The organism is Proteus terrae, from assembly GCF_003144325.1.
GTDB classification, from domain to species: Bacteria; Pseudomonadota; Gammaproteobacteria; order Enterobacterales; family Enterobacteriaceae; genus Proteus; species Proteus terrae.
Genome location: NZ_PENS01000002.1, coordinates 57,672 through 115,342 on the forward strand (window position 1 = coordinate 57,672; position 57,671 = coordinate 115,342).

The window sequence follows — 57,671 nt, forward strand, 5'->3', positions numbered from 1 at the left end:
AAAGCATCAGAATGGTATTCTTGATGCAAAATACCCGATGCCGCAGTCATCCATTGGACATCTCCGGGACCAATAACACCGCCTTCACCCGTTGAATCATGATGTGCAACTTCACCTTTATAAACGATAGTGACCGTTTCAAATCCTCGATGAGGGTGTTCCCCGACACCACGATTATGTCCTTGAGATGCAGGAAAATCAGTAGGCCCTGCTCTATCTAAAAGTAAAAATGGGTTTAAATATTTACCATGATTACCATAACTAAAGAGTGAGCGAACATGAAAACCATCGCCAACCCAATGTTGACGAGGTGCTTTATAAATACCTATGATCTTTTTCATAAAATGTTCCTATAAAATTTCTATAGGGCTTATTTTAGAGCGGCTAATATATTTAAGTAGTGCCAAAAATAGATTTCATCATCCTAAAAATAGGACAATAATAAAATGTTTCAGTGTTCTATTTTTAGAATAGTGTTTATCAGAATTGCTACTACCGAGCTTTTAATTAATTGATTATTGTTTATTACAACGAAAGAGAAACGATATGAAGATATTTTTTTCTAATATTGTTCTTCAATCATGTTAATGATCAACTTTATTAATTAAAAGGAATAAATAAATGAGCACTCCAGCAAATTTTAATGGTCAACGCCCTGTAATTAATCCAGAAGATGCGGTTATGTTATTAATTGATCATCAAAGTGGTTTATTCCAAACAGTGGGTGATATGCCAATGACTGAATTACGAGCTCGTGCTTCAGTATTAGCAAAAATAGCAACATTAGCTAACATGCCTGTTATTACAACGGCTTCTGTACCACAAGGTCCTAATGGTCCATTAATTCCTGAAATTCATCAAAATGCTCCTCACGCAAAATATATTGCACGTAAAGGTGAAATTAATGCTTGGGATAATCCTGAGTTTGTTGAAGCCGTTAAAGCCACAGGTAAAAAGCAATTAATTATTGCGGGTACTATTACGAGTGTTTGTATGGCATTCCCTGCAATTAGTGCCGTTGCTGAGGGTTATCAAGTATTTGCAGTGATTGATGCATCAGGTACTTACAGTAAAATGGCGGAAGAAATTACCTTGGCTCGTATTGTTCAAGCTGGCGTAGTACCGATGGATACCGCAGCAGTTGCTTCTGAAATTCAAAAAACATGGAACCGTGCTGATGCAGCAGAATGGGCGCAAGCATATACCCAGATTTTCCCTGCTTATCAGTTATTAATTGAAAGTTATAGCAAAGCTCAAGATGTATTAAAAAATAACGAAGTTTTGGATTCTCAGCGTTAATTAATTTTCAACTCTCTTTGTAATTTATATTTTCTGTGTTTAAAAACGCCTATAAAGTTTTTTCTTTATGGGCATTCTTTTATAAAAATATATTAGGAAACTATAATGAAATTTATTTTATCTGCCATAATATCATCATTATTACTTGTGCCTACAGTACAAGCAAATGAATATAAACTTGAGCCAACACACACTAAAGCCATGTTTTATATTGATCACTTTGGAACTTCAACCAATAGTGGTGGTTTTTATGAAATTGAAGGGAATTTAACGTATTCACCAGAAAATAATAGAGGAAAAATAAACGTTTCTATTCCAGTTAAAACATTAAATACGGGATTAACGGCATTTGATAATCACGTAAAAAGTGCCGATATCTTAGATGCAGATAAATATCCAACAATTCAATTTTCTTCAACACAATGGCATTTCTCTAATAATAAGCCCACATTTATTGAAGGGTTATTAACCATGAAAGGAAAAACACTGCCAATTCAATTAACGGCAACTAAATTTAATTGTTATGAAAGCCCTGTATTTAATGCACCTGTATGTGGGGGCGATTTTGAAACGACCATTAAACGTTCAGCTTGGGGTGTAGACTTTTTAGTTAAAGAAGGGATGGCTGATAATATGACATTAAAAATTCAAGTAGAAGCTATTAAGCAGTAACTTAAGTCATATATTAAATATTCTTTCTATTTTAAAAGCCTTATTAAATACAAGGCTTTTTTTGCTATTTTATAAAATTAAATGCAATTAAAAATAAAGGATAATTTAAAAATCTAAGAAAGAAAAATAGCTTTTTTTATTTGTTGATAATAATAATTTATTACTGTATGTTATGAAATTGTAACTTACAAATCAGTTGTCTTTGTTTTATTTGAAATTTATAGCTTGGTAATTGTTTCTTGTTAGTTAAATCTCTTTCTGAAGTTTGTGGTTTTATTCCAAAATTAATAAACTTTTCTCATCATAATTTATTTAATAAATACCGTTCGATTAAATAAAAATTTTTTACAATAAATAAGTGTGACTTCTATCACTCTACATTTTGATATTTCTTCAGTATGTTTATACGCAGAGATTAGAAATTAATAAATCAGACATTTATTTATATTGCTTAATAACTTAAGCAAATAGGCTTCTTATTATCAAAAAAACGAAATGCAAATAAATATGTGCTGTTACATATATTAAATGCGTTAAGGATATCATAATGATCCATGCTTTTATTAAAAAAGGGAGCTTTCAGGATTCAGTAAGCCTGATGATTATTTCCCGAAAATTAAGTGAAGCCCCAGAGGTGGAAGAAATTTCCGTCATGATGGGAACACCAGCGAATAAATCTCTTCTTGATGTCACCGGTTTCTGGCATGACATGTTTAACGAAGCAACACCGAATGACATTTGTGTTTCGATTAAAGCGGAATCAGATGATCCTGCGATTATCGATATGATTTCTACTGCGTTAGAAGAAGCATTAGCAGAAATTGCAAGCGGTCAAAAAGGCGGTAACAAATTAACGACAGTACGTAGCTGGCGCACCGCTAAACAAAAAAGCACTGGTGCCAATATGTTGCTTATCTCTATTGCCGGTGAATATGCTGCTGAGCTAGCGGATACGGGTTTAGAAGATGGCTGTAACGTTATGCTGTTCTCTGACAACGTATCTATTGCAGATGAAAAAGCATTAAAAGAAAAAGCAGCAGCCAAAGGTCTGATTGTTATGGGGCCTGACTGTGGTACGGCAAATATTGCAGGTGCTCCTCTTGCTTTTGCTAACATTGCACCGAAAGGCTCAATTGGTATCGTTGGCGCATCAGGTACAGGTATTCAAGAAATTACCTCTCAAATCGTTTTACAACGCCAAGGTATTTCTCACTCAATTGGTTTAGGTGGTCGTGATTTAACAGAGCAAATTGGCGGTATCAGTGCAATCACTGCTATCAATATGCTGGCGGCTGATCCTAATACTCGTGTTATTGCCTTTGTTTCTAAGCCACCAGCACCAGCTGTTCGTCAAAAAATCATTGCAGAAATGAAACGTCATAATAAACCGATTGTGGCTCAATTCTTAGGAACAACACCTGAGAAATTCCAAGACGACAATATCTATTTCACTCGTACTTTAGATGAAACTGCACGTATTGCGGCTGAATTAGCGCGTGTTGAAGATATCGCAGCAGAGTTACCAAAAGTAGCTGGTAAGAAAATCATTGGTCTTTATGCCGGTGGTACGTTAGCTGCTGAGTGCGCCATGCTGTTATCTGAAAAACTTAATGTTGAAGTCGATAACGAGCATAAACAAGGCACGATGTTAGATGTAGATGGCCACAAAATTATCGATATGGGTGATGACTTCTATACACAGGGTAAACCACACCCAATGATTGACCCATCTACACGTAACAAATTTATCAGTGAGCTAAGCAATAAAACAGAAGCCGGCGTGTTACTGGTTGATTTTGTTATTGGTTATGGAGCAACTCAAGATCCAGCTGGCGCGTTAATTCAGGAAATCAAGAAACTGAATGAGAAACGTGGCGAAGCTAATCCACTAATCACTATCGCAACTATCACTGGTACTGAAGATGATCCACAAAACCGCAGCGAACAGCAAAAACAGCTGAAAGAAGCGGGCATTATTGTGATGGATACGTTGCCAGAAGCCGTTTTATTAGCAAAAGAATTAATCCAGCCACATCCAGCAGAAGCACATGCTGAAGTGTCGCCACTGCTTAATGGGATCTCTGTGATCAACGCAGGATTACGTAGCTTTGCAGACGATCTGCAATCAAGTGGCACTCCTGTTGTTCATTATCAGTGGGCACCTGTCGCAGGTGGCAATAAAAAATTGGCTGAAATATTAAAGAAATTGAAATAAGGAATTGCAGATATGTACTCAACTATCGAACAAGCGAATGAAGCAGTTATCGAACGTATCCGTGAAGCCCGTCCTCACTGGTGTGATGTTAGCTTAGCAAAAGAAGTTGTTCCTACTTTAGAGTCAGGTAAAAAATTACTTCACGCAGGTCCACCAGTAACTTGGGGAGAAATGAGCGGCCCTGTTCGTGGTGCATGTATCGGTGCTTCTTTATTTGAAGGCTGGGCAGAAACTGAAGAGCAAGCATTAGCCATGTTAGAAGCAGGCGAAATCGAGTTTATTCCTTGTCATAACGTAAATGCAGTAGGCCCAATGGGTGGTATTACTTCTGCTCATATGCCAATGCTGGTTATCAAAAACCACATTCATGGTAACTATGCTTACTGCAATATGAACGAAGGTATCGGTAAAGTGATGCGCTTTGGTGCTTACGGCCCAGATGTGCAAGAACGTCTACATTGGATGCAAAAGAGTTTAGCGCCAGTATTAAAAGCAGCGATTGCAACGTTTGAAAACGGTATCGATCTAACTGCAATTATGGGGCAGGCAATTACGATGGGTGATGAATTCCACCAACGTAACATCGCTGCATCTGCACTGTTACTGCGTCAGCTGGCACCTGTATTAAGTACATTAGATTTTGAAGATGCTGAAATCACAAAAGTGACTAAATTCCTGAGCATTACAGATCAGTTCTTCCTGAACTTAGCAATGGCTTACTGTAAAGCGGCGATGGATGCAGGTGCTCAAATCAAGCAAGGTACTATCGTCACTGTGATGACTCGTAATGGTAGCAACTTTGGTATCAAAATCAGCGGAATGGGTGACCAATGGTTTACCGCTCCAGTCAATACACCGCAAGGTTTATTCTTCTCTGGCTTTAGCCAAGCAGATGCAAATCCAGATATTGGTGACAGTGCAATCACTGAAACTTTCGGTATTGGTGGCGCAGCAATGGTTGCGGCTCCTGGTGTAACACGCTTTGTTGGTGCATCCGGTGGTATGGATGCAGCACGTGAAGTGACTGAAGAAATGGCTGAGATCTATCTTGCTCGTAACATGATGTTGCAAATTCCAACTTGGGATTTCCAAGGTGCATGTTTAGGCTTAGATGCGCGTCGTGTTGTTGAAACAGGGATCACTCCACTGATTAACACTGGTATTGCACATAAAGAGCCGGGTGTTGGTCAGATTGGTGCGGGTACTGTACGTGCACCTTTAGGTTGCTTTGAAAAAGCGATTGTTGCACTTGCTGAAGAGCTAGGTATCGACGCTTAATCTCGTTTTCTAACGACAAAGCACAGCAATAAAGGGGGCATTATGCAAATTCAAGCACTTCAAACCAGCCAGCATATCACTGACTTTGAAGGTGAGATTAAATGTGTGGGCATTTATGATCATGCTTTGAATTTCATTTGCCCTCAGCAACGCTTAATGACTTTTCATCGTGAAGGAAGAGGATTAAGCCCGATGGGGTGGTTGCTGAAGCAAGATGATTTTGATTATTTTGCAAAACAGTGCTATCCCTCGATTGTGATGGATCTTAAAAATCATCAAGCAACACTAACAAATAAACTCACATTGATCGCAGGTCAAAGTGAGAATTTGCGCTTGCAAGATAAAGCGGATTTAGATTTACGTTGGTTAGAAAGTTTTTTTTCTCTGTTATCACCCTCGATTGCAACGGGGTTATATGGATCATTGAAAAATTACCGTCAAATCGCGCAACTAAGTGAAATTAAGTTATTAACTAAGCTGTTTCATAACCAACTATTAGGCAATGCAGTTAACTGGGCTATTTTTACAGGGAAAGGCCCCGGGTTAACGCCAAGTTCAGATGATATGCTGGTGGGAATGTTATTTGCGCATTATTTAGCAGAGCCTGAAAAGAAACTTAATAATTTTTTTAATAACACACCACCTTTATCTGAATTGACCACTATTGTCAGTAAGCATTATTTGGAATATGCCACACAGGGAATATTTTCTACCTATCTCATTCAACTAGGTAAAAAAATAAAGAATAAAGAGATTATTTTTAAGGATATGTTGGAAATACTCTCTATTGGTCATCATTCTGGAGCAGATACATTACTGGGATTATGGATTGGTTACCAAGCTAAAAAACAACAACAGCATATTGATTAAATTTTTTTAATAAAAGAATTTATATAAACATTCGGATACGGATAATTATGAAAACAATTGTTATTGCTTTAGGCGGAAATGCATTATTGCAACGCGGAGAAGTTTTGTCTGCTGAAAATCAATATAAAAATATTGAATTGATGTCAGAGACAATTAATAAATTAGCCAAAGAGTATCGTGTTGTATTAGTACACGGTAATGGGCCTCAAGTTGGATTGCTTGCACTGCAAAACCTTGCATATCAAGATGTTCCTGCATACCCGTTAGATATCTTGGTGGCAGAAAGCCAAGGTATGATTGGTTATATGATGATGCAGAAAATTAATCAAAATCATCCTGAACAAGCTATTACAACGGTAATGACTCGAGTTTCAGTTGATATTAATGATGAAGCATTTAACGATCCAAGTAAATTTATTGGCCCTATTTATGATGAAGCTGATAAAGAAAAATTAATTGCGAAGTATCAATGGACATTTAAACAAGACGGTAAACATTATCGCCGTGTTGTTCCATCTCCAACACCGAAAAAGATTATTGATATCGAGGCAGTAAGACTTTTATTAGATAAAGGTCATATTGTTATTTGTGGTGGTGGTGGTGGTATTCCAGTCAACAATTCAAATAATGAGTTTATTGGTAGTGAAGCGGTTATTGATAAAGATTTAACTGCGGCTTTAATTTCTCGTGAATTAAATGCTGAGCACTTTGTTATTTTAACAGAGGCAGATGCTATTTATAAAAATTGGGGTACACCAGAACAAGCTGCAATTCGTGAAGCAACACCAGAAGAACTTGCACCAATGGCTGTCGCTGATGGCGCAATGGGACCAAAAATTATGGCAGTGAGTGATTTTGTTAATGAAACAGGGCAACAAGCTCATATTGGTGCATTACAAAATATTCAACAAGTTATTGAAGGTCAGTCTGGCACTTTAATTTATAAGTCTTAATAAAAATGCTTTCAGGAGCGTCATTATGAACGATGCACAAGTGAATGAGAAAGGCAAAGTCCCTTATTGGGTCAAACTGACCATTATCTTCTTCTTTGGTTGGATTGCACTGTATGGTAGCCGCGCTATTGTCGGCCCTTTAATGGTCAATATTGGTGCTGAGTTTGATCTTACTAAAGCTCAACTCGGTTCTATCATGAGTATTTTCTTTATCGGATATACTGCACTTAATATTCCATCAGGAATGATAGGTGACTATTTAGGTAAGAAAAAAGTATTAGTAACAGGGGTTGTTCTCTTTGGTGGATTTACCATTATTGCGGGGATGATGCCAACTTACGTGACCTTTATGTTTGCATGGGTCATGGTGGGGATATTCCAAGGCTTCTATTATGGCCCTCAGTATGGCTTATCTTCAGAAGCAATACCGAAGCATCGTATTACATTAGGTAGTGCGATTATCAATAGTGGTATGGCATTTGGTCTGTCTATTGGTTACTACATTTCAAGTATTTCTGTCGGTGAGATGGGAATGAGCTGGCGTGCTCCGTTCTATATCATTGGTGTGCCAATTATTATTATTGGTTTGGTGATGTTATGGATCATCAAAGATAAGCCAAAAGCACAACCTGCGGCAGAAAGTGGCGCTCCAAAACAGAAAGTTAAACTGACATTTAAAGATCTATTTGGCAATCGCAATATCAACCTTGCATATGTCACTATCTTCTGTTCAATCTATGGCTTCTTTGTATTAGTCACTTGGTTACCGTACTACTTAGAAACTGAGCGTGGAATTACAGGAACTCAAATTTCAACTATCGCATCATTAATGCCATGGTTTGCTATTCCTGGTTCACTTATTTTTAGCTGGGTTTCAGATAAAATTGGTCGTCGTAAACCTGTATTACTGATCATGTTACCGCTGTCATTAGTCGCTATTCTTGCTGTACCAATGTCAGAATCAATGCCTGTGTTAATTGGTGCTCTGATCCTTTACGGTATTGTAGGTAAAATCAGTACAAACCCAGTCCTTGTTGCTGTAGTTGCTGATAACTCACCGCGACATGCACTAGGTACATCGTTTGGTGTTTATAACTGTATCGGTATGTTAGGTTCTGTTTTTGCTCCAACATTAACGGGTTTCTTATCAGACAAAACAGGTAGCATGGACTCAGGTTTCTACTTTGCAGCTATTCTGATTTGTATCGGTATTGTGGCAAGCCTCTTTATTAAAGAAAGCAACAACAATAATGAAGAAGCAAAAGCGTAGCACACTATTCAGATAGTCACTGAATAAACAGTTAAAGGGCAAACTTCGGTTTGCCTTTTTAATTTAAAGGATCGTAAAACGATTGCACACTAGGATGATTTTGCTTAAACAACTCCACTAAATAGCTCACTACAGCACCTTTTTTATCTTCACACCATGCTAATGAAAGAGGGGAGTTATGACGACGGTTTTTCACTTCTTTCGCAATTAACTGTCCGCTATCTATAAGTGGTTTGCATAAACTTAATGGCAAAAATCCTATTCCTACGCCTTTTAAGTGACAGGCTAATTTGGTATGTAAATCAGGCACACGGATCTCATGCTGACCCGATAAACGCCATGCTGTACGTTTAGAAAGATGGCGAGAGGTATCTTCGACGTTTACAGCAGAATACATACGCATTTGGTCATCACTTAATACACCACTGATATTGGCTAAAGGATGATTAGGCGCGACAACAAATTGCCATTGAATTTCGCCCATTGCACAAATGTTAATATTATTCTTAAGAGATTCATTGCCAGTAACGCCGATAGCAAAATGATAATCTTCGTTAATAAGCGCATCCCAAACACCCATATAGACTTGGCGAGTGATATGAAACTGGGTAGAAGGAAAGCGTTGATGAAGACAAGCCAACATACTGGCAACTGCGGTGCGATCATAAAGCAGATTATTGATGACAATGTTGACCTGATGTTCGACACCCGCGTTCATCTGCTGAAGTTCCACAGGCATTGACTCTAACCATACAATCCATTGACGACATTTTTCTAATAGATATTCGCCCGCAGGTGTCAGTGTAACGGTTCTTGTGGTGCGATTAAAAAGTTGGGTGCCGATATTTTCTTCTAATGTTTTGATACGGTAACTAATTGCTGCTGATGTTTTATGAAGCACATCGGCTGCTTTGGTAAAACTTTGGCAATCGGCGACCTGTATAAAGGTTCGGATCATTTCTTGGTCTAACATATTTTTTGTCCTGGTAATAAGAGAGGCAAAATATCAGCAGATAACGCTGAACTAAAAAAAGCAAAAAAAGTAAAAAAGCAAACAGAGCAAAGCTTACCTATTTTTTCTGAGGTCTATACCGCAAAGTAAGACAACTTCTTATCGTGTTAATGGATGTTATTATTTTTGGCTTATTGTTGTTCGCCGTATGAAGTGTTGATTATTTATAGATAAGCGATAAAGCATACTAACAAAAATTTCATCAGATGATGGGCGCAAATAAGAATATCTGTATTCTATTTGTGTGATTGCTTTCACGTTTCACTCATCCTTTTACTGATGAAGTTAAGATATCAGTAAAAGGCAGTGAAGATCAGAATAAAAATTAAACCAGTATTAAATGGTGATAAATAGAGATCACGCGATTTTAAATGGGTAAGTAAAGAAGAGAAGGTGAGTCAGGTTAAGTGCAAAGTGAAATAGCGTTGAAACCCAAAGTCGACCACTCCACATCCACGCTAATCCATAAATAATACCTGCCAGTGAAGCAAATATGATCAACAGTAATCCGCCTGCAGAATGTGCTAAACCAAAGATAATGGCTGCTATTAATAGCGCGACATAAGGGGGAAGGTAACGTGATAATGTTTGCTGAATAACACCTCTAAATAATGCTTCTTCAGCAAGTGATACAAAAAAGAGATTCGCGAGAATAAATGCAGGTAGCCACGATGGTAAGTGCAATTCAATTGCCAATCCTCCTAGCTTTACAGCGATCAATAATAATGCAGGAATGGCAATAATTAGCATTGCCCAATGTAATTTATTTGCTTTTTTTAATGGCGCGCAGACAAAAAGTGTAGGAATAAAAATCAGAAAAATAAAAGGTAATAATGCTTTATCGGCATTGAAATAAAAAGAAAAAGGGGCGCTTTTCATACCTATAATGGCATGTGAAAGGTAACGTAAATTGTTAAAACCAGGAATAAGGTGAAAAGTTAATCCACTGGCAATAATGACAAGTGCGAGAATGATGATAGCTCTAAGTAGAGGCTGTTTTTTATAGCGAGAATAGGCGAATGCGAGTAAGAGAATACTAAAAATAACTGGCAAGGTTTGCCATGTAATAACACCCGTTATAAATGCGCTAAGTGCTGTAAATATCAATGTAATAAACGCAAGCTTACGATTGAAACCCAGAAATAACAAAGAAAAAGCAAGAAGTAGCCAAGTGATCATAATTGTAAAGGATCTAAAATAAAAAGGAGCGCTAGGGTAAAAGATAGCAGCCTTCTAAGCTATCATTATAAATAAAAATGGAGAGAAATCAGACCTCTTTATTCGTTATGTTTTTATTTAATTATTTGATTTATATGTAAAATGGTTCTTTTGTATTTTTAATCTAAAATTAAAACAAATGTTTAATTTATATAATGATAGTCAATTAGTGATATTAAATTAGCATGAGCGAAATAGGGCGTATAAAAATGCCGATGGTTTTAATATCGGCATTTGAGCCTACATCGGGCTAGTTTACATTTGATTAAACAAAGTAAAACTAAACATAAAAATAGCGAATAACATGGAAGAAAATAGGCGCTGCAAAGCAGAGAGAATCCATTCTATCCATCATGCCACCATGACCTTCGATCATCGTACCAAAATCTTTTACACCACTGTCTCTTTTGATTGCTGACATGCATAAACCACCAGCAAAACCGGCCAATGTAATTACTAAAGAGAGTAAAAATGCCGCCCACCATGAGAAAGGAGTTGCCCACCACAACATCATGCCAATCAGGCTGGCAGAGATAATTCCACCAAAAAAACCTTCCACTGTTTTATTTGGGCTTAATTTAGGTACGATAGGATGTTTGCCAAATAATTTACCAAATACATATTGAAGTACGTCAGAAACTTGCACCACTATCATTAAAAAGAGCAGTAAATTGATATTACGACCTTCAAAACCTTCTATTGGTAACATTAAAAGTGCTGGTGCATAACTTAGGCAATAAATTGCTATCATCACGCTCCACTGTACTTTTGCCATACGTTCTAAGAAGTGGCGAGTATCACCTGAAAGTGCCATACGTGTTGGTATTAATAAGAAGGCGTAAACTGGGATAAATACCGCCATTAAGTTATACCATTGCACGCCAACAAGAATGTATTGGATAGGTAAGATAACGAAGAAGCACCAGAAGAGCGCTTCATGATCGCCACGATGTGTGGGGGTTAAGGTGATCAGTTCGCGTAATGCAAGCCATGAGATAATGGTAAATAGGACGACAGATCCAATCGCCCCAATTCCTATGGCAACACCCGCGATAATACACATTACCCACCATGCGTTGATCCTTGAATTAAGATTCGTGATAGTGGAGGTTGGGCCTTTTATGGCTGCTAAAATAGCACCAATAATGCTGGCAATAATTAAAAAAGAGAAGAGCCCGATAAAGATCCATAGGACTTCATTATTAATACGTTCCATTGTGTAGCTCCTCTAACGCACTTTTCGCTCTTACCAGAAACTCTTGTTTACTTTCATTTTCATGAGTGGAGCCAATAGGGGCACCAAAAATCGCACTGCAAATAACAGGAACAACTAAGCGAGAACCTTTAGGAAGGACTCTATTTAAGTTTTCCAGATAAATAGGGACTAATTGCACATTTGGATTTTTACGAGAGAGATGCCAAAGACCCGCTTTAAAATCTTGAATAGATTCGCCGTTACCTCGAGTACCCTCAGGAAAAATAATTAAAGAATCACCTTGGTCTAAAATTTCTTGCATCAGAGCAAGTGCATTGACTTTATTGGGTGTCGATGATGCCGAGTCATTAGTGGGTTGTTCTACGATCTCTTCGCAAGAATTTTCTTCTTGTGGAAAATTCATTTTGGCAGCATGACGAGGGATAAGAATAGCTCTAAAGATACGACGAGATAAATAACGGCGTAAGCGGTTTTTATTCCAATAATCTTCAGCGGCAACCGGATGAACATAAGGGCGAATATTGGGTGAAAGACAAGACCAAATAACTAAGCCATCAAGATGACTAGAGTGGTTAGCGTAATAAATACAAGGCGTATCTTTCGCAATAGGAGAGGTTTGTTTCGCGCGAATACCTGTTAAGAATCGACAAATAGAGACTAAGACGGATGATACCACTTTTGCATCTAAAGCAAGTTTTCCATTTTTCATTAATCAGACACCTTGTGCTAAATCCCGTAAAATTCGACGGGTTCTGAAAATTGTGGTCAGCGTTGAACCTAAAATAATAATCCATAATGAAATAAAAAAGAGCCATATTCCCCAAAGACTAGGAATAAATGCAGCAATAACGGCAACAGAGGTTAATAATGCCATTCGGTGTTGTTTTGCCATTGGGCCTGTAAATTGTTGATCTAATCCACAAGCACCGCCTAAGACACGAACATAAGCGGTCATTACCGCAAAAAAAGCGCCCACCCAACTTAATGTAATGGCCATAGAAAAGTCAGAAGAAAGCCCATAACCGACACCCAAAATAATTAAAGTATCGGCAATTCTGTCAGGTAATTCATTATAGACAGCACCTACTGGGCTTTTCATGCCCCCTTCGACGGCAACCATACCATCTAATAAATTACAAATTAGGCGACCTTGGATCATGATAGCTCCAAGGATCAATAAAATTGAGCGTAATAATCCAGATGTGTAAAAGAGAGCACAAAAGAGTGATAAGCCTGCAAGTAATGCAAATACGACGCTAAACACAGAAATACCATTAGGGGTTGCCCCTTTTTGTTGTAAATAGCGACTGCACTTTGTGGCCCAGTTTGTTTGCCTTGCTTTTATAGGACGACGGTTTTTATCTTGAGCGTTCATTTTTCTTTGTAAAAGGCGAGTTAGGAGGGGATAGCATAAGGGCATTTGTGCAAAGTGAGAATAAGAATAAACGTATAAATTTATCTTATATTTTTTTTATAACGATTGATTCCTTTTTTTTATGCTCATATTAAGACTATAAATCAATCATTAATAATTATTTACTTTTCTAGGTGTTAATACTTATTCTTGGCTAGTGTATTTTACTTACATAAAAGGATCATTTTATGATGCTCTTTATTTGAGTGTTATTAAGTAGAGATGTTAAATGATGTATTACATTAATTAAACTATAAAGAGAATAAATTTCTTAAGTAAAAGGGAGTATAAAGGGAAATACTTATTATTATTTCTTATTTTACTGTTTAAATAATCGCAATTAAAACACTTCGATTAGAATATTCTTATAAAGAATTTTTTGTTTAAATCAAAAATCAAAACGCATAAACAGTCTATAAATGGGCATAAAAAAAAGAGACAAGAATTTCTTTTGTATTATTTTTTAATCGCTAATAATTTTCTTCGTGAAATAAGAATAAAGAAAATGAGAAATTAAAAATGAGAATATTCATCTTTATAATAAGTAAAAAATGATTTATATCAAATGAAGAGCTTCATCTTTTCTTATATTGCTATTGTTAATAAAAAATAATCATAATAATTATTAATAATAGCGATTATGAAAATAATATATACAAGTGTTTTTGATTGAGATTAAACGAACACTAATGAAAGGGTGGCATCAAAATAAGTTGCCTCCCTTTCTATCGTAGAATGGTGTTTAACGTATTAATTATTCCCATATTAGGTGTAATTCATCCAAAATAGAATATTTTTAGAAGTACAGCTTTCTCTCATTAATAAAATATAATGAAATTAAACAGGTCATATCGTTATATCGTTAGATAATACAACCCATTGATAAATAGAAATCACGTTTTAAATTAACTTGCTCTTAAGTCATATTTCTTAAAGAAATCATATTCTTGAACTAATTGTGGTAGTGATCTTATTTTCAATTTTGTATACATATTTGAACGATGTACTTCAACAGTACGAGGCGATAGAGAAAGTTTTTCTGCTGCTTCTTTGCTCGTATTTCCCTCAAGGATCATCTCCATAACTTCTTTTTCTCTATTAGATAACTTACTAAATTTATCTTTTAGAGATATATATGTTCGGAATTGCTCAACTTCACTTTCATAATGTAAGAAAGATTCCGAGACAATATTAAGAAGTTCATTTACATTTAGAGGGCGAGTTAAATATTCAAAAGCCCCTGATTTAAATGCGTTACGGCAACTCTCAATGGAACTATCCCCTGAAATAATAATAACAGGGATGATGTTTTTCAATTTGTTGAGTTCTTTAATCAGTGCGATTGATGGCGCTGCACTGCTTTTTGTATTAATTATGATGCACTCTTTATGAGCTCCTTTTGTTGATGAAAAATAGTATTTCAAGAAAGCCTGTTCATTTGAATAGGTTTTCACGTTAGCAGCTAAAGAAGAAAGAACTGCTTTAAGTTGAACTTTTGTACTGTCATCTTCAAAAGTGATTAAGTGGATTATTGATTCCATATGTTGCTCCTGGTTTTACTCTGCTCTTTCACTAAAAGTGAATGAGTAACGAAATTTGACTAATTTATAAGTTTTTTTGTGTAGGGTGACATTCACGCAACGGAGCCATATTCAGAATATATCAAATTAAAAATGATTAATACTTCTGTATTATATTATAGATAAAATATCAGAACTTTGTTTTGTTTCAATATTTGTATTTTATAGATAAGAATAATTTATTTCTATAATGAAGAAAGGAGATAACTATTATTAATTGTAACTAAGTTTTTTCTCGTAAGTGATTTTAACTATATTAAACTCATTTAATAAGTAAAAAAATAATATATTTAGGTGTCTTTTTATGAGGAAATTAATAGTCGTATTTAGTTACAATACAATTCCCTTTGTGGCTTTTTGACTTTACTTCTTGTAAAATAGCACTTTATTTCTATTGATCCTTTTTAATAAACCAATCGAGCCAATGCTATGGCGTCACTGAAAGATGTAGCTCGACTTGCATCCGTTTCTTTGATGACAGTCTCAAGAGCGATTAATAACCCTGAGTTATTAAAACCAGAAACACTGAAACAAGTCCAAAATGCGATTGATCAACTTAACTATGTTCCAGATTATTCTGCACGAAAAATTCGTGGGCAAGGAACAAAAGTATCATCAATTGGTGTTCTGGCAATTGATACCGCTACGACACCATTTTCTGTGGAAATGATTTTATCGATAGAACAAACTGCAAGAGAATTTGGCTGGAGTTCATTTGTTGTCAATTTGACTGCACAAGATTGTTATGAAAATGCCATTTGGCAACTTTTGGCTCAACGTCCAGATGGTATTATTTATACCACGATGGGGTTGCGTGAAATCACTGTGCATGAAAAGTTGCTTGATAAGAATTTAGTGTTAGCAAACTGCTTGGATAAAACGTGCGCTTTTCCAACTTATATTCCTGATGATTATCATGGGCAGTATTTTGCGATGAAAAAAGTCATCGAAAAAGGGTATCGCCGCCCTTTATGCTTCTATATACCTGAAGAGTCTGTAGCAGGCCCTATTCGTCGTAAAGCTGTTGAAGATGCTTGGCAAGAGGCTGGGCTACCATTGGCGGATCTACAACAATATACGATGATGTTAGGAGATGAACATTATCGTGATGTGATTGAAATATTGAAAAAGCATTGTATTCAGCAAAAAGCAGATTTTGATATTCTCATTTGTGGTAATGACCGTATTGCATTTCTAGCGTATCAAGTTTTACTTTCTATGGGGTTACGCATTCCAGAGCAAGTGGCTGTTTTGGGATACGACAATATGATTGGTACAGGAGAGTTGTTTTATCCACCATTAACAACGGTACAATTGCCTCATTATGAATTAGGTAAAGAAGCAACGTTGCATATCATTCAAGAACGGAAACATAGAGATACGATACACGTACCTTGCCAATTAGTTGAACGTGAGTCTATTTAAAGACTCACGTCTTACTTATCTTATCAATATCAGTAAATACTATTTAACTGCCAATATTCACCATTAATCAGTGTTGCATCACCATTAATGGCGAAAAGACGTAAAGTTTGAATATCTTGTTGATCATAATATCGGCTGCTAAAGGTGAATTCACCTTTGTTTACAAAGATTTCAATTGATGAGCGATCAATGAAAATGCGTAAATTCAATTCACAACCTTCAGGTAATGGAATACTTCGAGCACCACTTATATTGTGCTGAGGATAATGACGATTAAGAACTAAACGGTGTGATTGATTATCAACAAAGAGCTCAAGCCCTTCACCTAGCCATAAGCCAAATTTTTCAGCGTGGCTGTCTAAAGATAATGTTAAGTCAAGTTCGATCGCAGGAGTATTATTGATTAGCTCTATGGATTGATTACTGAGTGTTAATGGCTGGATAGTCTGTTTTTCTTGGCGTAATGATTCGACTTCTTTAACGGGGATCATGCGTAAGCGATTTTTGGATTTATCAAAAGTGATTTCACGAGGGAGTGTAAAACAGCCAGACCAAAATTCAGATTTTGAAGGCATGGGCGAATTCCACATATCCATCCATCCCATAGAAACGCGACGGCCATCAGGTGTTATAAATGATTGTGGCGCATAATAGTCATGGCCATTATCAAGTTCAATAAAATGCCCTTGTGGTTTAAAGAGTTGGTTTGGCGCCCACTGGCCAATTAACGCACCTGATTGAAAGAGATTGCGATATTGATATCCTTCGGCTCGTTTTCCTTGTGGTGAGAAGACGATTGCAAATTCGTTTTCTTGGCTAATAGGGAAGAAATCAGGGCACTCCCACATATAGACATTTTTATCATCCGTTTTTCCTAAAACAGTGTAATCGTTGTTCCACTGCTGACCTTCCACAAATAAGGTGTCACTAGAGAAGAGTAGAACTTGTCCTTGATCTTTTTCATCACGAGCACCGACAACCATCCACCATTTGCCTTCTTGATACCAAACTTTAGGATCACGAAAATGCATATAACCTTTAGGGGGTTCTAAAACGATCCCTTTTTTCTCAAAATGAATGCCATCTTCACTGATAGCAACACATTGCGCTTCATAGATTTGGCTATCATCACCTTCGTCTGCTAACCAGTTGTGTCCTGTATAGAAAAGATAGAGTTTGCCTTCATGACTAATTGCTGATCCTGAGAAACAACCACTTTTGTCGTAGTCATCTCCTGGGGCTAACGCAATAGGTTGGTGTTGCCAGTGGATCATATCTGTACTTGTAGCATGCCCCCAATGCATTGGCCCCCAATCTTGAGAATAAGGATGATGCTGATAAAAGGCATGATATAAACCATCATGATAAATAAGACCATTAGGATCATTCAACCAACCCGCAGGTGCAGCCAAATGAAACTGGGGATAAAATTTATTGCCTCGTTTTTCAATCAAAGTACTTAAGGCTTTTGTTGATTGTTCTAAGCGGTGTTTCATATCATTATCCTTATTATATATCAGAGTTATTAGTGTGTTTTTAAGAGCATAGAAAGGGTAAAGAACAGATGTAATCACACTATTACTCTTATTGTTAACGATAACATTCTGAGTGAAAAAATACGATGTATGAGATTGACTTTATCATATTACCTAGTTATGTTAACGTTATCAGTGTGGATTTACGAGCAATATCTTTATTTATTCGTTATGAATAACCATAAAAACAGAATATAGTTAAGAAAAATAATTGCTTATCTTCAGGAGAGATTATGAAAGTCTGGTCTTTAGGTGACGCTGTTGTTGACTTGATCCCATTGCAAAACATGCAATATGAAGCATGTGCTGGTGGTGCGCCAGTCAATGTTGCTGCTGGCGTTGCCAGGCTTGGTCAACAAAGTGGTTTTATTGGGCGTGTAGGTGAAGATGCGTTTGGCCATTTTATGCAAAAAACACTGTTTGATCTGGGTGTCGATACTCATGCAATGGAATTTGATGAGTTTCACCGTACCAGTACTGTTCTTGTCTCTTTACAAGAAAATGGTGAGCGTGATTTTACTTTCTTAGTTGCTGAGTCTGCTGATCAATTTTTAACAGAAAAATCTTTACCTGCATTCGAAAAAGATATTTTGCATTTTTGCTCTTTAGCATTGGTGAATCCTATTTGTCGCTCGACCTTAGATTGTGCAATCAAAAGCATTAAAGAAAGTGGTTCACTATTGAGTTTTGATATTAATTTACGACCCCAAATGTGGCGTGATCATGAAGAAATGCGTGAAATTATCGATAATTATGCGCATAAAGCAGACATATTAAAATTATCAGAAGATGAGCTCACGTGGATGACACAAGAAGTGACATTGAATAATGCACTTAAAAAATTAGAAAATTATCCCGCTCGTTTAAAAGTGATCACTCAAGGCTCTAAAGGCTGTTTAGTTTTAACACCAAATACTCAAGTTGCATTTAGTGCCTTTACTGTTGAATGCATTGATACAACAGGTGCTGGTGATGCCTTTATGTCCGGTTTGTTAGCCGCGCTTGCTGAATATGGTTTTGCTGAAGATGAACAATACCTATCAAAAATAGTGACGCAAGCAGCTGCTTGTGGTGCTTTAGCTACCACTCAAAAAGGGGCGATAGCTGCAGCACCAAGTCGTAAAAAATTACATGATTTTGTTCAGCAACAGCCACCTTTGCATGTTAGGGAGATTTTCTAACAACTCATCTATTTTTCTGGTTGTGGTTTTTACCACGGTTTTCCCTTAATGGTATTTTCCTATTCTCCATTTATAACTACTTTTCTCGGAGTGGTTATTTATGGAGATTTTTTTATCTCGTCTATTCGGCTATATTGGTGTTTGATCAATCAATCAGCGATGCTGATCATATTGTTCTATCTGTTTTAAGCGTATGATATTAAATCTTATTGACTTTTATTGATGGAACATTAAATGTGGGCTCAATCGGGCGCGGTATTAGCCATTTTTTCTTATATTCTTTGGGGAATAACCCCTCTGTTTTATCGGCTGTTACCAGGAGCACAACCATTAGAGATGTTGGCTCAGCGTTTGATCTGGTCTATCCCTCTTTTATTACTCGTACGACTTTTTATTAAAAATAGAACACGATGGCGCGTGGTTTTACAAGATAAGCGCTCTGTTTTTATGTGCCTGTTTAGTTCAATGGCTATGGCTGTTTCTTGGTGTACGTTTACTTATGCGTTAACACATCAACAAGTATTAGAAGCGAGCTTGGGGTATTTTATTAATCCGCTTTTCTCTATTTTATTAGGTGTGATATTTCTTAAAGAAAAGCTTAATTCAGCAGAAAAATGGGCTGTTGCCTTAATTTGTGCGGGTGTGGGCTATCAATTGTGGATGTACGGTGAATTACCTGTATTGGCTATCATGATGGGGGGCGCATTTGCTGTATATGGCTTAATCCGTAAGTTTATTCGTTTTGATGTGATCACCTCTTTATTTATGGAAACACTTTGGTTAATGCCATTAGCCATTGGCGCCACTATTTGGTTGTTTTTAACAGAGAAAAGCGCACTACCTTCTGCGGATAATCTGACTCGTTTTTATTATATTCTCACTGCACCAGTCACTATACTGCCGTTGTTGTTTTTTACCGCAGCCGTCAAACGAACCACATTAACTGTAATTGGATTAGCACAATATATTGAGCCTACTATTCAATTTTTACTGGCTGTTTTCTTATTCCATGAAGTTTTTGATGAAGTAAAAGGCGTGAGTTTCTCTCTAATTTGGTTAGGGCTTTTATGCTGTATCTTAGCTCTTATCCGAAAACGCCTGAATTATCTAAAAATTCAAAAAGGAAAACGCAGCCAAACGGTGTAATTGTATTATTTCCCTGTTTGATTATTTTTTTGTCTGGCTATTTTTCTATCAAGCTAAATCCGTTATGCTATATGAAAAGCAATCGTTTGCGTGATTGTGGTTTTTATTAATGGTGAGGATAAAAAATGACTGTGCTGGGTACGGCTCTTACGGCAAATGCAACAAAAGTGATGTTATTAGGTGCTGGTGAATTAGGCAAAGAAGTCGCAATTGAATGCCAACGCTTAGGCATTGAAGTGATTGCTGTTGATCGCTATCTGAATGCTCCTGCTATGCATGTTGCTCATCGCCATCATGTTGTAAATATGCTTGATAGTGATGCATTAAAGCAAGTTATTGAACAAGAGCGACCTGATTTTATCGTTCCAGAAATTGAAGCTATTGCAACAACATTACTGGTTGAATTAGAGCAGACGGGGCAAAACATTGTTCCTTGCGCCCGTGCGGTAAAGCTGACTATGGATAGAGAAGGGATCCGTCGATTAGCCTCAGAAACATTACATTTACCTACGTCAAACTATCAATTTGTTGATGATGAAGTGAGTTTTAAAAAAGCCGCTTTAGAAATAGGCTTCCCTTGTATTGTAAAACCCGTCATGAGTTCATCCGGAAAAGGGCAAAGTGTTATTCGTAATGAAAATGATTTGGCTCAGGCTTGGACTTACTCGCAAGAGGGAGGGAGAGCAGGAAAAGGACGCGTTATTGTTGAAAAAATGATCCCGTTTGATTTTGAGATCACTTTGCTGACTATTCATGCTGTTGATGGTATCCATTTTTGTGCCCCTATTGGTCATCGACAAGAAAAAGGGGATTACCGAAGTTCGTGGCAGCCTCAAAAAATGAGTGATATCGCACTTGCTAAAGCAGAACATATTGCGAGTAAAGTGGTTGAGAACTTAGGGGGCTATGGCTTATTTGGTGTTGAGTTATTTGTTCAAGGTGATGAGGTATTCTTTAATGAAGTCTCTCCTCGTCCTCATGATACAGGGCTCGTAACATTAATCTCTCAAGACTTATCAGAGTTCGCGCTTCATGTCCGTGCTTTTTTAGGTTATCCCATTGGTGGTATTCGCCAATTAGGCCCTTGTGCATCAGCTGTTATTTTACCTGAGCTTTATAGTACAAATATCGTTTATTCTGGTATTGAAAAAGCGTTGAAGGCGGATCGCCAAATTCGCCTTTTTGCTAAACCTGAAATTGCTGGCACTCGCCGTTTAGGTGTTGTACTTGCTCATGCTGATACAATAAAACATGCATTAGATGAAGCAAACGCAGGTGCTAACGCTATCATTGTAAATGATGCCAGAAAATAGCCGATATAACATAAGGTTACTTACCGCTAAGATGGGAACTTAGCGGTAAAAATCCAGATTTAATAAAATACGTCTTAGCATAAGGAGATAATATCTCCTGATATAAACTATAAGCCTGAGAATGAATAAGCGTCGCACAATAGTGCGCGATAACATTAAAGGGTTTTGGAATATCGAAGATCTTTAATTCAGGAAATTTGCTTAATTGTGTTTGGTAATGCTGGTAACCAATAAACGCGTCTGCTTGGTGTGTGGCAATTAAATAATGTGCTGCCATTCTACCTTGAGGAATAGTAAGTGAATGCTCACCCCCAACCAAAGAAAGTGCTCGTATTTTTAATGCCTGACTTAACTTTGGGTCAATCTGCGCGATATTATCAAATAGTTGCCAACTATAATCCCCTGAGGGATCTGTTTTTGGTGTGGATATCCCTAATTTTAATGCAGTATTTGATAATACGCTAAGCCAGTTATCTTCTTCATTTACATCATTACGACGAGCTGTAATACAAAGCTGATTGGCAATAAAAGGAGCATATTGTAGTGCAAAACCTTTATCAATTAATTGCTTTGCATTATTTTCATCAGCAGAAAGAAACAAATGACAGGTTTCCCCTTGTTCAATACGTTGGCGCAAAAGCCCGGCAGGTCCAAATGTAAGTGTCCACTTCTCGCCTGTTTTTTGCTGATGATGCTCAATAAAAGCAGGTAGTGTAGTTTTTAAACTACCTGCTGCAAAAAGGGAAAATGTCATGGTGTTATATCCTACTCTTTTCCTTGATACTGAGTACGATAGAATTTTTTATACCAATCATTAGCTGCTTTTTGCATATCGATATCGCTAAATTTTTCAGGATATATTTTTTTTGCCATCCACAATTCACCTATTGCCATAGCTTCAGGCATTGGGTATCCCCATGCTTTCGCATACTCAGGCATTAAGTAAATTCGGTTATTTTTAACAGCGCTAATGACTTGCCAACGTGCATCTTGTTTGATTTCATCGACAACTTGAGGATATCTGTCTTGAATAAAAATGACTTCTGGATCCCATGCAATAACTTGTTCTAGCGAGACTTGCTTATAACCTTTAACGGTTGATGCGGCGACATTAAATGCACCTGCATGTTCCATCATTAACCCAGTATATTTTCCTGAGCCATATGTTGTTAAGTCTGGATTCGCCATATAAGCCCGCACTCGTTGCTCTTTAGGAACATTTTGTAAGCGCTGACTAACTTGTTCACGTTGTTTAAAGGTATCGTTAACTAATGCTTGTGCATTTTCTGATTTATTGACGATATCACCAATCAGCAAAATACCTTCTTTTAACCCTTCGTTATAGGCTTGCTCTTCATTTTGTAATGTTGGATTCAGTGTTGATTTATCATCATTAACTTCTTTACGTAATGAAATCGCCACAACAGGAATACCAAGAGCAGAGATCTTATCAATCATCTCTTTAGGGGCATAATTAGTAACAAAAACGACTTGAGGTTGCAGCTTGACTAAGCTTTCAGCATCAAAACTGGTGAGATCGCCGACTTTAGGTGTTTTTTCTAGAGATGGTGCTAGTTGTGCATATCCATCGCCAAGTTGTTGCTTCCAATTGGACATCACACCAACAATTTTATCTGTGGCATCTAGTTGAACTAATAAGTTCAAAGTTTGGTGTTGTAAAACCACCGTTCTTTCTACTTTGTCTGGAATGGTAACAGTGCGACCAATTTGGTCTACGATTTGTCTATCTGCATAAGAGAAAGAAGAGAGGGAGAGTAAGCCAATACCTAGTAAACAGTGTTGTAATAAAGCTTTCATAGTCATAAACCCAAGTTAATATCGCTGTATAATAAAATATACAACTAAAATATACAGCAAGTATTATTTTGGCTCAAACTTTAATCATATAAGGAGCTTAATCACTTTTATTCGCTTAATTTTTTACTCGACCCTTGAAACTTGCTTAACTATCCCCACTTTTTACTCATATTGATTTTTTTCGCCAAATTAGGATTAATTGAGGTAAAAATGAGTATGAAAGGTCAGGAAACAAGAGGATTTCAGTCAGAAGTTAAACAACTTCTCCAATTAATGATCCATTCTCTTTACTCCAATAAAGAAATTTTCCTTCGCGAATTGATTTCGAACGCATCAGATGCGGCTGATAAATTGCGTTTCCGTGCATTATCAGATGCAGCACTTTATGAAAATAATGGTGAGTTGCATGTGCGCATTTCCACTGATAAAGAAGCTCGTACTCTGACTATCAGTGATAATGGTATTGGTATGACTCGCGATGAAGTCATTGATAATCTGGGTACTATTGCAAAATCAGGCACTAAATCATTCTTAGAATCTATCGGACAAGATCAAGCTAAAGATAGCCAATTAATTGGTCAGTTTGGTGTCGGATTCTATTCTGCGTTTATCGTTGCAGATAAAGTGACAGTACGCACTCGTGCAGCTGGCGAAAGTGCAGATAAAGGTGTTTTTTGGGAGTCTGAAGGCGAGGGTGATTACACCGTTGCTGATATTGAAAAAGCAGATCGCGGGACTGAAATTACGCTTCATTTACGTGAAGGTGAAGATGAGTATCTAGACGATTGGCGTCTGCGTAGCATTATTAGTAAATATTCTGACCATATTTCTCTGCCTGTTGAAATTGAAACAAAAAATGAAGAAGATGGCACAGTAACATGGGAAAAAATTAATAAAGCACAAGCCCTTTGGACTCGTAACAAATCTGAAGTAAGTGATGAAGAGTATAAAGAGTTTTATAAGCATATCTCACATGACTTTGCCGACCCATTAAGCTGGGTACATAACCGTGTAGAAGGTAAGCAAGAGTATACAAGCTTATTATATGTGCCTTCAAAAGCGCCTTGGGATTTATGGAATCGTGAACAACGTCACGGTTTAAAACTGTATGTCCAGCGCGTCTTTATTATGGATGAAGCTGAGCAGTTTATGCCTAATTACCTGCGTTTTATTCGTGGGTTAGTGGATTCTAATGATTTACCGCTAAACGTTTCACGTGAAATTTTACAAGACAGCTCAGTTACACGTAACTTACGTAGTGCATTAACTAAACGTGCATTACAGATGTTACAAAAACTGGCAGAAAACAAGCCGGAAGAGTATCAAGCATTCTGGAAAGAGTTTGGTTTAGTCTTAAAAGAAGGCCCTGCAGAAGACTCATCTAACATTGAAACAATTGCTAAATTACTACGTTTTGCATCAACGCATAACGATAGTGATGCTCAAACAGTTTCTCTGGAAGATTATGTTGGCCGTATGGTCGATGGTCAGGAAAAAATCTACTACATCACCGCAGATAGCTATGCCGCGGCAAAAAACAGTCCTCATTTAGAGCTGTTCCGCAAAAAAGGTATCGAGGTACTGCTGTTATCTGATCGTATAGATGAGTGGATGATGAATTACCTGACTGAGTTTGATGGCAAATCATTCCAGTCTGTCAGTAAAGCGGATGAATCTCTTGATAAACTTGCAGATGAAGAGAAGCAGGCTGAGCAAGAAGAAACAGATAAACAATTAGCACCGTTCGTCGAACGTATTAAAACCTTGCTAGGAGATAAAGTTAAAGATGTAAAATTAACGCATCGTTTAACAGATACTCCAGCAATCGTGACAACCAGTGCTGATGAAATGACAACACAAATGGCTAAATTGTTTGCAGCAGCAGGACAAGAAGTGCCAGAAGTGAAATACAACTTTGAGCTGAATCCAAATCACCCATTAGTGAAGCAAACAGCCGAGCTAACGGATGAAGCATTATTTGCGGATTGGGTAAATTTATTACTCGATCAGGCATTATTTGCTGAAAGAGGCTCTTTAGAAGATCCAAACCAGTTTATTCGCTTAGTGAATCAACTTTTAGTTCAAAAAGCGTAACTGTTTTCGTTTTCAAATATTTAAACCACGTTTATCTGAAAAGAGAGCGTGGTTTTTTCTTTTTCGATAAAAAATAAAATGCAATCGCTACTGTGATTTCTTGAGCGATGACCTCACAAAATGGTATGGTAATGCGTTTTCGAGTTTAAATATAAAAAATTAAATGCAAGGGGATTTACGCGATGCGTATCATTCTGCTAGGCGCTCCAGGCGCTGGTAAAGGCACTCAGGCTCAATTCATTAAAGAAAACTATGGTATCCCACAGATTTCAACTGGTGATATGTTACGTGCGGCAGTAAGTGCAGGTACAGAACTAGGACTGAAAGCAAAAGCACTGATGGACAATGGTCAGTTAGTTACTGATGAATTAGTTATTGCGTTAGTTAAAGAGCGCATCAAACAAGACGATTGCCGTAATGGTTTCTTGTTGGATGGGTTCCCAAGAACAATTCCACAAGCTGATGCAATGAAAGAAGCGGGTATCAACGTGGATTTCGTACTGGAATTCGCTGTACCTGATGAAATCATTGTTGAACGTATTATTGGCCGTCGTGTTCATGCACCATCAGGTCGTGTTTATCATGTGAAATTTAATCCACCTAAAGTGGAAAATCGTGATGACGTGACAGGTGAAGAATTAACAACACGTAAAGATGACCAAGAAGAAACTGTTCGTAAACGTTTAGTTGAGTACCATACTCAAACTGCACCGTTAGTTTCTTATTACCAAAATGAAGCTAAAGCAAACAATGCGAAATACTTCAAAGTTGATGGTACACAAAAAGTAAGCGAAATTAACGCTGAACTGAAAAGTATCCTTGGCTAATTTCGTCATTGTGATGACTAATCCCGGTTGAGCCGGGATTTTTTTTATCTAAATAAAATAGGGGAAAAGAACAATCCAATAAATTGACAAGCACAATCTATTATTTTCCTTTATGCTTCTACTCTTTGGTTATCCTAATAAAATAACTCTAAGGAGTCATAGTATGAATGATGCTAAGTATGGTGTTCTTTTGGTTAATCTTGGCACACCTGATGAGCCGACAACGGGTGCTGTTCGACGTTATTTAGCACAATTTCTTAGCGATCCTCGTGTTGTTGATGTTTCTCCTTTGATTTGGAAACCAATATTACAAGGGGCGATATTACCGTTTCGCTCACCTAAAGTGGCTAAGTTATACCAACAGATTTGGATGGATGAAGGATCACCACTTTTAGTTTACAGCCGAGCGCAACAACGTGCTGTCGCTGAGCGATTACCTAATATCCCCGTAGAGTTAGGGATGTGTTATGGCAATCCATCGCTAAATGAAGGGGTTGAAAAGTTATTACAACAAGGTGTTGAAAAGATTATTTTGTTACCGCTGTATCCTCAATACTCTTGCTCCACTTCTGCTGCGGTATTTGATGGTGTTAGTCGCATTTTTAAAGATATGCGCACAATACCTTCTCTTCACTTTATTCGCAGTTATCCTACTCATCCGCTTTATATCAAAGCGCTTGTCACCTCTATTGAGAAAAGTTTTCAGCAATATGGCAAACCCGATCGTTTAATTCTCTCTTTTCATGGTATTCCTGAGCGCTTTATCAAAACGGGCGATATTTATTATGATGAGTGTTGCCTCACAACAGAAAAACTAAAACAGCAATTAGAAGAACAGTTAGGTTATCCTAAAGAGCAAGTCATGCTGACATTCCAGTCACGCTTTGGTCGTGAACCTTGGTTATCGCCTTATACGGATAAAACGATGGAAAAGCTGGGAAGTGAGGGGGTTGAACATGTGCAGGTTGTATGCCCAGGATTTTCATCTGATTGCTTGGAAACATTAGAAGAAATTAATGAACAGAACCGAGAATTCTTTATTCATGGTGGTGGCAAACAGTACGAATATATTCCGGCATTAAATGATGATCCAGAGCATATTGACTTGCTAGAAGCGATGATCCGTGAGGTATGCGAAAAATAATTACTGAATTCTATAAATAAAATTATCGGATTTGATGATATATTAATTTGAACATATTTCAGTTATATATAAACTTATCTTTTCTCATTTTTTAAGTCTTTTAGTGGAAATCACTAAAAGTGCTGATAAACGGACACTGCATTACATAAATTTAGGCAGGAAAATGAATAGTAAGCTTTCAAAACCACAATCTTCAGAAGTTGATAAAGGGAATTTTGATGACTTTTATCTAAAACAGAACGATGAAATCGATCTTTTTGAATTATTTTCTGTTATTTATAAATCAAAATTTGTCATTATTGGTATCACGTTATTATTTGCTATCGTTGGCTTTACTGTTGCAAGCTTTTTACCACAAAAATGGACGAGTCAAGCTGCAATTACCAAGCCAATGCTTGATGAAATGAAGCAATTAAGAGCGACATTGACTGAACTTAGCTTAGTGGATGTTGATACGGGTGTTAATGGTTCTTCCGTTTATCAAAAATTTATCAATAACTATAACTCTCGTGTTTTGCGTGAAGAGTATTTGATCAGTACGGATTATTACAAAAATTTGCTGGCTAAAATGGAAGATCCAACACCACTGGATAAACGTAAATTAATTGAAGAAATCGTAACGAAAGATATTAATTTAAAAGCTTCAGATGACAAAAAGAATGAAGAAGAGTTTAGTGGTGAAATTAATTTAAGCTTTACAGCGCCAACCCCTGAAGAAGCTTACGATTTACTTTCTGGTTATATTCGCTTTATCTCTACCAAAGTACGTGTAGAAGTAAAAGACGAAATTGATGATCAAATTGAGCGTAAATTAAGTTTCGCGCAAAAAGCCTATGAAATGGATTTAGAGCGTATCGCTAATGCGCGTAATGTTAATGTGCAACGCTTAAAATATGCGTTGGAGATTGCTAATGCGGCAGGAGTAAAAAAACCAATTTCCAGTGAAGGCGCACAAATTAAAGATGATCCTGATTACTCTATTGCCATGGGTTCTGATGCGTTAAGTAGTAAATTGGCTATTACAGAAGCTATTGTTGATCCAACAACAGTAAGTACTGATCTGAAAAACCGTTTATACAATATGAAGCAACTAGAAAAAGTAAAATTAGATGATCTTCAATTTGTGCCGTTCAAATATATGTTGAAACCTTACGAACCGACTAAAAAAGATGCACCTAAACGCGCTCTGATTTTAGTTGGCACCGCTTTTGTTGGTTTCATTCTTTCTGTTATGGGCGTCTTACTGAGCTACATGGCAAGAAGTCGTCGTAAAACTGCATAAAAATATCTTTAAATAAGTAGGTGTACTGACGTACACCTACTGTCTCTCCTATAATATTGTGTTAACATTGCGCATCTTTTTTAGCTGTGTAGCATCGTTCACAATGAAATTCCCTGGCAAACGAAAATCCAAACACTATTTTCCCGTTAGTTTACGAGATCCTCTATTACAACCCATCATCAATATGACGGAGAGCGAATCCTCTCGCGCTTATATCGTGGGTATTGACCAAACATTGGTTGATATTGAAGCGAAAGTTGATGAGGAGTTTATTAACCGTTATAACTTGAGTCAGGGACACTCTCTTGTTATTGAAGATGATGTCGCAGAGGCACTTTATCGTGAATTAACAGACAATAATCTGATAACACACGAATTTGCTGGTGGCACCATTGGCAATACGCTACATAACTACTCTGTATTGGCTGACGACCGCTCTGTGTTATTAGGTACTATGTGTAATAACATTCAGATTGGTAGCTATGCTTATCGTTATTTATGTAATACCTCTAGCCGTACTGACCTTAATTACCTCCAGGGTGTTGATGGCGCCATTGGGCGCTGTTTTACGCTGATCACGGAAAATGGTGAACGCACATTTGCTATTAGCCCCGGTCAAATGAATCAGCTTAAACCTGAAAGTATTCCGGAAGAGGTGATCGCTGAAGCTTCTGCATTGGTATTAACAGCTTATTTAGTTCGCTGTAAACCCGGTGAACCGATGCCGTTGGCAACCATGAAAGCAATTGAATACGCGAAAAAATATGATGTGCCAGTTGTTCTCACCCTTGGTACAAAATACGTTATTGCAGATGATCCACAATGGTGGCGTGATTTCCTAAAAGAGCATGTGTCTGTTGTGGCAATGAATGAAGATGAAGCGTTTGAGTTAACAGGGCATTCTGATCCTCTGTTAGCCTCTGATGTTGCTTTAGAGTGGGTAGATTTAGTGCTTTGTACCGCTGGGCCTGCAGGGCTTTATATGGGCGGTTATACAGAACATAGCTTTAAGCGCCAAACCACACATCCTTTATTACCGGGAGCGATTGCTGAATTTAATCGCTATGAATTTAGTCGTGCTATGCGCCGTAAAGATTGTGATGAGCCAGAAAAAGTCTATTCTCATATTGAGCCTTATATGGGTGGCCCAGAAAAAATCATGAATACAAATGGTGCGGGTGACGCAGCATTGTCAGCATTACTACATGATATTACAGCGAATAGCTATCATCGTATTAATGTGCCAAATTCAAGTAAGCATCCTCGGACTTATTTAACTTATTCATCGTTAGCGCAAGTGTGTAAATATGCTAACCGAGTGAGTTATCAAGTGCTAAGCCAGCATTCTCCACGCTTGACGCGCGGTTTACCTGAAAAAGAAGACAGCTTGGAAGAAGCTTATTGGGAACGTTGAGTTTATATTGTTTCTAAGTCTTGTTTTATCCGAGTGAAATAAAAAAAACCTATCAACATTTATTGATAGGTTTTTTTATTGACTTAAATTTTATGGGGCTAAGTGGTTATTTGTGTTTGATTATTGCGCTGCACTAGGTGCAATGATTTGTTGGCCATTTTCAGGTGTATCATCAATAGCACAACCAAACTCAACTTCTTTAATTAGCATATCTGCCATTGCAGTTGCAGTTTGATCTTCATCGATAATGACGTGATTTGCCCCTTTCTCAAGGATAAAAGAAGCTTCTTCATCGTAGTTAGCGCGCACGATAATATCGTCAAAATGAGCACGAACAATGATATTTAAATCAGGGTTCATACTTCTTGCTGTTTCCGCGATATCGGCTGCTTCATAACCATTAGGTATCGTCAGTAATAAAGATTTAGCACAATCAATTCGGGCTAAAGCAAGAGACTCTTTAGTTGATGCATTACCCAGTACTGTGTTTAAGCTTTTCTCTTTTAATTCAGCGAATTTATTACGGCTATTTTCGATAATAACTAATGGAATAGATTGAGCTAATAATTTCTCCGAAAGCATGCTTCCTGCACGTCCATAACCGACGATAATGGCGTGGCCACAAATATCAACAGGGACTGGCATCTCTTCTTCAAGCTCTTCTTGTTGTAGTTGCTCCACTTCTTCTTTGGTCTCTGTTTTTGCCAGATAACGGTCTAATAAAGAGAACAATACAGGGTTTAGCATAATAGAGACTAAAGCACCGGCTAAAACAAGGTTGCGCGCATCGGGTTCTAAAACGTTCAGTGCCACACCAAGACCAGCAAGAATAAAGGCAAACTCACCAATTTGAGCAAGGCTGGCTGAAATGGTTAAGGCAGTGCGTCTGGAATGTCCAAACATTCGCACAAGGACCAATGCCGCGGCTGATTTACCAATAATAATGATAGCCAGTGTCGCTAAGATACCTAGTGGATGCTCAATTAATACCATTGGATCAAATAGCATACCGACAGAAACAAAGAACAGTACAGCAAAAGCATCACGCAGCGGTAAAGTATCTTGAGCCGCTCTGTGGCTTAACTCAGACTCATTAAGAACCATACCGGCAAAGAATGCGCCTAATGCGAAGGAAGCATCAAATAAGGTTACAGCGCCATAAGCGATACCTAAAGCAAGAGCGAGTACACTCAGTGTAAATAGCTCACGAGAGCCCGTTGCCGCGGTTTTAGCTAAAATCCAAGGAATAAGTTTACGACCAACAACCATCATGATTAAGATAAAGGCAACAACTTTACCGATTGTAATACCTAAATTGATCATGAGTTCAGAAATACTGGTTTGATCGCTACTTTCCAGCATATTGGCAACAGCGGGAAGTAGTACAAGGGCTAACACCATGGCTAAGTCTTCAACAATCAACCAACCAATAGCAATTTGACCTCGTTGGCTATCAATCAAGCCTCTTTCTTCAAGTGCTCGTAAAAGCACAACGGTACTTGCTGTTGATAGACACAAGCCGAATACTATGCCACTAAATAAACCCCAGCCAAAAAATGCCGATAATCCCAGTCCTAATAATGTTGCGACTGCAATTTGAGCAATAGCACCTGGAATAGCGATGGCTTTTACCGCCATCAGATCTTTTAACGAAAAGTGTAAACCCACGCCAAACATTAGCAGAATAACGCCAATTTCAGCGAGTTCAGGAGCGAGAGAGGTATCAGCAACAAAGCCGGGAGTAAATGGACCAGCGAGTACACCCGCAGCAAGATATCCTACTAAAGGTGAGATTTTTAGCCGTTGAGCGATCATGCCTAAAATATAAGCAAGTGCTAATCCACCAACAATGGTGGTAATGAGGGGTGTTGAATGCGGCATCAATTCTCCTTCTTTTTATAAAACTACATGTATCGGGGGGCGAGTATATAGCAGGCTGATAGTTTAACGTATTCATGCAATAAATTCGCTAAAAATTATTGATTATTTATAAAAATAGCAAGTTGATTGAGTTTTTTGATGCAAATGCATTTTTTTATGTTATTTTAATCAATCTTACCTTTTAAAGTAAGAATTACCCTGTTACTGGTTCATTTAGATAACAGGGATAATTACAAGTTACTCGGTTTTATCTACCCCAATGTTAGGGAGAAGAATGGTGAAAATGCCTAATAGTGGTAAATAAGCACAAATATGATAAACATATTCAATACTCTTCTGATCTGCAATATAGCCTAAGACAGCGGCACCAATACCTCCCATCCCAAAAGCAAGCCCGAAGAAAAGCCCTGAAACCATGCCTGTTTTACCCGGTATTAACTCTTGAGCATAAACTAAGATAGCAGAAAATGCTGAAGCTAAAATCACACCAATGAATACAGTAAGTACGCCAGTCCAGTACAAGCTGGCATAAGGGAGTATCAGTGTAAAAGGTGCAACTCCTAGAATAGATCCCCAAATAACGTATTTTCTGCCAATTTTATCGCCTACAGGGCCACCAATCATGGTGCCAGCAGCAACAGCAAAGAGAAAAACAAATAGGTGAATTTGTGCATTTTGTACTGAAACGCCAAATTTATGTATTAAATAGAAAGTATAGTAGCTACTGATGCTTGCAAGATAAAAATACTTAGAAAAAATCAGAATAAGTAAAATGGCTAAAGAGCCCAAAAGGGTTTTACGTGGCAATACGGCTTTGTTATTTAGTGCTTTAGGTTTTTTTTTCTGAGCTTCTTGTTGAATTTTATACCAACGGCTAACTTGTAATAGCACTACAATAGCCAATAAAGCAGCAAGGGAGAACCAACCGACATTTCCTTTGCCATAAGGCGCAATCAATAAAGCCGCCAAAAGAGGGCCTAAAGAGCTACCTAAATTACCCCCGACTTGAAAGAGTGATTGTGCAAGTCCGTGTCTTCCTCCTGATGCCATTCTAGCAACACGAGATGATTCAGGATGGAAAACAGACGAGCCAGTACCAACTAATCCCGCAGCAAGTAATAACATTGGGAATGTATCTGCAAAGGCGAGGAGAATAAGCCCTGTCAGCGTAAAACCCATACCAATAGGTAATGAGTAAGGCTTAGGATATTTATCAGTATAGAGGCCAATAAAAGGCTGTAATAAAGATGCTGTAATTTGATAGGTCAACGTTATCATCCCTATTTGCACAAAACTGAGTGAAAACTCTGATTGCAACATAGGGTAAATAGCTAATATCAATGATTGGATCATATCATTGAGAAGATGCGAAAAACTGATAGCAGTTAAAATACTAAAAACGGTATTACGCTTATTGGCTTTTCGTTGTAAAACATCGGTTTCTTCTATGGGAAGCGTTGGATCGGCATTGCTCATTTTAGTTCCCTGTCACATTATTTTGTTAATAAATTGTTTCTATTTTTATTGGTCTAGTTTACATCTATTTAGAGTTGAGTGCTTTTGTGAGAAATAGAGTTTGATTCATGTCTCAAAAAAACTATCGGATCAATGAAATAATAAAAAAATTATATAACCTACGTCATAAAATACAGCAAAAGTATTTAACTTCTGTCTTCTTTTTCTACAGTAGAACCATGGCAGAACCTTCTCAATAAATAATATACATGGGGATATACCATGAGCTTATCTTTTAAATTATCAGCATGCGCATTAACAGTTTCTTTAGCGATGGCGCCTGCGATGTCTCAGGCATGGGAAAAGGATAAAACCTACGAAATTACTATTTTGCATACCAATGATCACCATGGCCATTTCTGGCATAACGATCGTGGCGAATATGGTTTAGCGGCACAAAAAACGGTTGTTGATGACATTCGTAATGAAGTGGCTAAAAAAGGCGGTAGCGTACTGCTGTTATCTGGCGGCGATATTAATACTGGTGTACCAGAATCTGATTTACAAGATGCAGAGCCTGATTTTAAAGGTATGAATCTTGTAGGTTACGATGCAATGGCACTGGGTAACCATGAATTCGACAATCCATTAGATGTTTTACGCCAACAAGAGAAATGGGCAACATTCCCATTCTTATCTGCAAATATTTATCAAAAAAGTACGGGTGAGCGTTTATTCAAGCCTTACACCATTTTTGATAAGCAAGGTGTCAAAATTGCAGTATTAGGTTTAACAACGGATGATACCGTACGTATTGGTAACCCAGCGAACTTTCCTGATACCGAATTCCGCAAACCTTCTGATGAAGCTAAAAAAGTGGTAGAAGAGCTGCGTACAACGGAAAAGCCAGACATTATTATTGCAGCAACTCATATGGGTCACTACGATGATGGTAATCACGGTTCTAACGCACCTGGCGATGTAGAAATGGCGCGAGCCTTACCAAAAGGCTACCTTGATATGATTGTGGGTGGTCACTCACAAGATCCAGTTTGTATGTCTCAAGAGAACAAAAACTACAAACAAGCTGATTATGTGCCAGGAACACCTTGTGCACCAGATAACCAAAATGGTACATGGATTGTTCAGGCTCATGAATGGGGTAAATATGTTGGTCGTGCAGACTTCGAATTCCGTAATGGTGAATTCACGTTAAAACATTACCAATTAATCCCAATCAACTTAAATCAAAAAGTGAAGAAAGACGACGGTACAACTGAGCTTGTTTACTATACAAAAGAAATTCCTCATAACCCTGAAATGATGAAACTGCTGACGCCTTACCAAGAAAAAGGTGGCGAGCAATTGAATGTTAAAGTGGGTGAGGTTGTTGGTAAATTAGAGGGTGATCGTAGTAAAGTTCGCTTTGTTCAAACCAATATGGCACGCCTATTATTATCAGCTCAAGCTGAACGTGCAAATGCAGACTTTGCCATTATGAGTGGTGGTGGTGTCCGTGATTCTATTGAATCTGGTGATATTACTTATAAAGATGTACTGAAAGTACAACCATTTGCGAACGAACTGGTTTATGTTGATTTTAAAGGTGAAGAAGTCGAGCCTTATCTGTCAGCTGTCGCATGTATGAAAGTAGACTCTGGTGCTTACGCACAATTCTACAATGTTAGCTTAACTGTAGATGCAGACTGCAAAGTTAGCGATGTTAAAATTGCTGGTAAACCATTAGATAAAACTAAGACTTACCGCATGGCGACATTAAACTTTAACGGTATTGGTGGTGATGGTTATCCTAAGATTGATGTTCATCCTGCATATGTAAATACTGGTTTTGTTGATGCTGAAGTATTAAAAGGTTATATCGAAGCACACTCTCCATTGAAAGCTGCTGATTTCGAACCTAAAGGTGAGATCGTTTATAAAAAATAAGCTCAGCAAATCATGATGATATAGATAAAAGGCGACATTAATGTCGCCTTTTATTTTAGGTCTAAATTACGTTAATTTCTTATTTTGAGGATGCGCCTTAAAATAAAAAATCATTAATGATTATGACGCTTTACGAATAAGTGCAAATTGAGCACCTAATACAGAACCTAAATCTTTTGCTGATAATTCAATATCTAAACCACGTTTGCCACCAGAAACAAAGATAGTGTCAAATTCAAGGGCTTGTTCATCAATTACTGTCGGTAGGCGTTTTTTCTGACCCAATGGGCTTATTCCACCCACTAAATAACCCGTTACCTTTTGTGCAATCTGTGGATCTGCCATATCTGCTTTTTTTGCCTTAAAGCACTTAGCAACGAGTTTTAAATCTAACTGACCAGAAACAGGTGTTACTGCAACAGCAAGATTCTTAGCATCACCATTTAAAGAAACTAACAGTGTTTTGAATACTTGGCGATTATCCAAACCTAATTTTTCAACGGCTTCATCACCAAAATTATGGACATTCGCATCATGCTCATAAGGATGAAGGATAAATTTGATTTTTTGTTTTTCCAGCAAATTTACAGCGGGAGTCATAGCTATTCCTACTTATAAGATTAGAACTATATTTTTATTCTTGGTGCGTTAATAAATCGATCAAATTCTCTTCACCAAATAAATGAAGGGCACCTACAGTCACTACATAACGACCAGCCGGTAATTTTGATAATATACTTACCCATTTTTGGTTACGGCTTTCCATTAAAATATCAAATACAGCTTTACTAAAAGTATTCGGTAAAGGTGGCTGTTTCTCTCTACTATTATAATTTAACCACCAATTGATCATGATTTGCAATGTACGCGCGTTCTCGTGCCAATTTTTTAATGTGTCTTCGAGCAATTGCTGACCATCCTCAGGAAAATTCAATAATAGTGCGACTTGATCCTCAATGCCTTCGAGTTCAATAATCCTTTTTTTGTATTCATTAGCATGTTGGATAACTTGATAATCAATGCCGTATTGCGGTTGTAATCCAAGTTGGATCGCTTGGGTAGATTGTAAAATCAACGCAATTTGCCAAAGAGGCTTATTCTCAAGTTGATAAAGCGAGAGGGAGAGATCTTCACAATGACGTGTCACTTGAGAAAAAAGAGGTGTATTTAAGCGCGTTTCTAGTGACTCTCTAAAAAGAGATGCTTGCTTAAAAGGTTGAACGTCAGTTGAAATATCAGCTTCAACAATAATAGCATCTGAATTTTTTATTTCATTGATAAGCACGTTGGAGAGTGGTGACATTGTAGGAACACCCATATGGATACTACCCACAAGGTGTAAAGAGACATTATTAGGCAACGTAATATCAACAGCGGGATAAGGGTAATGGACCGTATTTTTTATTCCTACCCAATGTTTGATTTTCTGAAAAATACCCGTCATTGATATGCTCCTTTGAGTATAGAATCGCAAAGTTTTAGCATAACGGATTTGAACTGGAATGAAACAACGAAAACTAAGCTTTACTTAGCTTTCGCTGTTTTTACGTTATTTACCAGCTTATGCCAACACCACCTGCTGAGACCCAATTTGATTCATTCCATGCGGTAGAGGCTCTCACTTTAATATTTTCGTTAATACGGTATTGCATACCCCAAGCAAGCGCTGTTGCATTACGATAATTACCAATGCCAATAGCAGTACTAAATGTGGCAGAATCAGTAAAAGGTAAATTACTCATTGCGGCTACAGAAGCAATACCTTGATTGGCACGTTTCTCAACTTTATAAAAGCGGTTTTGAGTATCTGATTTAAAATGTTCAAAATTAGTTTTTAGATCTTTAAATTCATTTCTTGCTACTGATTGCTCAATATAAAGAGTAGAAAAATGATTTTTTAATGAAAGATTACTCCCATTAATATTTAGATTATCAATATATTTTTCTTTAATATTATCAATACCTTTTTTGTTGGTTTCGATATTTTCTTTATTAGCTTTGATATCGCTCGAGTTGGTGTTTATTTTGTTTCTATTGCTGGTAATATTATCTTTGTTAATGTCAATGTCAGTTTTGTTGGTAATAATGTCATTTTTATTAGTGGCAATATTGTTTTTATTGATGCTGATATTGCTTTTGTTAGTGTCGATTTGGGTTTTATTGTTTTCAATATTACTTTGAATAGTATTATTTTTAGTCTCTATTCTATTTTTGTTATCATTGATTTCATTTGCATGTTGATCTAGTTTAGCTATTGTATGATGTATTTTTTCATTTAATTCATTATCAGTTTTTTGTCTTTCTCGATTGTCTTCGGTTCTTTTTTTCTCAACATTTGCAAACTTTTCTATGACACTCTCTTCTAGTTTGAAAATTATTTCTTTTGAATGAGGTGGAACTTTCATTCCTCTTTCTATATTTGCATTTAGCTCACTAAGTTTCGAGCTTGGTTGGTAATGTCTTTGGATTTCAATAGGTTTTTTAATGATGTCATCTATTTTATTTTTATTAAAAGAAATCGTTTCTTTTAATCCGGAATATATATTTTCTTTTTGTTCTGAAAAGTTAGAAAGATAATTCAATATCGCTGTTTTAAAATCAGGTGGTATACTATCTAACTTTAGTGAGTTATTACCTCTTTGGTTATCTGTGATGAGAACTTTCTCTATATTTATATTTGTATTTTCTTGAGATACGTTTTTTTTATTTCTTCATTCATCATCTTTATTATTTCATCTGTGATTTTGATGACTTCAATATGTTTTTTTGAAGATGCTTCGACATCATGATAGATATATATATCACTTACAAATTCATCAAAAATAGGTCTGGTAATGTCATTTTTCATGGGATGTGAGTTTAGATATGTAGAATTAGAATCGGTGTTGTTAGGGTGACTATTTGCAAGATGGCTGTTTTCAAGTAAAATAATGTTTTTATCGGTTGTTGTTTCTGAAACAGAAAAAGCATTTATAGAATAAATTAAAGATAAGCAAAATAGGGTGGTGTTTTTTAATTTCATGATTAATTCCTTTTGATATATATTCCTTTGTTACTTTTTAATTTTAAATTCAGAAAAACACACTGGCAATAATAATATCTTTTAAAATATTTTTATGGCTATTTTATATAAATATTTAATTTTATATATGAATAATAAAGTTAATGAAAAAATTATAATATATTGCTATTCTAGCGCTAAGAGGGCGGAGTGATGACTCTCTTGTATAATGAGAAATTCCTCTTTGACTGGCCGATAGTAATATCGGCTTTTTTTTTAACCTTTTGATAAAGTTAAAAATCATTAAATAAGAAGTCAAAAATAAGATAATAAAAAACCTCTTTAACTAATAAGCAAAAGAGGTTTCAGGGAAATGCTTAATATATTATTAAGTATTATTGCTTGGGTTTGAATCGTAACAAGCGATTCGCATTACTCACAACGGTAATTGAAGACAATGCCATTGCTGCACCTGCAACAACTGGATTTAACAGTGTGCCGGTGAAGGGATAGAGAACGCCCGCTGCAATAGGAATACCTAAGCTATTATAGACAAAGGCACCAAAAAGGTTTTGTTTCATATTACGTAGTGTACCTTTTGAAATTTCAACAGCATCAGCAACACCATGTAAACTGTGACGCATCAACGTGATTGCTGCTGTTTCAATGGCAATATCACTACCACCTCCCATTGCAATACCGACATCCGCTTTGGCTAATGCTGGGGCATCGTTAATACCATCTCCAACCATTGCAACACGACGTCCTTCAGCTTGAAGCTCAGTAATCGCTTGAGCTTTACCTTCTGGCATCACTCCCGCAATAACCTGATCAATACCCGCTTCTTTTGCAATTGCATTGGCAGTAATTGGATTATCTCCCGTTAACATCACGAGTCGATAACCTTGATTATGTAAACGCTGTAATGCACTTACGGTATCATCTCTAAGAGGATCACGAATAGAAAGTAATGCCGCAATTTTGCCATCTAGTGCTAATAAAACCGGTGTAACACCTTTAGCTGCTTGTGTATCAATCAGAGAATTAACTTCATTAATATTAACACCTGATTCGAGCATCAATTTAGGGTTACCTAAAAGTACTGTTTTACCCTTGATTTCACCACTTAATCCCATACCAGCTAATGTACGGAAATTATTTACTTCTGGTAAATCAATACCTTCAGCGCGCGTTAAAATGGCTTTAGCTAATGGGTGATTAGAACCATTTTCCAGTGATGCCGCCAATGCAAGTGCTTGAGTGTCATCTACTTGATTGAAAGTATGAATTTCAGTGACCTGAGGCATACCTTCTGTCAGTGTTCCTGTTTTATCAAAGACTAAAGTATCTAGATTACTGGCTTGTTGTAGTGCATCTGCATCACGAACTAACACACCATATTCAGCAGCACGACCGACACCCGAAATAATGGACATAGGCGTCGCTAGACCTAAAGCACAAGGGCAAGCGATGATAAGAACAGTTGTGATAATCACAAGTGCATAGGTAATTTGTGGAGAAGGGCCAAAGAAATACCAAATAGCTCCTGCAACAAGCGCAATAGCGACAACGACAGGTACAAATACACCCGAGATTTTATCCGCTAATTGACCTATTTCAGGTTTACTGCTTTGCGCTTGACGAACTAATTTAATAATACGAGCCAGTGTTGTTTTACTTCCCACTGCTGCAGCTTTAAAAAGAACAGAGCCATCTTGGACGGTTGTTCCGGCATGAATAGTGTCACCTACTGTTTTTTGCTGTGGAATTGGCTCGCCTGTTAGCATAGCCTCATCCATCCACACTTCACCTTGGATAATTTCACCATCAACGGGTACTTTATCACCTGTTGCTAAACGTAAAGTCATTCCTTGTTTAACATCAGCCAATGGCATTTCGACTTCACCGTTTTCAGTTATCACTCTTGCTGTTGGTGGAGTTAAATCTAATAGTCGTTCTAGCGCTTTAGATGAACGCTGGCGCGCTCTTTGCTCAAGCATATGTCCCAGATTGATTAACCCGATAATCATCGCACTAGCTTCATAATAGAGATGTCGAGCTTGAGCCGGGAACACTTCTGGCCATAGGTTTACGGTAATGGAATAGAGCCAGGCTGTTCCTGTTCCTAATGCAACGAGAGTATCCATTGTTGCACTGCGGTTTTTTAAACTCTGCCATGCGCTACGATAGAAATGACCACCAGCAACAACCATAACAAACAGTGTCGCAATACCAATACCTAACCAGATGCTGTGATTGGCCTCTGTTAGCATCATATTATCGCCGATCATTCCCCAAATCATGACAGGAATACCAACCGCTAAGGCCAACGCAGCTTGCCAGCGAAAACGCTTCATATTAGCAACAGCAACTTCTTGCTGACGTTCTCTGCGTTTTACATCGTCTTGAATAATTTCAGCGCCATAACCTGCTTTTTCAATGGCAGTCACAAGTGCATCATGGTCGATGTCACCCGTTACTAATGCACTACGTTCAGCTAGATTCACTCGCACATTTTCAACGCCATCAACGGATTGTAATGCTTTATGAACCTTGTTTACGCAACTCGCACAAGTCATACCATCAATTAAAAGCTGAACACTGTCGTCATCGTTAGTATCGATTTCAACGTTATTATCAATATCAGCATTCTCAACTGGAATATCACAAACAGCCGCTGACGATGCTTCCAGTTGTGCATGCGTTTGCGTCAGCGGCTCAGTTTTTGGGAAATCAGTACCAGCTAGTTGAGCTTCAAAACCCGCTTCTGTAATAGCGGTAATTAAGGTTTCAGCGGTTGCAGAACCAGTCACTTTAGCATGTGTTAATTCAACTTCAGCTGTTTCAACACCCGCAGTATTTTCTAGTGCTTTTTTAACTGAACCGACACAGTGACCACAATTTAAGCCCGATAGAGTTAAGTGAATTATGTTATCAGCAGGCGCTAAACTTGCTTGAAAACCTTCAGCCGTAATCGCTGAAATTAAAGTATCCGCATCTGCGTCACCAAAGATTTCAGCTGACTCTTTTGTTACATTAACGGCTGCAACACCTTCAACAGCTAATAATGCTTTTTCAGTTTTACCAACACACTTCATGCAGTTAAGTCCGCTTAGGCTTAATTTTACATCAGGTTGTGTTGCAACACTTGCTTCATATCCTGCATCTTCAATTGTTTTGATTAAGCTTTCAGCAGTTGCATCGCTGTCAATTTTAGCGTATTGAATAGTCACAATTGCCTGCTCTATGTCATTGCGAGCATCAAGTGCTTTTTTTACACTGTTGACACAGTGAGAGCATGAAAGTCCTTTCAATGAGAGTATTATAGTTTTTGCCATGTTAATTATCTCCGTCATAAAAGCGTTACCTCTATTATTGCGCAATATTCGGTAACTTGCTTTCTTTAAAGGTTTTTTCTTATCAGAGATAAAGGCTAAACCTTTCCGCAAGGGGAAGGTCAAGGGGGAATTTTGAATATTAGTGAAATCGCAAGTAAAACAGGATTAACGGCTAAAGCTATTCGGTTTTATGAAGAAAAAGACTTGATAACACCACCAGAAAGAGGTGAAAACGGCTATCGTTATTATCAGGCTCAACATATTGAAGAATTAACTTTATTGCGCCAAGCAAGAGAAGTTGGCTTTAGTTTAGAAGAGTGCCGAGCTTTATTAATGTTGCTAAGAAATCCTTCTCGTCATAGTTCAGACGTGAAAGAAGCCACCTTAAAAAAAGTGGCTGAAATTGAGAAAACAATTAATGAGCTTAATGCCATTCGCCAGCGATTACTTTTGTTGGCCAGCGAATGTCCCGGTGATGACGGAGCAGATTGCCCGATCATCAATCATTTGTCGGGGGGATGTCATCACCAGAAACAGCCGGTTTAAGTGCAATCACTCGTAAGGTAATACCATCAATCTCGGTTACTGTTACCTTATCGCCTGCAAGTAATGGCGTGTCTGAATAAACACGCCAACTACCATCAGCTAATTTAACGCGACTAAAACCGTTTTCCGTATCTGATAATAAAACAGCATGAACACCAATTAGTTGATGACTTTTCTGATTTAAGTTCTCGGCTTCTTTTGATTGTTTTCTGCGTTTAAGCCAAAGGTGCCAAAAAATAGCACTAATAACTGTTAATATCGCAAATAAAACACCTTGAATAGGCCAGCTAATAGGCAATATCCATGTGATCAACGATACACATAGAGCAGCCATTCCTGACCATAAAAGGTATCCTGCTGTTCCTAACATTTCTGTAATTAACAGCAAACCACCAAGACAAAGCCAGAAAAGTGCAGGTTGAGCACTAATCCATTCAATCATAATTAATTGCTCTTGTTGCCTGAGTCACTTTTTTTGGTATTGAGTAATTCAGAAATACCGCCAATAGCACCCATAAGATTACTTGCTTCTAGTGGCATCATAATAACTTTACTGTTATTAGCTGAACCAATTTGAGACAGCGCATCAGTATATTTTTGAGCAACAAAGTAGTTAATTGCTTGCATATCACCTTTTGCGATGGCCTCAGATACCATTTGTGTTGCCTTAGCTTCAGCTTCTGCTGCACGTTCACGGGCTTCTGCTTGTAAGAATGCAGATTGACGCTCACCTTCAGCCTTCAGAATTTGCCCTTGTTTCTCACCTTCAGCTTTCAAGATAGCAGCTTGACGAATACCTTCAGCTTCAAGAATGTCGGCACGTTTAGTTCGCTCAGCTTTCATCTGCGCATTCATTGCAGAAATCAATTCTTTTGGTGGGCGGACATCACGAATTTCGATACGGGTAATTTTGATACCCCAAGGGTTTGTTGCATCATCGACAATCAGTAACAGGCGACTATTGATTTGGTCACGCTGAGAAAGAATTTCATCAAGCTCCATTGAACCTAACACTGTACGAATATTAGTGAGTGTTAAATTAATAATGGCAAGCTCAAGATTATTGACTTCATAAGCAGCTTTTACAGGGTCGATCACTTGAATAAAGCAGACGGCATCGATGCTGACGTTGGCGTTATCACGAGAAATGACTTCTTGAGAAGGAATATCAAGCACTTGCTCCATCATGTTGATACGGCGCCCAATACGATCGACAAAAGGTATAAGGATTTGAAGACCAGGGGCTAGAGTACGAGTGTAACGACCAAAACGTTCGACAGTCCACTGATAACCCTGTGGAACGGTTTTAACACCACATAAAACTAAAATAATAGCGAATAAGATGATAATACCAATGCCTATTTCCATATACCTGTCCTAAATCTGCTCTAATAAGAAAATAAAATTAATAAAGTAAAGAATACACCATGCGACGATATTTAGACGCCAAATTATCATTAGTACCTAATGCTGATAAAATATCCATCAGGGTTTTCTTAACTTGTCCGTCACCTGCATTTAGATCTTTTTTGATAAAGCTAAATAGCAATTCTAACGCTTCTTCATTACGAGCAACTTCATGTAATTTTAGTGCAAGCTGAATAGCAAGATCGGTATTTTCAGGCTGTTGATTAAAATCGTTTTGTAACTGTTGAATTTCAGGCGTATCAGCAGCCTGTTTTTGTAATTCAATTTGCGCTAACAAACTGTGGTAGTAACTATCTTGATCTTGTAATGGGATAGTCATTAACAAGGTTTGAGCTTCTTCATTTTTATTTAAAGAAATTAAAGCACCTGCTAGCGCAAGCGTAATTTCACTATTTTTAGGTGCGAGTTGATGCGCTTCTTTTAGCAGAGGTAAAGCATCTTCTGCTTTTCCTTCAGAAAGTAATTGTGCGGCTTGTGCCGCTTTCAACTCTTCTGGTTTAGGTAATACATTGGCTAAAACTTGGCGAATTGCTTCTTCAGGTTGAGGGCCTTGGAAACCATCAACTGGGCGACCTTCTTGCAATATATAAACTGTTGGAATAGCACGTAGACCAAACTGTGAGGCAATCATTTGTTCAACATCACAATCCAATTTTGCCAAAATAAATTGATCAGCAAATTCGGCTGCCAGTTTATCTAATGTTGCGCCAAGCTCTGCACAATGAGGGCTACGTTCTGAATAGAAGTACATCATGACCGGTTTCGTCATGGATTGTTCTATAATTTGTTGAATATTTGATTCATTTACATCAACAATATGTGCAGTTGCTAACATTAGCTTGTCCCTTTTTGAGAGTTTTAAATATAGATGCGATTTATAAAGCTATTTTATTAATAAGTAAGGGTGGATACTGAAAAATCAAGCCTTGCCACTTTGGCGACTGAGAATTGTATCCATTAAAATATCAGGTAGAAAGCGCTTTAGTATTCTGACAGCGTAAGTTAATAAGGTTACGGGATAACGTATCTTAGGTTTTGGGCTTTCTAAAGCATGAATGAGCTTTTTCACGACATCTTCAGGCGTTAATGTGAAACGACTGGCAATCCCCGGATTTTTTACAGGTTTATCTTTTTCAGCTTGAGCGACATTCTCAGTGAAACAAGTTCGTATTGGGCCTGGCTCTATTAAACTCACCTTAACTCCAGTATGCGCTATTTCCATTCTTAGCGCATCAGACCATGCTTCTACAGCATATTTACTGGCTGCATAAGCACCTCGACCTGGCGTTGAGATAATCCCCATTACAGAACTCGTTTGAATAATACGTCCTTCTCCATGAGGTAACATTGCAGGTAGAAGTAATGTAGTAAGCTGATGTAAACCAAAAAAGTTAGTCGAAAACTGTTTTTCCATTTGTTGGCGAGTAATGGCATCTAATGGGCCATAAACACCAAATCCGCCATTATTAAATAATCCATATAAACGACCGTTTGTCAGGCGAATAACTTCTAGTGCTGCATTTTTAACACTTTTTGGATCATCAAGGTCAAGATGAATAGGTTCTAATCCCAGTGTTTCCATGCGTTCAAGGTCTTCACCTTTACGGCAAGCAGCAAGAACTCGATAGCCTCTTTTCTGTAGTGCTTTTGCTGCACAGAGTCCTATTCCACTGGAACTTCCTGTAATCAATACCGTTTTTTGCATAATTTTACAATTAATCTCGTTTAATCTACGTCAACTACTGTCAGAATAGTCTAACGTGTTAGGTAAGGGGATAATGTTTCATCCATCCACTGCGTAATAAAAGGCTGAGCATCTTCATTGGGGTGTATGCTGTCATTTTGCATCCACTCAGGCTTATCAGCGATTTTCTCCATATAAAAAGGAAGCAGAGGAAGCGCATTATCTTCAGCGAGTTTTGGATAGATAGCTGAAAATGATTGTGTATAACGTTTACCGTAATTAGGTGAAATCATTATTTGCATAAAAAGTGGCGTTGCACCGGCATCTTTCACTTGTGTAATGATGTTTTGTAATGCCTCTTTTGTTTGTGCAACAGGGTATCCCTGTAAACCATCATTTGCACCTAATTCAATTAAAACCCAGCGTGGTTGATGCTGTTTTAATAAATCAGGAAGCCTATTTTGTCCCTGAAAGGCTGTTTCACCACTAATGCTTGCATTAACAACATTAATTTCAGGGTAGGTTGTTTTCCATTTATCAGCAAGGCGTTGTGGCCATGCGTTTTCAATCGGAAGACGGTATCCTGCACTCAAGCTGTCACCAAAGATCAAAAAGGTATCAGCAGCAATTGCCTTAAAGCTAAACATCATCATAACGATAAGGAAAAATGTATGTCGACGGAAAAGGTTCTTGAAGTTCATCAGTTAACCAAACAAGTAGGACAAGGTGATAGTCAGATCTCTATATTGCAGGGTGTTGAGTTAGTTGTCGAGCCTGCACAAACAATTGCGTTAATTGGTGAGTCAGGATCGGGTAAATCGACCCTGTTAGGGATCATTGCTGGATTAGATGATGGCACCTCTGGCAGTGTACATTTGATGGGGGAAGATCTCACAAAAATGAATGAAGAAGAGCGTGCCAAGTTGCGTGCTGAACATGTTGGTTTTGTTTTTCAATCATTTATGTTGATCCCAACATTGAATGCACTTGAAAATGTGCAGTTGCCCGCATTATTAAAAGGTGAGTCAGAAAAGCACAGCCATGCGCGTGCAGTTGATTTACTTAAGCTGTTAGGGTTAGGTGAACGTTTATACCATATGCCAGCACAGCTTTCTGGCGGTGAGCAACAGCGCGTTGCATTAGCAAGAGCATTTTGCACTCAACCTGCCATTCTTTTTGCGGATGAACCAACAGGGAACCTTGATCGTAAAACTGGCGATAAAATTGCTGACTTGTTGTTCTCTCTTAACCGAGATTATGCAACAACCTTGATTTTAGTGACTCATGACAATGAGCTAGCTGCTCGTTGTCAAAGACGATTACGATTAGTTGATGGACAACTTAAGGAGGAGTCATGATTTGGCGTTGGTTTTGGCGTGAATGGCGTTCTCCTGCATTATTAATTGTTTGGCTTTCTTTAGCGCTGGCAGTTGCTTGTGTGCTCGCTTTAGGGCGGATAGGTGATCGCATCGATAAAAGCATTTATGCTCAAAGCCGCGATTTGATCGCTGGTGATTTAGTCTTACGTGCATCTTATCCTGTTGATGAAAACTGGCTTGCTGAGGCGAAGAAGGAAGGGTTAACCCTCAGCCGTCAAATGCAATTTACTACCATGTCTTATGCGCCTGAAGGTGATACACCTCAGCTTGCGTTGGTGAAAGGCGCAGATAATTTATATCCATTGTATGGTGAGTTAGAAACAGAGCCAGCAGGCTTAAAGCCTGAAAAAGGGACGGCCCTTGTTGGTGCTAGATTACTTGAATTACTTGATATAAAAGTCGGCGATAATATTGATGTAGGCGATGCTTCATTTACTATCAGTGGTGTATTAATTCAAGAGCCAGACAGTGGGTTTAATCCTTTTCAAATCGCCCCCCGTATTTTAATTAATCTTGATGATGTGGAAGCAACTGGAGCTGTGCAACCCGGAAGCCGCCTGACTTATCGCTATATGTTTGCGGGCGATGAAGCGGTGATTGATAGTTATCAGCAACGCTTCGACCCACTATTAAAGCCAGATCAGCGTTGGAATAGTTTAAAACAAGATAGCGGGGCACTTTCACAATCAATGGAGCGTGCAAAAAACTTTCTTTTGCTATCAGCTCTATTGACATTATTGCTTGCTATATCAGCGGTTGCTGTTTCAATGGCTCATTATTGCCGGACTCGTCATACCTTAATCGCGGTATTAAAAACACTAGGTGCAGATAAACGGGCATTGAGAAAGTGGATCGTTGGGCAGTGGGGGGTGATCTTAATTGGTGCTATTGTTGTAGGCTCATTAGTCGGGCTTGTTTTTGAGGCAATATTGCTACAAATTTTAGCACCAGTGTTACCTAAAAGTTTACCTGAAGCGAGTTTCTTACCATGGGTATGGTCAGTGGGTTCCTTGTTGTTAATAGCTTTATTAACAGGATTAAGACCTTATTATCAACTAATGGCGACACAACCTTCTCGTGTATTAAGAAGTGATACCACGGCACCTATCTGGCCTCTTAGTTACTATTTACCGATTGTAGGCTTAATTATTGTTGGTGCTTTGACGCTTTTTGCGGGAACGGGCGTTTTACTCTGGTCAATTCTATTTGGTGTTGTTGTTATTGCTTTTTTATTGGGGGGGATTGGTTGGCTTGGATTGTGGGTGTTAAAGCAGTTTAAATTTCGCCAACTCAGTGCGCGCTTAGCAGTAACTCGCTTGTTGCGACAGCCTTTTCAGACCATGACTCAATTGGCTGCTTTTGCACTTTCATTTATGTTGTTAACACTATTGGTGCTGATCCAAGGTGATTTATTAGATAAATGGCAAAAACAGTTACCCGAAGATAGCCCTAATTACTTTCTGATCAATATGTCTGCACCTCAAGTTCAAGAAGTTAATACCTTGTTGGCAAAGTATAACGTTGAACCAACGGATGCATTTCCTGTGGTATTAGCGCGCTTAACGCAGATTAATGAGAATAATGCTAAAGAGTGGGCAGATAAACGTGATGCTGGTAATAACACTGTTCGTCGAGAGCTTAACTTAACGTGGCATAGCGAGTTGCCAAAAGATAACGTGATTGTTGAGGGAACATGGCCTCCAGTGGGAAATGGTGTTTCTCTTGATCAAGGTGTTGCTGAACAACTCGAAATTAAATTGGGTGATGAATTAACATTTGTTGGTGATACTCGTGAATTTAAGTCGATTGTTACTAGCATTCGCCATGTTGATTGGGAAAATATGCGTCCTAACTTCTTCTTTATCTTCTCTGAAGAAGGGTTAAGTAATCAGCCAGAAAAATGGATGAGTAGTTTTTATTACAATGGTGAAGGGACGTTAATTACGGCACTTAATCGGCAATTTCCAACTGTAAGCGTATTAGATACAGGCGCATTAATTCAGCAAGTTCAACAAATCTTACAGCAAGTCAGTCGAGCATTGGAGATTATGGTTGGATTGGTAATGATCTGTGGTGCGTTATTGTTAGTTGCCCAAATTCAGGTAGGAATGACACAGCGACGTATTGAGCTAGTGGTATATCGAACATTAGGCGCAGGTAAGTCATTATTAAGACAGACTCTTTGGGCTGAATTTGCATTATTAGGTTTAATGGCGGGATTAGCTGCGGCGATTGGTGCGGAGGTTGCATTAAGTTTATTACAAATATCGGTGTTTAATTTCCCTTGGCAACCGCAATGGGGAATGTGGATCATTGTACCTATTGTTGCTGCACTATTACTTTCATTATGTGGCAGTATCTTAGGGATCAGATTGTTGCAAGATAAAGGGCAGTATCGACGAATTCAAGGCGAATAGTTGAAATAAGTTGGGCTTATAAATAGAGTTAAATAAAAATGCTGATGTTATTAAATATCAGCATTTTTTATGGGAAAAGATAAGATAATTATTCTTTTATAACATAAGCATAAATGCGCTTACTGCCATCATCTTCATCATAAATATAAACTCCTTGAAGCTCAGTTGAAAAACCCGGTAGCTGATTAATTGTGACTTCAAGTGCCTGAAAATAGCGTAAAACAGCACCATCCCAAATTTCACCAGGCACAGCACATAAAACACCAGGTGGATAAGGTAAAGCACCTTCTGCGGCAATTCTGCCTGCTAATTTATTTAAAGGTAAAAACTCAACATTACCACGAACGAACTCAATATTAGCTTGTTGCGGGCTTAGTGCTCGCTTAGGAAAATGATTTTTTCTAAACATCTGTTTTTGCAGTAACTTGATATTATATTTGACACAAATATCATGCATTTCCTGACAGAGTTGACGCAATGTATAACCCTGATAACGAGATTGATAGCGACGACAAACAGAAGGTAAGATTTGTTCTAATGGCACATCTTCAATTAAGTACTTTTCAAATTGAACAATCAAAGAGATTAAGCGATCAAACTTAGCTTGATGCTCGGCAGGAGTCAGTAAAAATAAGATTGAATTAAGGTCGCTTTTTTCAGGAATAACACCGTGCTCACGTAGATAATTTGCCAAAATAGATGCTGGCACACCAAAGGATTCATATTCCCCTGTATGAGGTTCGATACCCGGCGTTGTAAGCATTAATTTGCAAGGATCAACAAAGTATTGATTGGTGGCGTAACCTTCAAATGAGTGCCAATTATCATTAGGAATAAAATTAAAGAAACGCTGATCGTGAGCGATTTCATCTGTATCGTGATCTTGCCAAGCAAGTCCATCAACCACTTCAGGAATAAATGGCTTAATAAACTGACACTGTTTTAGTAATGATTTACGAGCTTCGATGCCTTGTTTTACGCAATTCATCCACATGGCTTCACCACTCTTACCCGAATGCATTTTTGCATTGACATCAAGAGCCGCAAAAAGGGGATAAAATGGGCTGGTGGACGCATGCATCATAAATGCATTATTCATGCGCTTATGGTTAACATAACGTGATTGCCCTTTAAGGTGCGCATCTTTTTTATGTATCTGCGAGGTTTGTGAAAAGCCTGCTAATTGTTTATGAACTGACTGAGTAACTAGAATACCGGGATCGTCTTTATTAAGTGTGAGTAACAAAGGGGAACACTGTTTCATCATCGGAATGAATTGCTCATAACCAACCCACGCAGAATCAAATAAAATGTAATCACAAAGATGACCAATTTTATCGACAACTTGTCTTGCGTTGTAAATCGTACCGTCATAAGTACCCAGTTGAATAACGGCTAAGCGAAAAGGGCGCTTATCAAATTGGCGTTCTGGCGTAATTTCTGCGATTTGTTGGCGTAAATAGCCCTCTTCAAAGCAATGTGCATCTATACCCCCGATAAATCCAAAGGGATTACGAGCAGTTTCTAAATAAATAGGTGTCGCTCCGGCTTGAATTAACGCGCCATGATGATTGGATTTATGGTTATTTCTATCAAATAGCACTAAATCATTTGGTGCCAATAAGGCATTTAAGGCAACTTTATTAGAAGAGGATGTTCCATTTAAAACAAAATAGGTTTTATCGGCATTAAACACTTGCGCTGCGAAAGTTTGGGCATCATAAGGCGCACCTTCATGAATAAGTAAATCACCCATTTCCACATCAGCATTGCAGAGATCAGAGCGAAATAGATTCTCACCAAAATATTGATAAAACTGTTCGCCTGCAGGATGACGACGGAAAAATTCTCCGCCTTGATGGCCGGGACAATCAAACGCGACGTTCTTTTCGGCAACATAATTCACTAAGCGTGAAAAAAATGGTGTTGTCAGACTCTTTTCATATTGCTGCGCAGCTTCATTAATTAACGTACTATTTTTTTGATGCGCACTTTTATCTGTAATTACAATCCCTGAAACTTGATTAAGTAATTCAGCACTGACTGTATCATTAAGATTAACTGCAATAAATACGGGGAGTTGAAAGCCTGTTTGATGAATGCGATATAGTTCGCCAGACTCAATATCTGACAATGACAAAACTACTGCTGACACTTGCGTTAAATTTGCATCAACAATATCAACAATCGGACGTTCACAATAAAAATAGTGTGAAAGAGTAGGGTGACACGCCAACTTCATTTTTTTCATTATACTCGCGTTTTTATCAATAGAAGAATTGGCGAACAATATACTTGGTTGTGAATGTGATTGAAATAAATTAAAAGATAAATTAGGTGGTTTTATGCATTTGAAACGCATAATTCACCACTTTGGCAAGTGGGTGAATGGATAAGTTTATGAGAAAATAAACTTATCCATTTTGTATTATTGGGTAATTGGAGAAGGTTTTTCGATATAGACCGTTTGAGATGGAAAAGCAAAATCAGCGCCATGTTTATGCACAATCTCAATTATCTTTAAATAGACTTCTTGCTGAGCTTCAAGCCACTGCGCCCATACTGTTGTTTTAGTAAAACAATACACCATGATATTGAGTGAAGAGTCTGCAAATTGATTAAAATAGACTAACAAAGTTTGTTGTGTATCGATTTTGTCATTTTGCATCAGCATGGTGCGAATATCTTCAACGATCACGCCAATTTTATCTGAATCTTCGTAACGTAAACCGAGTTCAGTTTCAATACGTCGATTAGTCATTCTTCCCGGGTTTTCCACACTAATAGAGGAAAAAATTGAGTTAGGAATATAAAGTGGTCGATGATCAAACGTGATAATTTTGGTAATACGCCATCCAATTTCAACTACTGTTCCTTCAATATTACGATCAGGAGATCGAACCCAATCACCAATATTAAAAGGACGATCGAAATAGAGCATGACCCCTGAGAAAAGATTACTTAATACATCTTTACTTGCCATGCCAATGGCGATACCACCTAATCCGCCAAATGTCATTAAGCCGGATAAGCTCATACCAAAATGCTCACCGAACAATAAAATGATAATGACAAATAGAGTGATTTTAAATATGCGAGAAATAATACGAGCAGAAGTAGGGTCACTACCTTTTTTAATTTGAACTTTTTCTAATCGATTAATTAGTAAGAAAAACTTTCTCATTAAAATTAATGCAATGCCGACATAGGTGAAAAAATTAATCATCCTAAAGGAGATAAAGTGGAGATTAAAATCGACCACGGCCATTTCACAATATTGGCTTAAGATAAGCACTAAACTACAAAGCAAGATAGCTTGGCTGATATGAATAATAATATTTCTGCGGCGTTTTTTCTTTTTGTCATGAAAAAAAGATACGGCGACAAAACCAACAAAACAGGCTAAAGCTATGCCAACACCTATTGAGTATTTTATTATTAATGCATCATTCATCAGCTTAATGTCTCCTTAGAAAATGCGTTCTTATAATACGAAACTCACTATCTTGCTTATTTAATGGTTACTTTTCTTGTTCACTTGCATGCTGAAATTTAGGATAGACTGGTGGTTTCATAAACAGTGTTATCGCTAAAATCAGTAAAACAGGGATGGTTAAAATCAAGAATGCAGGTGTAAAACTACCTGAAATATCTTTGATTGCTCCAGCAAAGAAAGGTGCTAAACAAGCCAGTGTTGAAATTAAATTCATCACTGAAAATAGCTCAAGGTAAGGAGAGCGGCCAAAATAATTAGCAAGTAAAATACTTGATGCTAAGAATGTCATGCCATAACCGATACCGACACAAACCGTAAATAAGATCAGGTAAACCCAAGAATTAGCCATGCTTAGTGCGAGCAACCCAATGATAATAATACTTAAGCTTGCGATAAGTAATTTTTTAGGTTCTAACCATTCACCAATAGCTCCACCAGCTAGGCGCGAGAAAGCGTTAATAAATGCCATACTACTCAATAGTGTTGCGGCAATGGTTTCACCAAAACCATTTTCAATAATATGTGCAACAGCAAAACTATTGACCGTGATCCCACACCATAAAAAGGCTGTATAAGTCGCAGCAATAACATAAAATTGCCATGTTCTTAAAGCATGACGAGCCGTCCAAATCTCTTTAGTTTGATAGATACGTTTTGTGGTTTGAAGTTGGCTAATTTTTTTTGCGTGCTCTTGCTCTTTAGTGCCTTCGCGTAAAAATAAAATAGTGAGAAGAGTAACGACAGTAAGTGTGATCGCTGAAATAAGCCAGTGCATTCGCCATGTATGCCATAAATGGGTTGCTAAAAAGTAGATCCAAGGCCCAGCAACACCACCTAATCCACCAATGGTAAAATAAACACCAAAGGCAAAGGACTGTTTTTCAAATAAGCGGGAAATAACATAAGTACCGGGTACGGTAGCCAGTAGCGTAAAACCAATACCTAGCAGTGCAGTACCGAGAAAATAACGTGCAATAGTGTATGTTTCATAAAGAAAATAGAAACCGCTGACAAAAATGATTAATCCGATAAGAAGTGTAAGACGAACACTTAATTTACGGATCAGCAATGTAGGTAAAAAACTTGCAAGACCGCAGGTTAATCCTAATAACGTAAAGCCAAGGCCTGCTTGAGTCCAGTTCCACTCTAGCTCGTTTATCATACTAGGAAGAACAACGCCTAAAGAAGTAAATGTGGTTGCGGTAGCTAAAAAATACACAAAGCCCAATAATATCAGCATACTCCACTGATAAACGGGCCCAAAAATCTGTTGCGTGGCTTGCATCCTGACTCCATCAAATGGGTGCAGTAACCTGAATAATCAGGAGAAAATAGCGAATAACAGACCTCATTATTTAAGGTCTGTTCGTTTAAAGGCTATTATTCTCTAACTTTATGAGTCGGACTGCTAGCTTAATTTTTCTAAAGCCCATTTGATAGGGTATTGATAAGCATCATCAAGCATCAAGCTTAAGGATTTGAGCGTCTCTTTCAGTGGTTGATTATCGCGATGTACAAGATTGAGATGACCCACTTTGCGGACAGGGCGAACTTCTTTTTCATACCAATGTAAATGAACTAATGGTAATGAAAGCCATTGAGGGTTGACATCAGTACCAATCAAATTAACCATTACAGCCGGTTGGCAAACTTCAGGTTTTGGCATAGGTAAATCTAAAATTGCACGTAGATGTAACTCAAACTGGCTAATTGAGGCCCCATTTTGTGTCCAATGACCACTGTTATGAACTCGAGGGGCTAATTCGTTAATAAGTAATTTATCACCAACGATAAAGCACTCCATCGCCATTACACCTACATAATTGAGCTTATTAAGGATGGCGGTCAGCATTTTTTCAGCTGATTGTTGTAGTTTTGACGCAGGTGTTGGTAAGGCGACACTCATGCGTAAAATGCCATCTTGATGCAGGTTGTGAGTCAAAGGGTAGAAAACACAATTTCCGTTACTATCTCTTGCACCTACTAATGACACTTCACCTGAAAAAGGAATACCTTGCTCAACAATACACTCACCATAAATTTCAGCAGGTAATTGTTGTTCTTCACCGGGATGAATTCGCCATTGACCACGACCGTCATACCCACCAACACGGCGCTTCACAATAATAAAATCACCCAATTGAGCGAAGATATCAGGCCATTGTGTTGGTGATGTTAATGGTTGCCAAGGTGCTGTTGCTAAACCTAGCTCATCAAGGAGTTGTTTTTGAGGTAATCTATCGGCAAGCAATGGGAAAATGTCACGGTTTACAAAATTAGTATGACGTTCTAATTCTTTGGTGAGTGCAGTTTCAGGCCAGCGTTCAATTTCAGCTGTGATGATGCTTTTTTGATAAGGAACTGCTTCAGGTTCTGCATCTAATCCCACTGGATAAACTGCAATTCCTAAAGGTTCACCGGCTTGTCTTAGCATTCGCCCTAGTTGGCCATTTCCAAGAACACAAACTGGCTTCATAGTGCCTCCCTTGGATCAGGGTTATTTAAGACATCATCAGTTTGTGCAGTACGCCATGCTGTTAGTGCTTCAAAAATAGTAGGGGAGTGTAATGCTAAAATTTGAGCGGCTAATAAAGCGGCATTGGCGGCACCAGCTTTACCAATCGCTAAGGTTCCCACAGGAATTCCTTTCGGCATTTGTACAATAGAGTAAAGGCTATCAACACCGCTTAATGCTGCACTTTGAACAGGAACACCTAATACAGGGACGAGTGTTTTTGCTGCGAGCATACCCGGTAAATGGGCAGCACCGCCTGCTCCGGCAATAATGACATCAAAGCCATTACTTTTGGCTTGTTCTGCAAAGCTAAATAGCTTATCAGGGGTACGGTGTGCAGAGACAATCTCAACATGATAAGGAAGTTGTAGTGCGTCTAGTACATCAGTGGCATGAGACATTGTTGCCCAGTCACTTTTAGAGCCCATTACAATAGCGATACGAGCGGAAGAGGTATTTAGACCAACTTGAGAAGACATTACTTAACTGCTCCTGTAAGCATAAACGGATATAGCCTAATAAACTGAGCATGATAGTATCACGCTAATACGCATAGGAAAACGTTTGCGTAAAGAAAAAATAGCCTTTTTATGTAGAAAATAAGCAAAACAACTTAGAAGGGAAAATGAATAAGTTCTATTTTTTCAGCCGTTACTTTAAACATAGAACCTTCAGTATGCCAAGCACCTAATACACCACGATAATGTATTTTATCATCAATATTAACAGTATGAATTGCTGGACGATGAGTATGACCATGGATCATCCATTCTGTATTGAAATGCTTAAAAGTATCAATCACTGCCTGCGGATTAACATCCATAATAGCATCAGACTTATACTGATTTTCGTGCTGGCTACGTGAACGCATTTTGTCAGCGATACGCAGTCGAATAAATAGAGGCAGTTGTAAGAATAAGCGCTGAATAAATTTATTATGCACTTTTTTACGGTAACGTTGATACGCTTCATCATCTGTACAAAGTGTATCACCATGCAAAATTAGGATGCGATGCTTCTCAATTTCGAGTACTTTTTCTTGTGGAAGTAAGGTGATACCACTCTCTTTTGCAAAACGAGAGCCAATTAAAAAATCACGATTTCCATGAATAAAATAACAAGGTACTCCTGCATTTTTTAGCGTCATCAGAGCTTGAGCAATTTGTTGATGCAAAGGATTAGGATCATCGTCACCTATCCAAAAATCAAAAAAATCACCTAGGATATAAAGAGCTTTTGCATGAATAGCTTGTTCTTTTAAAAAGCGAAGAAAACCGGCAGTGGTTGCCGGTTCATGTTCACTTAAATGCAGGTCTGCAATAAAAAGCGTACACATAAAAAGTGAGGCTTATTCGCTAACCGTTACACTTTTAATGACGATATCTTCACGAGGAACATCTTGGTGGAAACCGCTACGACCTGTGGAAACAGCTTTAATTTTATCAACAACGTCCATGCCTTCAACAACTTCAGCAAAGACACAATATCCCCAACCATTTGCGTTTTCAGCACGGAAGTTTAAGAAATCGTTGTCTGCAACGTTGATAAAGAATTGAGCAGTAGCAGAATGTGGATCGTTCGTACGAGCCATTGCTAATGTACCGCGGTTGTTTGCTAGGCCATTGTTTGCTTCGTTTCTTACAGGCGCTTTGGTCGCTTTTTGGTTCATACCTGGTTCAAAGCCACCACCTTGGATCATAAAACCATTGATGACACGGTGGAAAATAGTGTTATCGTAGAATCCTTCTTTACAGTAGTCTAAAAAATTTTCTACGGTTGCAGGTGCTTTGTCTGCAAATGTATTAATCACGATATCGCCGTAATTGGTATGAAAAGTAACCATATTCAGATCCTAATATAATTTTAGCTTTACCCAGATTTGGGCATAAACAACAGTCCCGTTTTTATATCACAGTTGCCTAATTTAGTCAGTATGCATCTTTTTCTCGTTCTGATTTTTCTTGCTAAATAAATCAGTAATAGAGAAAAAAACACTTTTCGCTAAAATTTAGCCACATAACAGAAGTTTGATTGTTCACTATCAACGATTGAACAGTGAAAATAAGTGTTAAGCGGAGTAAGATAAAGGTACTAATCTTGAGTTTGCTTTGTCTTCAAGATCCAATATCCTAATAAACATTCATGTTATAGTAATTGTTATTTTCTTTTATATAAAAACGTAATAAACACGTACAGTTGAAAACGGGAACGTCCACTGATGCTAAAGATTTTTAATACTCTCACTCGCCAAAAAGAAGAATTTAAACCTATCCATGCAGGAAAAATAGGTATGTACGTGTGTGGCATCACTATTTATGACTTATGCCATATTGGTCATGGACGTACATTTGTGGCTTTTGACGCCATAACCCGTTATCTGCGTTACTTAGGATACGATGTTAACTATG

At 37.8% G+C, this 57,671-nt stretch carries 50 protein-coding genes (2 of these 50 cut by a window edge); 21 read left to right on the top strand and 29 right to left on the bottom strand.

The features are described 5' to 3' along the window. On the bottom strand, positions 1 to 341 hold the start of the coding sequence (locus DK857_RS02125) for a pirin family protein (protein ID WP_109401407.1). It extends 532 nt beyond the left edge of the window; the window shows 341 of its 873 coding nt (coding positions 1–341); the start codon lies at positions 339 to 341; the stop codon falls past the left edge of the window. A gap of 280 nt (positions 342 to 621) precedes the next feature. Between DK857_RS02125 and DK857_RS02130 the strand changes: the two genes are divergently transcribed. The 7 genes from DK857_RS02130 to DK857_RS02160 all read left to right on the top strand — a co-directional run bounded on the left by DK857_RS02130 (position 622) and on the right by DK857_RS02160 (position 8,557). Then, positions 622 to 1,299, top strand: coding sequence for a hydrolase (locus tag DK857_RS02130; RefSeq protein ID WP_109395416.1), 678 nt, complete (start codon positions 622 to 624; stop codon positions 1,297 to 1,299). A 105-nt stretch (positions 1,300 to 1,404) separates the two neighbouring features. Further along, positions 1,405 to 1,971, top strand: coding sequence for a YceI family protein (locus tag DK857_RS02135; protein WP_109401408.1), 567 nt, complete (start codon positions 1,405 to 1,407; stop codon positions 1,969 to 1,971). Between the two features lie 547 nt (positions 1,972 to 2,518). After that, positions 2,519 to 4,186 carry an acyl-CoA synthetase FdrA gene (locus tag DK857_RS02140; protein ID WP_109401409.1) on the top strand — a complete coding sequence of 556 codons (1,668 nt, stop codon included), beginning with the start codon at positions 2,519 to 2,521 and terminating at the stop codon, positions 4,184 to 4,186. 12 nt (positions 4,187 to 4,198) lie between these two features. Beyond that, a complete protein-coding gene (locus DK857_RS02145; protein ID WP_109395413.1) occupies positions 4,199 to 5,464 on the top strand; it encodes a YlbE family protein in 1,266 nt (421 codons plus the stop codon). Positions 5,465 to 5,506: 42 nt separating this feature from the next. Next, positions 5,507 to 6,334: a DUF2877 domain-containing protein gene (locus DK857_RS02150; protein WP_109401410.1), complete on the top strand. Its 828-nt coding sequence runs from the start codon at positions 5,507 to 5,509 to the stop codon at positions 6,332 to 6,334. A 47-nt stretch (positions 6,335 to 6,381) separates the two neighbouring features. Further along, the gene (locus tag DK857_RS02155) at positions 6,382 to 7,287 is read left to right on the top strand and encodes a carbamate kinase (protein WP_109401411.1); all 906 of its coding nucleotides are present in this window, start codon (positions 6,382 to 6,384) and stop codon (positions 7,285 to 7,287) included. A 25-nt stretch (positions 7,288 to 7,312) separates the two neighbouring features. Next, a complete protein-coding gene (locus tag DK857_RS02160; protein ID WP_109395411.1) occupies positions 7,313 to 8,557 on the top strand; it encodes an MFS transporter in 1,245 nt (414 codons plus the stop codon). 58 nt (positions 8,558 to 8,615) lie between these two features. Here DK857_RS02160 and allS read toward each other — a convergent pair whose 3' ends face one another. The 6 genes from allS to DK857_RS02190 form a co-directional block, all read right to left on the bottom strand. Beyond that, positions 8,616 to 9,530 (bottom strand): HTH-type transcriptional activator AllS, encoded by a 915-nt coding sequence (allS, locus tag DK857_RS02165; RefSeq protein WP_036934748.1) that lies wholly within the window; start codon positions 9,528 to 9,530, stop codon positions 8,616 to 8,618. Positions 9,531 to 9,926: 396 nt separating this feature from the next. Further along, on the bottom strand, positions 9,927 to 10,748 hold the full coding sequence (locus DK857_RS02170) for a CPBP family intramembrane glutamic endopeptidase (RefSeq protein WP_109395410.1): 822 nt from the start codon (positions 10,746 to 10,748) through the stop codon (positions 9,927 to 9,929). A gap of 319 nt (positions 10,749 to 11,067) precedes the next feature. After that, positions 11,068 to 12,003 (bottom strand): phosphatidate cytidylyltransferase, encoded by a 936-nt coding sequence (locus DK857_RS02175; protein ID WP_023582641.1) that lies wholly within the window; start codon positions 12,001 to 12,003, stop codon positions 11,068 to 11,070. After that, a complete protein-coding gene (locus DK857_RS02180; protein WP_109395409.1) occupies positions 11,990 to 12,712 on the bottom strand; it encodes a lysophospholipid acyltransferase family protein in 723 nt (240 codons plus the stop codon). The genes DK857_RS02175 and DK857_RS02180 overlap by 14 nt, the downstream gene beginning before the upstream one ends. A 3-nt stretch (positions 12,713 to 12,715) precedes the next feature. Beyond that, entirely contained in the window at positions 12,716 to 13,378 is a 663-nt protein-coding gene (locus tag DK857_RS02185) for a CDP-alcohol phosphatidyltransferase family protein (protein ID WP_109395408.1), read from the bottom strand. Positions 13,379 to 14,322: 944 nt separating this feature from the next. Beyond that, on the bottom strand, positions 14,323 to 14,958 hold the full coding sequence (locus tag DK857_RS02190; protein ID WP_109395407.1) for a response regulator transcription factor: 636 nt from the start codon (positions 14,956 to 14,958) through the stop codon (positions 14,323 to 14,325). A gap of 468 nt (positions 14,959 to 15,426) precedes the next feature. Between DK857_RS02190 and DK857_RS02195 the strand changes: the two genes are divergently transcribed. Beyond that, the gene (locus DK857_RS02195; RefSeq protein ID WP_109395406.1) at positions 15,427 to 16,422 is read left to right on the top strand and encodes a LacI family DNA-binding transcriptional regulator; all 996 of its coding nucleotides are present in this window, start codon (positions 15,427 to 15,429) and stop codon (positions 16,420 to 16,422) included. Between the two features lie 29 nt (positions 16,423 to 16,451). On the opposite strand, the gene DK857_RS02200 is transcribed toward DK857_RS02195, so the two are convergent. Further along, complete coding sequence (locus DK857_RS02200) at positions 16,452 to 17,918, bottom strand: glycoside hydrolase family 32 protein (RefSeq protein WP_109395405.1); 1,467 nt, start codon at positions 17,916 to 17,918, stop codon at positions 16,452 to 16,454. A gap of 272 nt (positions 17,919 to 18,190) precedes the next feature. Between DK857_RS02200 and DK857_RS02205 the strand changes: the two genes are divergently transcribed. The 3 genes from DK857_RS02205 (at position 18,191) to purT (ending at position 21,597) form a co-directional block, all read left to right on the top strand. Next, a complete protein-coding gene (locus DK857_RS02205; protein WP_109395404.1) occupies positions 18,191 to 19,138 on the top strand; it encodes an aminoimidazole riboside kinase in 948 nt (315 codons plus the stop codon). Positions 19,139 to 19,372: 234 nt separating this feature from the next. Continuing rightward, entirely contained in the window at positions 19,373 to 20,284 is a 912-nt protein-coding gene (rarD, locus tag DK857_RS02210; protein ID WP_109401412.1) for an EamA family transporter RarD, read from the top strand. A 125-nt stretch (positions 20,285 to 20,409) separates the two neighbouring features. Then, the gene (purT, locus tag DK857_RS02215; RefSeq protein ID WP_109401413.1) at positions 20,410 to 21,597 is read left to right on the top strand and encodes a formate-dependent phosphoribosylglycinamide formyltransferase; all 1,188 of its coding nucleotides are present in this window, start codon (positions 20,410 to 20,412) and stop codon (positions 21,595 to 21,597) included. Between the two features lie 16 nt (positions 21,598 to 21,613). On the opposite strand, the gene DK857_RS02220 is transcribed toward purT, so the two are convergent. After that, entirely contained in the window at positions 21,614 to 22,351 is a 738-nt protein-coding gene (locus DK857_RS02220) for a substrate-binding domain-containing protein (RefSeq protein WP_109395401.1), read from the bottom strand. 11 nt (positions 22,352 to 22,362) lie between these two features. Next, entirely contained in the window at positions 22,363 to 23,415 is a 1,053-nt protein-coding gene (locus tag DK857_RS02225; RefSeq protein WP_109395400.1) for an ABC transporter substrate-binding protein, read from the bottom strand. A 210-nt stretch (positions 23,416 to 23,625) separates the two neighbouring features. Between DK857_RS02225 and htpG the strand changes: the two genes are divergently transcribed. The 5 genes from htpG to DK857_RS02250 all read left to right on the top strand — a co-directional run bounded on the left by htpG (position 23,626) and on the right by DK857_RS02250 (position 30,176). Continuing rightward, entirely contained in the window at positions 23,626 to 25,509 is a 1,884-nt protein-coding gene (gene htpG, locus DK857_RS02230; protein WP_109395399.1) for a molecular chaperone HtpG, read from the top strand. 182 nt (positions 25,510 to 25,691) lie between these two features. Beyond that, positions 25,692 to 26,336 carry an adenylate kinase gene (gene adk, locus DK857_RS02235; protein ID WP_109395398.1) on the top strand — a complete coding sequence of 215 codons (645 nt, stop codon included), beginning with the start codon at positions 25,692 to 25,694 and terminating at the stop codon, positions 26,334 to 26,336. Between the two features lie 163 nt (positions 26,337 to 26,499). Then, a complete protein-coding gene (hemH, locus tag DK857_RS02240; RefSeq protein WP_109395397.1) occupies positions 26,500 to 27,480 on the top strand; it encodes a ferrochelatase in 981 nt (326 codons plus the stop codon). A gap of 163 nt (positions 27,481 to 27,643) precedes the next feature. Then, entirely contained in the window at positions 27,644 to 28,762 is a 1,119-nt protein-coding gene (gene wzz(fepE) / locus DK857_RS02245; RefSeq protein WP_109395396.1) for an LPS O-antigen length regulator Wzz(fepE), read from the top strand. A gap of 103 nt (positions 28,763 to 28,865) precedes the next feature. Beyond that, entirely contained in the window at positions 28,866 to 30,176 is a 1,311-nt protein-coding gene (locus tag DK857_RS02250; RefSeq protein WP_109395395.1) for an inosine/guanosine kinase, read from the top strand. A 120-nt stretch (positions 30,177 to 30,296) separates the two neighbouring features. Here DK857_RS02250 and ybaL read toward each other — a convergent pair whose 3' ends face one another. After that, positions 30,297 to 32,057 carry a YbaL family putative K(+) efflux transporter gene (gene ybaL, locus DK857_RS02255; RefSeq protein WP_109401414.1) on the bottom strand — a complete coding sequence of 587 codons (1,761 nt, stop codon included), beginning with the start codon at positions 32,055 to 32,057 and terminating at the stop codon, positions 30,297 to 30,299. Positions 32,058 to 32,294: 237 nt separating this feature from the next. Beyond that, the gene (locus DK857_RS02260) at positions 32,295 to 33,533 is read right to left on the bottom strand and encodes an MFS transporter (protein WP_109395393.1); all 1,239 of its coding nucleotides are present in this window, start codon (positions 33,531 to 33,533) and stop codon (positions 32,295 to 32,297) included. A 261-nt stretch (positions 33,534 to 33,794) separates the two neighbouring features. Here DK857_RS02260 and ushA point away from each other — a divergent pair, with 261 nt between their 5' ends. Next, positions 33,795 to 35,459, top strand: coding sequence for a bifunctional UDP-sugar hydrolase/5'-nucleotidase UshA (ushA, locus tag DK857_RS02265; RefSeq protein WP_098942084.1), 1,665 nt, complete (start codon positions 33,795 to 33,797; stop codon positions 35,457 to 35,459). 120 nt (positions 35,460 to 35,579) lie between these two features. Here the strand turns inward: ushA and ybaK are convergent, their stop codons facing one another. From ybaK to copA, 5 genes are all read right to left on the bottom strand, one after another. Next, a complete protein-coding gene (gene ybaK / locus DK857_RS02270; protein WP_109401415.1) occupies positions 35,580 to 36,059 on the bottom strand; it encodes a Cys-tRNA(Pro)/Cys-tRNA(Cys) deacylase YbaK in 480 nt (159 codons plus the stop codon). A 34-nt stretch (positions 36,060 to 36,093) separates the two neighbouring features. Continuing rightward, positions 36,094 to 36,903, bottom strand: a complete 810-nt coding sequence (locus DK857_RS02275) for a TraB/GumN family protein (protein ID WP_109401416.1) — start codon at positions 36,901 to 36,903, stop codon at positions 36,094 to 36,096. Positions 36,904 to 37,012: 109 nt separating this feature from the next. Next, complete coding sequence (locus tag DK857_RS02280; protein WP_109401417.1) at positions 37,013 to 38,041, bottom strand: YadA C-terminal domain-containing protein; 1,029 nt, start codon at positions 38,039 to 38,041, stop codon at positions 37,013 to 37,015. An 89-nt stretch (positions 38,042 to 38,130) separates the two neighbouring features. Beyond that, positions 38,131 to 38,481 (bottom strand): hypothetical protein, encoded by a 351-nt coding sequence (locus DK857_RS02285; protein ID WP_109401418.1) that lies wholly within the window; start codon positions 38,479 to 38,481, stop codon positions 38,131 to 38,133. A gap of 374 nt (positions 38,482 to 38,855) precedes the next feature. Then, on the bottom strand, positions 38,856 to 41,798 hold the full coding sequence (gene copA / locus DK857_RS02290; protein WP_075673929.1) for a copper-exporting P-type ATPase CopA: 2,943 nt from the start codon (positions 41,796 to 41,798) through the stop codon (positions 38,856 to 38,858). Positions 41,799 to 41,930: 132 nt separating this feature from the next. Between copA and cueR the strand changes: the two genes are divergently transcribed. Then, on the top strand, positions 41,931 to 42,344 hold the full coding sequence (cueR, locus tag DK857_RS02295) for a Cu(I)-responsive transcriptional regulator (protein ID WP_109401419.1): 414 nt from the start codon (positions 41,931 to 41,933) through the stop codon (positions 42,342 to 42,344). On the opposite strand, the gene DK857_RS02300 is transcribed toward cueR, so the two are convergent. From DK857_RS02300 to tesA, 5 genes are all read right to left on the bottom strand, one after another. Then, entirely contained in the window at positions 42,298 to 42,786 is a 489-nt protein-coding gene (locus tag DK857_RS02300; protein WP_075673931.1) for an NfeD family protein, read from the bottom strand. The two genes, cueR and DK857_RS02300, sit on opposite strands and share 47 nt — an antisense overlap. A gap of 2 nt (positions 42,787 to 42,788) precedes the next feature. Beyond that, positions 42,789 to 43,712 carry an SPFH domain-containing protein gene (locus DK857_RS02305; RefSeq protein ID WP_075673932.1) on the bottom strand — a complete coding sequence of 308 codons (924 nt, stop codon included), beginning with the start codon at positions 43,710 to 43,712 and terminating at the stop codon, positions 42,789 to 42,791. A 37-nt stretch (positions 43,713 to 43,749) separates the two neighbouring features. After that, positions 43,750 to 44,607 (bottom strand): co-chaperone YbbN, encoded by an 858-nt coding sequence (locus DK857_RS02310; RefSeq protein ID WP_109401420.1) that lies wholly within the window; start codon positions 44,605 to 44,607, stop codon positions 43,750 to 43,752. Between the two features lie 84 nt (positions 44,608 to 44,691). Then, positions 44,692 to 45,477: an SDR family oxidoreductase gene (locus DK857_RS02315; RefSeq protein WP_109395561.1), complete on the bottom strand. Its 786-nt coding sequence runs from the start codon at positions 45,475 to 45,477 to the stop codon at positions 44,692 to 44,694. A gap of 50 nt (positions 45,478 to 45,527) precedes the next feature. Next, positions 45,528 to 46,157, bottom strand: coding sequence for a multifunctional acyl-CoA thioesterase I/protease I/lysophospholipase L1 (tesA, locus tag DK857_RS02320; protein ID WP_109401421.1), 630 nt, complete (start codon positions 46,155 to 46,157; stop codon positions 45,528 to 45,530). On the opposite strand from tesA, the gene ybbA reads away from it, so the two are divergent. Both ybbA and ybbP read left to right on the top strand, forming a co-directional pair. Continuing rightward, positions 46,128 to 46,814 (top strand): putative ABC transporter ATP-binding protein YbbA, encoded by a 687-nt coding sequence (gene ybbA, locus DK857_RS02325; protein WP_109401422.1) that lies wholly within the window; start codon positions 46,128 to 46,130, stop codon positions 46,812 to 46,814. The genes tesA and ybbA overlap by 30 nt on opposite strands. Next, positions 46,811 to 49,252 (top strand): putative ABC transporter permease subunit YbbP, encoded by a 2,442-nt coding sequence (gene ybbP, locus DK857_RS02330; protein WP_109401423.1) that lies wholly within the window; start codon positions 46,811 to 46,813, stop codon positions 49,250 to 49,252. The genes ybbA and ybbP overlap by 4 nt, the downstream gene beginning before the upstream one ends. A gap of 88 nt (positions 49,253 to 49,340) precedes the next feature. On the opposite strand, the gene DK857_RS02335 is transcribed toward ybbP, so the two are convergent. The 7 genes from DK857_RS02335 to ppiB all read right to left on the bottom strand — a co-directional run bounded on the left by DK857_RS02335 (position 49,341) and on the right by ppiB (position 57,106). Beyond that, positions 49,341 to 51,503, bottom strand: a complete 2,163-nt coding sequence (locus DK857_RS02335) for an ornithine decarboxylase (protein WP_109401550.1) — start codon at positions 51,501 to 51,503, stop codon at positions 49,341 to 49,343. 177 nt (positions 51,504 to 51,680) lie between these two features. Continuing rightward, positions 51,681 to 52,706 carry a mechanosensitive ion channel family protein gene (locus DK857_RS02340; protein ID WP_109395565.1) on the bottom strand — a complete coding sequence of 342 codons (1,026 nt, stop codon included), beginning with the start codon at positions 52,704 to 52,706 and terminating at the stop codon, positions 51,681 to 51,683. Positions 52,707 to 52,773: 67 nt separating this feature from the next. Further along, positions 52,774 to 54,033 carry an MFS transporter gene (locus DK857_RS02345; RefSeq protein WP_109401424.1) on the bottom strand — a complete coding sequence of 420 codons (1,260 nt, stop codon included), beginning with the start codon at positions 54,031 to 54,033 and terminating at the stop codon, positions 52,774 to 52,776. Positions 54,034 to 54,156: 123 nt separating this feature from the next. Further along, positions 54,157 to 55,224, bottom strand: a complete 1,068-nt coding sequence (gene purK / locus DK857_RS02350) for a 5-(carboxyamino)imidazole ribonucleotide synthase (RefSeq protein WP_109401425.1) — start codon at positions 55,222 to 55,224, stop codon at positions 54,157 to 54,159. After that, positions 55,221 to 55,742 (bottom strand): 5-(carboxyamino)imidazole ribonucleotide mutase, encoded by a 522-nt coding sequence (purE, locus tag DK857_RS02355; RefSeq protein WP_075673942.1) that lies wholly within the window; start codon positions 55,740 to 55,742, stop codon positions 55,221 to 55,223. Before purE ends, purK begins: the two co-directional genes overlap by 4 nt. A 134-nt stretch (positions 55,743 to 55,876) precedes the next feature. Further along, positions 55,877 to 56,599, bottom strand: a complete 723-nt coding sequence (locus tag DK857_RS02360) for a UDP-2,3-diacylglucosamine diphosphatase (protein WP_109395568.1) — start codon at positions 56,597 to 56,599, stop codon at positions 55,877 to 55,879. 12 nt (positions 56,600 to 56,611) lie between these two features. Further along, on the bottom strand, positions 56,612 to 57,106 hold the full coding sequence (ppiB, locus tag DK857_RS02365; protein ID WP_006533972.1) for a peptidylprolyl isomerase B: 495 nt from the start codon (positions 57,104 to 57,106) through the stop codon (positions 56,612 to 56,614). A 375-nt stretch (positions 57,107 to 57,481) separates the two neighbouring features. Here ppiB and cysS point away from each other — a divergent pair, with 375 nt between their 5' ends. Next, on the top strand, positions 57,482 to 57,671 hold the start of the coding sequence (gene cysS / locus DK857_RS02370) for a cysteine--tRNA ligase (protein ID WP_109401426.1). Its footprint extends 1,202 nt past the window's final position; 190 of the gene's 1,392 nt are visible here — the first part of the coding sequence; the start codon lies at positions 57,482 to 57,484; the stop codon falls past the right edge of the window.

Excerpts from the sequence above, each read along its gene's own strand:
- hemH (WP_109395397.1), top strand. The coding sequence starts at position 26,500 with ATGAATGATGCTAAGTATGGTGTTCTTTTGGTTAATCTTGGCACACCT.
- DK857_RS02205 (WP_109395404.1), top strand. The coding sequence starts at position 18,191 with ATGAAAGTCTGGTCTTTAGGTGACGCTGTTGTTGACTTGATCCCATTG.
- DK857_RS02360 (WP_109395568.1), bottom strand. The coding sequence starts at position 56,599 with ATGTGTACGCTTTTTATTGCAGACCTGCATTTAAGTGAACATGAACCG.
- DK857_RS02150 (WP_109401410.1), top strand. The coding sequence starts at position 5,507 with ATGCAAATTCAAGCACTTCAAACCAGCCAGCATATCACTGACTTTGAA.
- DK857_RS02335 (WP_109401550.1), bottom strand. The coding sequence starts at position 51,503 with ATGAAAAAAATGAAGTTGGCGTGTCACCCTACTCTTTCACACTATTTT.
- purE (WP_075673942.1), bottom strand. The coding sequence starts at position 55,742 with ATGTCTTCTCAAGTTGGTCTAAATACCTCTTCCGCTCGTATCGCTATT.
- DK857_RS02145 (WP_109395413.1), top strand. The coding sequence starts at position 4,199 with ATGTACTCAACTATCGAACAAGCGAATGAAGCAGTTATCGAACGTATC.
- DK857_RS02180 (WP_109395409.1), bottom strand. The coding sequence starts at position 12,712 with ATGAAAAATGGAAAACTTGCTTTAGATGCAAAAGTGGTATCATCCGTC.
- ppiB (WP_006533972.1), bottom strand. The coding sequence starts at position 57,106 with ATGGTTACTTTTCATACCAATTACGGCGATATCGTGATTAATACATTT.
- DK857_RS02170 (WP_109395410.1), bottom strand. The coding sequence starts at position 10,748 with ATGATCACTTGGCTACTTCTTGCTTTTTCTTTGTTATTTCTGGGTTTC.
- DK857_RS02195 (WP_109395406.1), top strand. The coding sequence starts at position 15,427 with ATGGCGTCACTGAAAGATGTAGCTCGACTTGCATCCGTTTCTTTGATG.
- purT (WP_109401413.1), top strand. The coding sequence starts at position 20,410 with ATGACTGTGCTGGGTACGGCTCTTACGGCAAATGCAACAAAAGTGATG.
- DK857_RS02300 (WP_075673931.1), bottom strand. The coding sequence starts at position 42,786 with ATGATTGAATGGATTAGTGCTCAACCTGCACTTTTCTGGCTTTGTCTT.
- copA (WP_075673929.1), bottom strand. The coding sequence starts at position 41,798 with ATGGCAAAAACTATAATACTCTCATTGAAAGGACTTTCATGCTCTCAC.
- DK857_RS02155 (WP_109401411.1), top strand. The coding sequence starts at position 6,382 with ATGAAAACAATTGTTATTGCTTTAGGCGGAAATGCATTATTGCAACGC.
- htpG (WP_109395399.1), top strand. The coding sequence starts at position 23,626 with ATGAGTATGAAAGGTCAGGAAACAAGAGGATTTCAGTCAGAAGTTAAA.
- ushA (WP_098942084.1), top strand. The coding sequence starts at position 33,795 with ATGAGCTTATCTTTTAAATTATCAGCATGCGCATTAACAGTTTCTTTA.
- DK857_RS02220 (WP_109395401.1), bottom strand. The coding sequence starts at position 22,351 with ATGACATTTTCCCTTTTTGCAGCAGGTAGTTTAAAAACTACACTACCT.
- DK857_RS02260 (WP_109395393.1), bottom strand. The coding sequence starts at position 33,533 with ATGAGCAATGCCGATCCAACGCTTCCCATAGAAGAAACCGATGTTTTA.
- DK857_RS02185 (WP_109395408.1), bottom strand. The coding sequence starts at position 13,378 with ATGAACGCTCAAGATAAAAACCGTCGTCCTATAAAAGCAAGGCAAACA.
- DK857_RS02345 (WP_109401424.1), bottom strand. The coding sequence starts at position 54,033 with ATGCAAGCCACGCAACAGATTTTTGGGCCCGTTTATCAGTGGAGTATG.
- ybaL (WP_109401414.1), bottom strand. The coding sequence starts at position 32,057 with ATGCCGCATTCAACACCCCTCATTACCACCATTGTTGGTGGATTAGCA.
- DK857_RS02160 (WP_109395411.1), top strand. The coding sequence starts at position 7,313 with ATGAACGATGCACAAGTGAATGAGAAAGGCAAAGTCCCTTATTGGGTC.
- DK857_RS02340 (WP_109395565.1), bottom strand. The coding sequence starts at position 52,706 with ATGAATGATGCATTAATAATAAAATACTCAATAGGTGTTGGCATAGCT.
- DK857_RS02310 (WP_109401420.1), bottom strand. The coding sequence starts at position 44,607 with ATGTTAGCAACTGCACATATTGTTGATGTAAATGAATCAAATATTCAA.
- DK857_RS02315 (WP_109395561.1), bottom strand. The coding sequence starts at position 45,477 with ATGCAAAAAACGGTATTGATTACAGGAAGTTCCAGTGGAATAGGACTC.
- DK857_RS02200 (WP_109395405.1), bottom strand. The coding sequence starts at position 17,918 with ATGAAACACCGCTTAGAACAATCAACAAAAGCCTTAAGTACTTTGATT.
- adk (WP_109395398.1), top strand. The coding sequence starts at position 25,692 with ATGCGTATCATTCTGCTAGGCGCTCCAGGCGCTGGTAAAGGCACTCAG.
- DK857_RS02135 (WP_109401408.1), top strand. The coding sequence starts at position 1,405 with ATGAAATTTATTTTATCTGCCATAATATCATCATTATTACTTGTGCCT.
- DK857_RS02140 (WP_109401409.1), top strand. The coding sequence starts at position 2,519 with ATGATCCATGCTTTTATTAAAAAAGGGAGCTTTCAGGATTCAGTAAGC.
- ybbA (WP_109401422.1), top strand. The coding sequence starts at position 46,128 with ATGTCGACGGAAAAGGTTCTTGAAGTTCATCAGTTAACCAAACAAGTA.
- purK (WP_109401425.1), bottom strand. The coding sequence starts at position 55,224 with ATGAAGCCAGTTTGTGTTCTTGGAAATGGCCAACTAGGGCGAATGCTA.
- DK857_RS02250 (WP_109395395.1), top strand. The coding sequence starts at position 28,866 with ATGAAATTCCCTGGCAAACGAAAATCCAAACACTATTTTCCCGTTAGT.
- rarD (WP_109401412.1), top strand. The coding sequence starts at position 19,373 with ATGTGGGCTCAATCGGGCGCGGTATTAGCCATTTTTTCTTATATTCTT.
- DK857_RS02190 (WP_109395407.1), bottom strand. The coding sequence starts at position 14,958 with ATGGAATCAATAATCCACTTAATCACTTTTGAAGATGACAGTACAAAA.
- DK857_RS02285 (WP_109401418.1), bottom strand. The coding sequence starts at position 38,481 with ATGAAATTAAAAAACACCACCCTATTTTGCTTATCTTTAATTTATTCT.
- allS (WP_036934748.1), bottom strand. The coding sequence starts at position 9,530 with ATGTTAGACCAAGAAATGATCCGAACCTTTATACAGGTCGCCGATTGC.
- ybaK (WP_109401415.1), bottom strand. The coding sequence starts at position 36,059 with ATGACTCCCGCTGTAAATTTGCTGGAAAAACAAAAAATCAAATTTATC.
- DK857_RS02305 (WP_075673932.1), bottom strand. The coding sequence starts at position 43,712 with ATGGAAATAGGCATTGGTATTATCATCTTATTCGCTATTATTTTAGTT.
- DK857_RS02130 (WP_109395416.1), top strand. The coding sequence starts at position 622 with ATGAGCACTCCAGCAAATTTTAATGGTCAACGCCCTGTAATTAATCCA.
- tesA (WP_109401421.1), bottom strand. The coding sequence starts at position 46,157 with ATGAACTTCAAGAACCTTTTCCGTCGACATACATTTTTCCTTATCGTT.
- ybbP (WP_109401423.1), top strand. The coding sequence starts at position 46,811 with ATGATTTGGCGTTGGTTTTGGCGTGAATGGCGTTCTCCTGCATTATTA.
- DK857_RS02225 (WP_109395400.1), bottom strand. The coding sequence starts at position 23,415 with ATGAAAGCTTTATTACAACACTGTTTACTAGGTATTGGCTTACTCTCC.
- DK857_RS02175 (WP_023582641.1), bottom strand. The coding sequence starts at position 12,003 with ATGGAACGTATTAATAATGAAGTCCTATGGATCTTTATCGGGCTCTTC.
- DK857_RS02275 (WP_109401416.1), bottom strand. The coding sequence starts at position 36,903 with ATGACGGGTATTTTTCAGAAAATCAAACATTGGGTAGGAATAAAAAAT.